Origin of the sequence: Streptomyces canarius, from assembly GCF_014650735.1 — a bacterium.
In the GTDB taxonomy this organism is placed as follows: Bacteria; Actinomycetota; Actinomycetes; order Streptomycetales; family Streptomycetaceae; genus Streptomyces; species Streptomyces olivaceoviridis.
The window spans coordinates 1-56455 of record NZ_BMVN01000011.1 but is presented as its reverse complement, the minus strand read 5'-3'; the positions used below and the strand labels follow the sequence as shown (position 1 = coordinate 56455).

Sequence of the window (56455 nt, the reverse complement as noted above, 5' to 3'; positions counted from 1 at the left end):
AGGAAGGCGTGGACGAGTTCGCGCACAACGACAACGGCACGCGGGTCCTACAGTCGATGCAGCAGCTGGAGAAGGCCGTCGCCGTCGCCCGCGCCTACCAGGCGACCCACCCGGACACCCTCCTCGTCGTCACCGGCGACCACGAGACCGGCGGCCTGGCGGTCGAGGAGAACGACACCGCGGACGAGTCCGGCAGTGGTGTCTCCGTCGAGGACGGCCCGTTCACGATCCACGGCAGTGACCGGACGTTCACGATCGACTGGACGACGTCCGGTCACACCAGTGTCGACGTGCCCGTCACGGCCGCCGGCCCGCTTGCGAGCCGGTTCACCGGCAAGCACGCCAACACCTATGTCCACGACGTCCTGTCCCAGGTCCTGGCCCCCCGCCACTGACCGGCTGACCGGCTGACCCTGAGTAATACGAGGCTTGTAGTGTCCCTCCGGCATGTTTTCGCCGCACTGGCCGTCGTGCCCGTGCTCGCCCTCCCGGCGACCGCCGCCCAGGCGGCCCCCGCCGACCCCCAGCCCACGGTGCTCCCCCAGAAGACGCACTTCGACCTCCAGGCCCACCGCGGTGGCATCGGCATGACCACCGAAGAGTCCCTGGAAGGCTTCGGCAAGGCCATGCGCCTCGGTGTGACCACCCTGGAGCTGGACACCCACGTCACCAAGGACCAGAAGGTCGTCGTCAACCACGACCGCCAGATCAGCGCCCAGAAGTGCAAGGACACCGCGCCGGTCACCCCGGGTGACCCGATGTACCCGTACGTCGGCAAGTACATCAAGGACCTGACGCTGGCGCAGATCAAGACCATGGACTGCGGCTACCAGCAGCTCCCTGGCTTCCCCCAGCAGGAACAGATCAAGGGCCACCGCATGGTGGAGCTCAAGGACGTCCTGAACCTGGTCAAGAGCTACAACGCCCGGCAGGTCAAGCTCAACATCGAGACCAAGGTCGAGGCCGGCGCCCCCGAACAGACCGCGCCGCGCGAGCTGTTCGTGCGTCGCGTGTACGAGGAGATCCACGCCTCCGGCATCGAGGACCAGGTCACCATCCAGTCCTTCGACTGGGGCGCCCTCAAGGAGATGCACAAGCTCGCGCCGAAGTACCCCCTGGTGGCGCTGACCAACTACGACTTCCTCCAGGTCGGCAAGCCCGGCGCCTCGCCGTGGCTCGGGGGCATCGACGCCGACGACTACGACGGCGACTTCGTCAAGGCCGCAGCCGCCATCCCCGGCGTGACCGCGCTCTCCCCGGTCTACGGCTTCCCGCAGGACGGCGTCGTCTCGAACCCGGACTTCAGGTTCTACGTCGACGACAAGATGGTCTCCGAGGCCCACAAGCGCGGCCTGAAGGTCGTCCCGTGGACCTGTGACGACCCCGCCACCATCGAGGCCCTCATGGACATGGGCATCGACGGCATCATCACCAACTACCCGAACCGCGTCCGGGACATCATGGCCGAGCGCGGCATGCGCCTGCCGAAGGCATACGAGCCCAGGGGCTGACGCCCGCGGCCCACTCCGCACGCCCGCCCCCCGGAGCACCTTCCCCGGCTCCGGCGGGTGTGCGTGTTCCGGCCCGGGCCGACGGCGGAAGAAGGCCGGCGCCGTAGCCGACCTTGGCGCTCCCGCCTCCGCGTGCCTTCGGCGTCGGCGGTGTGGGCTGCCGCTGACGCTGTGCGGATGAGCCCCCGATGAGCACGGTGGAACAGTCGTGGGCGGCAAGCCGGGCCATGAGGTTCGCCCACTGAAGCCGGCGGTGCAGCCGGGGTTCGCATGCCAGGGCCCGCTGGCCGTGCCGGTCGGTCGAGTCCCACGTCCAGCGCGGGTCGAACCGGTTGCCGCTCGACCAAACCCGGCCGAGGTCAGCTCCGCCCTGGCCGGCCGCGGCGGGGACGCGATGCTCCTCCCGCCGGCGGAAGCCGCCGCCCGGTCTCTGGATCCGGCGGTGGAGGGTCGACTGGCACGGTTGCGGGCCGCCCGGGCACACGGCGCGCCCCGCAGACGGTCCGGGGCTGGCCGGCGGCAATCGCCGCGCGCACCGCGGCAGACGAACTGATGCCGTCCACGCCACCTGATGTTCCGTCAGAACGTCAGTTCCGCAGACGTGTTCCGGCTGCCGGCAGGGGTTTCTTCTGATGTGTGCAGTTGTTCCTCCGCCCAGATGGTCTTGCCGCGGGAGTCATGGCGTGTGCCCCACCGCCGGGCGAGCTGGGAGACGATGAACAGTCCCCGTCCGCTCTCGTCGAAGGTGTGGGCCTGCCGGCGTCCTCAAGGCCCCACGCGGTCAGCTTCGCCCAGACGTGCTTGCGGGCGTGGGAGACGGCGGCGAGGTCGTCCGCGAGGTCCCAGGAGGCGACATTGTCGCCGTCGAACGTGTGGGTGCGGGCCGCGAGCACGCCCGCGTGGGCGTAACGCCGGTCGGAGAGCGGGGCGTTGAGGGCGGACCGGCTGAGATCCGTCAGGCGGGATGTCGATCCGAGGCCCGCCTCGGCCAGCGCGGTCGGTCCGGCGACGGCTGCCGGGTCGGGTGTCCACGGCGTGTGTGCGTGCAGCAGGAGCAGACTGCGATCCGGGAGGTCGAACTCGATGGCCTGCATGGGCGATGGCGCCTGTCCGAGGGGAGGGTGGGCGGGGATGTCGACAGTGGTGACCACGCCGTCCGGCTGGAGGACGGTCAGCGCGGGGTAGCCCGCGCCGGCGAGGGTGCAGCGGGCGGACACCGGGTCGAGACCGCGTACAGACGGCCGACGGTGACAGCGGATGCGTCCTCGCCGCGTCGGCTCCGCTCGCCGTCGAATCGCAGTCGGGTCAGGACGTGCGCCAGGTGGGCCAGGAGCCCCTCCGGTGACAGGTCCATGTCGGCCAGCGTGCGTACGGCGGCGCGGAGTTCGGGGGCGAGGGCGGGTGCGGGACTCCCGTCTTCGGTGACGGCACCGGCAACGAGCGCGACCCTGGCGCCCGGCAGGGCAATCGCGTCGAGCCAGTGGGCCTCGGCCCGCGCGGTGCCGTCGAGGACCGCGCGGCAGCCGGCCAGGGTCGCGGCGGTGAAGATGGCGTCCGTGTGGGCGGCGGTGGCGATGTCCAACTCACCGGTGGCATTCACCACCGTGGGCCGAGTTCCGACAAAGACGGTGCAGACGGCTTTCACGAGCGTGTCCCGTTCTCAGAGGGGTTCAACCAGTCGTCGGCTCATCGGGGCGAGCCCGAGTCCGGCCGGATCAGCCGACGCGTCCACGCTAGGAACACGACTGTGGTGACGTCATTGCAGCCAGCCCCCACCGCCCACCTCCCGCCAGCCACCAGGACGTTGCGGGAGGTGGAACCGCTCTTCTCTCAGAGCACCCTTCCGCCCGCCCTGCCCCCACGTGCCGGTTCCTGCTGCCCGGTGCGCGGACTTCCGTCACCCCGCCATCCGGTCCGGGGTGCGCAGCTCTCCTCCGGGAGCAGGTGCGCGACCCGCTCGCCGATCCAGTGGCCGAGTGCCTGGTAGGCGTCGAAGCGCCGGCTGTCGAACCACTGGTCGCTGGTCCCGTCGTGCGGAAACGCCCGGTTGGCCTGGGCGTATGCGAGGAGTGCGTACGGCATGTCGGGGGTCAGCGTGGCCCGGGCGACGATCAGCCGTCCCCGCGTCCCCAGCCGTCGACCGTGTTCGTCCACCAGTGGCCGCGGGTAGACGATCTCGCCCACGACCACCGCGTCGGCCGAGAGCCGGAGGTCGAGGGCGGCCAGTGGGTTCGGCAGGGGTGGCTGGGCCGGTTGGGTGGACTGGGAGGGCTGGGAGGGCTGGGCCGGCTGCGCTGTGAGGGGAGGCGCGCTGCCGGGGACGAGCTTCCGCCAGTCCTCGCGCGCGATCCTGATCTCGACCCCGAGCTCCTCCCGGGCCAGGGCGATGGCCTCGGCCAGGGCGGGGGCGAAGGCCCCGGAGCCCCCGCTGGCGTCCACGCACACGGCGGTGGCGACGCCGTGCCGGAGCAGCTCGACCAGGCCGAGGTTCTCGTAGTGCCCGCCGTCCGTGACCAACAGCATCCGGTCGTCCAACGGGTAGCGGCCGGACACCTCCCGCAGCAGGTACGGCAGGCGGCGGATGCCGGGCATCGGAGGCAGCGCCCAGTCGGCGCGCTTGTCCCAACGGGCTTCGAGGACACCGGGGTTAGGCAGCCAGGTGCCCAGGCGGGCGTTGGAGAGCGCGAACAGCGTCTGGAACGCGCGCGCCTGGCGTCCCATGGCCGAGGCGAAGGCCGCACCGGAGACGGCGACGGCCGACTCGACGGTCAGGTCCTTGCGGATGACCGGTCCGGTGCGGTCCCACAGGACGTCCGTCCGGGCGTACCCGACGTCCGGACCGCCGACGTAGTCGTATGAGAGGGTGAACGACACCGCGTGCCGCCCCGGCGGTGTGCGGTCGTCGCCGGACAGGTTGGCCGCCGCCGCGAAGACGACCTGGGGGAAGCCGGGGTGCCGCCTGCCGTAGCAGGGAAGTGGCGTCGGCTCGTCGAAGTCGTAGGGGACGGCCAGCTGTTCACCGCCGGTCTCGGTCTCGCGGCGGACGGCGAAAGCGGAGGCCAGCCGGGCGCGGTAGAAGGGGTGGAGACTCGTCCACGTCTGGTCGAGGCTCAGCGCGACCGCGCAGAGGACGACGGGAAGGCCGATCTGGACCGCCACGGGCCAGGTCCGCCCGACGTGGATCGCCCCGCCCAGAACGAGCAGGTAGGCCGCTGCCACCGCGACGAGAACCACCCACACCAGCAGGTACTTGCCGACGACAGGCATGGCGCGCATAAGTCGCGCGCGCTTGGCGGACTCGACGGCGTGCTCGGTGGACTCGATGCGCCGCCATGTGGTGCCGGCCAGCACGGTCAGGTAGGTGAGCAGCCCCACGACGCCGCCGCTCACCGCGGTCGCCGGGGCATGGAGCGTCCACAGCCGCACCGTCACCCACTCCAGGGCGGGCAGGACGACCACCACGACGGCCAGCAGCAGGCCCGCCACCACGAAGGTGAGGAAGGCCCCCTTCAACACGCCCGACAGGCGCTGCCTGGCGAGGAACAAGGACACCAGCCACAGGAACCACAACACCGCCGCACAGCACAGGAGGGCCAGGACGGCCCACAGCGCGGGTCCCCGGAAGCCCGGGAGCCGGGTCGGGTCCGCCAGCGGAACGAGGTGGTAGCCCCAGCTCAGGGCGAGCCCCAGGACCAGCACCGTCGCGGTGAGCAGCCCCAGGGAGGCCAGCAGGCCCCGCAGAACGGCCCCGATGGCGGCCAGCCACTGGCCGGTGCCTTCCGCGACGTACTTGGAGTGCCGGCGGGTGTGGTCCTCTTCCGGCGTGCCGGGCATGAACACGTCGCGGGTACGGACCCGGTTCCGGTCCTCCCCACGGCGCCGGTCCGGCCCGGCCAGCGCCAGTTGCAGGGCACCCGCGGTGTAGCCGCCTCCGGAGACCGACACCAGGTAGCGGGCCCGGCTCAGCTGGGGGCGCAGGGCCTGGAGCGCGCCCAGGGTGACGCAGGCCGAGCGGATGCCGCCGCCCGAGACGCAGAAGCCGAGCGCGCCCTGTTCCCGGCCGGGTGGCACCCGGCTGCCGTTCTCCCAGCGCGCCTCCCTGGTGCGCGGAGGGTCACCGCGTGCCGTACCAGGCCAGCGCGTCCGGCCCCACGCCATCACGGGCCAGGGCGCGACGACCTCGGGCCCCTCGGGGCCGGGTTCGGTCGTGCCGCCCCTGTGCCCGTTCCCGCACACGCATGTCCCGTGGCGTGCACGCTCCCTTTCGTACCTGCGCCGGGCGCAGCCGTGGAACGCGGCTCGTTTGAGGACGATCCCGACCAGGACCGCGGCGACCGGCACGGTGAGAACGACCAGCAGCCACTTGACCGTCGCGAAGCCCGCCGCCCACGCGAACGCCCAGTCCGCGCCGCTCAGCCCATGGAGGAGCAGCAGCTTCTCGGTCACGGCGCACACACACGCCGCGACGGCCGCGCCGATCCCGTACACGGTCAGGCAGCGGTGTCTCATGCGCAGGGCTATGGTGCGGCGGCTCAGCCAGAACGCGAGGACCGTGCTGACGGTGTACGTCCCTATGAGGACGAAGTCGGCCGTCAGTGCCGTACGGAAGTCGGCCGTCCGGTCGCCGACGAGGGTGTGCGCCGCACGCGCGCCGCCCGCCAGTTGCAGCCCCACGTCGTCGACGGCGGGGGCGCGCCGGCGGATCCAGAGCCCCGCGCCGAAGACGGCGAGGGCCAGGACGGCCAGGACGCCGCCGAGCACGCGTGACAGGCCGTGCTTTCCGTCGTCCGCCTCATGTCTCACTGCGGGCCCCCGGCCGTGGTCCACGGGGCGAAGGCGTTGTCCACCGACCGCAGGGACGCCCGCAGCCCCGGGAAGTGCCGTAGCAGCACGCTGGTCATGGTGTTGTTCTCGATCCAGTCCAGGCCGGTCGGGGTGTACACCTGCGGTGTGTAGTCCCTGGTGAGGAACCGGTCGCTGTTGAGACGGCGGGAGGCCATCAGGACGAAGACGCGGAAGGCCGTGTCGCTGAACGCGAAGCCCTTGGGGCGGGGTTCGGCGAACAGGCCCACCGAGAGGTCGACGCGCTCGATGTCCCCGTCGTAGACCCGGCGCAGTTCCTCGGCCCAGACGGGGTTGTCCGTGAGGGTGTGGAAGTCCTTGGCGGGGCGGAGGTGGAACTGGCGCCGGAACTCGTTGTAGCGGGGCACCCCCACCTCGCGCGACCGCAGGATGTCGACGGCCCCGAGGTCCATGAGCTTGCCGTCGGGCCGTTGGAACTCCTGGAGGAACCGGGGGTAGTTGTGCAGGGTGACCAGACCCGGGTGGGAGGTGCCGAAGGAATAGAGCAGGTCGGTCAGGGTGTGCTTGCCGAGGATGTCGTACGCGTGCCACCCCGTCAGTTCCCGGAAGCCGGCCTCCTGGAGGAGCGAGTCGTCGGCGGCCGACCGGAAGCTCCAGTCGTCCGGAATGAGGGGGTGCATACGGTAGACGGCGACGAACTCCTCCGTGAGCGAGTACGGGACGCCGAAGTGGTCCGTGCGCCCGCCCACGATGCCGCTGAGCAGCTCGCCGCTGCCGAAACGGCCGAGCAGCCGGTGCAGGCGCTCGCCCAGCAGGCCGTACCAGTTGGTGTGCAACGCGGTGACGGTCGTCGGGTGGCTGAGGACCGCGGGCGTCCATTCCACGGTGTGGATCTTGGCGAGGAGCGCGGCGTTGATCAGCCGCGCCCGCTGGAAGAGCTCCTCGTCGGACCACGTCGGGTAGGCGTCGTGCAATGCGTCGCAGATCGCGTTGTGTTCGAGCAGGAAGACCAGGTGCATCAGGGCCAGTCCCACCCAGAAGCCGGGTACTGCCGCCGGGTCCTTGTCCGGGTCGTCCGGGAACAGCGGACCGTCGGGGGCCCGGAGCCTGCCGCCTTGGCCGGTGCGCAGCGACCGCTGCTCGTCCAGGCTGTTCCCGTACAGTTGGGACGCGTCCCACCAGGGCGAGTTCTCGTTGAGGAAGGTCGGCGGCAGACCGTCGTGCCCGTCGGGGCGGGTGGGGTCCGGGACGGTCCGCGGGATGAGCATCGGTGGTGCGGGCCACGGGTCGTCGTCGGACAGGTCGATGGACCAGGGGCGGTCCATGGTGCCCTGCCCGTGACTGACCCAGTCCCTGACCATGAACTGGAGCCAGGCGGCGACCAGGGCGTTGACGGACTCCGCCGGGACGAACGCGTGCCGGGTCAGCAGGGCCCGGCTCACCTCGCGCGGGCTCGGGGAGAGAAGGCCCGGCTCGGGTTCGGGACATGCCCGGTCCGGCGGCACGTTGCGGCCGAAGCGCGAACGGGCCATGCCCATGCGGGGGTCGGCCAGGTCGTTGTAGGTTCCGTCGGCCGTGCGGCACGTGAGGTTCTGCACGTTCGGGGGGCCGACCTCCGGCAGGTCGCGCGACGGGTAGGAGCCGGTGTCGAAGAGGTTCTTGCGGCGCAGGTTGTCCCGCAGGCCGACGAGGGTCAGCAGGGCGAGGGGCTTGGGCAGGCGCGGCCAGCCGACCCTCTGGTCGACGGCGACCGCCAGCCGGTCGTGCAGCTGTACGAACCACGGGGCCCGGCCTTGTGGTGCTGTGCTCATGAGGGGATTCCTTCCGGCGTCCCATCCCGGGAGGCCCGGCGCGGCGGCGGCGTCAGCGGACGTCCGGCAGCCGGCACGGCCGCCCCCGGGCGACGAGTGTCAGGGCGACGTTGACCGTCGAGATCGCCGTGGCCGCGGCGGCCATGCGGCGCGGGAGCAGGCCCTCGCGGCCGGCACAGGCGGCAGCGAGGGCGTCGCTCGCGTGGATGAGCGTGCCGGTGCGCAGTTGCCGGCCGCGTTCGTCCGCGTCCGCAGGGCAGAGCAGTTGGGCGCCGATGACCACGGTGCGCACTCCGAACATACGGAGCACGTAGACCAGGGCGGGCTGTCCGGGGTCCGCGCCCAGACGGCGGGACATCACCCGCGGGGTCAGCAGCGCCGCCGCGCCGTTCACCAGTCGGATGACGGCCAGAGAACGGCGCGCGGCTGTCCGCACGTCCATCTCAGCGTCCCTTCCAGGCCTGCGTCCAGGGGACGTTCACGCCTTCGTTCCTACGATATGGGAAGCGGTCGTGATGCGCGCGTCGGGGCCGCGGGCGGTCGCCGGCCCGTCATTCCTCCTCTCCGGGCTCCTGGTGCGGCGTGCCGTTCATGGTCTGTCTGAGCCGCGCGAGCCGCAGGTAGATCGTGCGGCGGGCACGGTTCTGGTTGCCCAGCGGCCGGTGTTCGGGCAGGGCGTGCCAGGGGTTGAAGGACAGCCGGTCGGCACGGGCGAACTGCTCCGCCGGATCACACTCCTGCCGGAGCAGGCGCAGGGTGGCCACCGGCACGAACGGCGAGAGGCGTTCGGGCCACACCACGGACGCGTTCTCGACCGGCATCCGGTGGGCGTCCGTCTGCACCTGGACGAGGAAGTCGAAGGAGACGTCGCGTTCCCGCAGTGCGGCGGCCAGGCCCTGCGACAGGTAGTCGTCGGGCGGGTGCCGGGGCACCCGGCTGCGGGTGGCCTCGCGGGGCACGAAGGAGTACTGCATGGCCTGTCCCGCCCCGAGGAGGTACGGTGCGCAGCTCCAGTACCGGGCCTCCAGCGGGCTGGTCTGGGTCTTGGCGTACAGCCCCTGCATGATCATGTCGCAGAGGTGCGGGTGGGAGGGGTCGAGGAAGTACAGGACCGGGGTTCCCGCGAAGACGTGCCGTTGCAGCCTGAGGTTCTCGACGACGTCGGGCGTGGTGAAGGTCGGCGCGCTGATGCCGGTGAAGTCCTGGGTCCACCGCTCGTCGTCGAGCAGCTTCTCGCCGTCGACGCCGAGGAGTTTGACGCCGATGCTGAGGATCCCGTTGTCCTTGATGTCGGGCGGCGCGAGGGGGCCGGGACCGGCGAAGCGGGCCCAGGCGCGGTAGGTGGCGGGGGTCCGGAACACGCCGTGCCGCAGCCGTGCGGGCAGGTCGTCGCGGACGGTGAAGTCCGCGTGGACGACCCCGTACGTCTTGGTGTTGCCCGCCCGTTGGGCCTCCCCCGGCCGGTACTGGCGCCGGACGAAGCGGGCCATCTGCTGTGCGATGGCCTCGGCGACCGCCGCCTCGCCCGGCACGGCCCGCTCTTCGGCGAGGCCCAGGTGCTCGTCCGGGCGGCGTACGTTGACGCACCACTGCACGGCGGCCTGGAGGGGACGCAGCAGGGTCCGGTCGAACAGCGGGCGCACGTAGACGTCGATGCGCCGCTCCAGCAGGACGCACCCCAGGACCGCGTCGTTGAGCCGCTGCCCGGCGTTCACTGCCGCCCGCCCTCGGGTACGGCCGTGCAGAGGTAGTGCAGCGCCTTCAGGCCCGGCAGGAAGAAGTAGGCGCCGCCCTGCACGGTGACGAACTGCGGAAGGCCGACGTGGCGGGTGCGGAAGGGCCTGCCCTGCTCGGTGAAGGTCGTACGGCGTTCCTGGCGCGGCGCGACGATCGGGTCGGGGCCGTCGTGGAGTCCGTTGAAGTTCGGGTTGTCGAGCCAGGTGTGCTGGATGAACTCGAACTGGCGGGAGATGTTGGCGTTCAGTGCGAGGAAGTGCAGTCCGTGTGCGTCCGGGCCGTCTCCCGTGCCGTCGGGACCGTAGGGCCGGCCGCGGCGGAGCAGCCGGTGGCGGCGTCCGACGGCGACCGAATCGGCGGAACCGGGGCGGGGGTCGAGGGAGTCGCGGGGGTTGGCCCGGCGGATGTGGGCGCCGAGCGGACAGCGCAGACCGGCCGGGTCCGTGGCGTGGTAGCCGAAGCCGTTGTCCGTGGCCAGCGCGGGGTCGTCGTGCTCGGGCGCCCGGACCAGAGGAGCGCCGCCGGGCCAGCGCCCCACCATGCGCGCGGCGAGCGCCTGCTGTGCGGCGGGGTCGCTGCTGCCGTCGGGGCGGCGTGTCTCCGCGTCGAGGTAGTCCCGGAAGGCCTCGACGTCCTGGCGGAGTTGCCGGAAGACCAGGTAGCTGCCGTTGCGCCCGAAGTCCGCGCCGCCCTCCGGGGCGCTGGGCAGCACGCCGACGGGGTCGTGGCGGGTCGGCAGCAGCGGGCGGTCCGTCAGCAGCCCGTACTCGTTGGGGTAGCCGAGGACGAACTCCCCGGCCCTGACCACCTGTTCACCGTCCGTGCCCCCGTCACCGGCCGCGAGCGCCGCCTTGGGCAGCCCCTCGACGAGGGGCTGGGAGATGCCGTCGCGGAAGCCGAAGGGCTCACGGTCGGTCAGCTCGGCGGTGCCCAGCCGCGCGGTCTCGGTGAACGCGCCGGGGACCAGGACCTCCCGGCGCGTCTCGGCCTCCAGTTGCCGCAGCCGTTGCCCGTCGCGCGCGTAGAGCATCACCAGGACGTGCACCGGCGGGCCGGCCGGGCCGCCCCACCGCCAGTGCCGGGGGGCGTTCTCCCCGACGTCCCCGAGGAAGCGGCTGCGATCGGGGTCGGTCATGCCTACGACGAACTCGTACGGGAATCCGTCCAGTCCGGGGGGCTCCAGTCCCAGGCGTCGCAGGCCGTCCGCGGTGAGGGCCACGTTGACGGCGGTGTCCGGGGGGCCGGAGAGGCCGTTCGTCACGCGGGGCGCCAGCCGCCCCAGCGCGGCCCGGGCGGTGGCCGCCGGCCCGGCGGTGGCGAGCACCAGGAAGCAGGCCGACGTCAGGGTGCGGTAGCCGCGGGTGACCAGGCCCTGGATGTCGTCGAGTTCCAGTGGCGTCGTCATGGTGTCACCCTTCCTTCGGGCCTTCAGAACAGGGCGAGCCAGGCCTCCGTCTCCGCGGGGCCGAGGTCCCCGAAGAGGCCGGCCCGGATGCGGGCGTTGGTGTCGAGGTCGTGCGCGGTCGACGTGTCGTACGCGGAGTACCAGACCTGCGTCGGCACCTGGTGGCACCGCAGGTAGTTCTTGAATGCCTGCTCGTCCCTGGCTCCGTCCAGCACGAGCCAGCGCACCCGCGGATAGCCGCGGCCGTTGCTGAAGACGGCGTTGAGCCCCCAGGCCACCTTGTCGATGAAGTCGTCCATGTAGCTTTCCAGGCTGCCGTCGTAGTTGCTGGCGAAGATCACCCGCCGCTTCCCGTCGACGAACAGCCAGCGCGCGAAGTGGATCGTCTTGACCCCGGCGAGGTTCCCCCGGTCGAAGACGTGGCGGACGCCGTAGTCCACGACGAACAGGACGGCGGTGAGCGTGATCCGCCGGAACGGGCCGGTCTTGAGGGAGCCGACGGCGGTGAACGGGTTCTGCGCCACGAAGTCCTCGCAGGCCGCGAGTTCGCGTGTGCGGTCGTGGCTCGGACGGGCGTGGTCGGGGACATCGCGGCGTTCGTGCATCCTGAGCAGGACGACCCAGGCCGGCAGGGCGCTCAGGAGCAGCGGCAGCAGCCCCACGGCGGCCAGCGGAACCCCGACCAGGTGGGCGGCCCGGCGGATGCGCCCGCCGAGCGGGGGCGGCGCGGGCCCGGTGCGGGCCCAGGCCAGGTCCTCTCGGCCGCCGACGTAGTCCCGGACGGCGGCCCTGATCTCCACGGGGCTCCGGCCGGCCAGGGCCGGTCCGTTCCGGTCGAGGAATTCCTCGATCACCTCGCGCAGCAGGGCCTCCTGCTCGATCTGCTGCCGTCCCCTGCCGACGGTGTTGACGTAGAAGGCGGCACAGGGCACCTCGTGGGCACGCAGCCAGTCGATCCGCGCGGCATCCGGGGAGCCCGCTGCCGGATATCCGGCGCAGTGCCCGAACACCCGGTCCAGGCCGTCGCCCGCCGTGCGGACGAGATCGGCGAGGTGCGCTTCGACGGGCCCGTCCACCTCGCTCATGTACACGACGCTGGGTGGCATGTCCGCTGGGGCGCCGCCGGGTCCCTCGGGGACGAGGACGACGCGGGCGAAGTGAACGCCCGGTATCTCCGCGAAGGGGAACAACTCACCGGCCGCGCTCTTCCGGCCGGCCTCGTGCAGCAGTTCCCGCACCTCGGCGACCCGATCCGGCGGCAGGGCGGCCTGGACGGTGACCGCCGTCTGATACGGCATCTTCAAGCACCTCCGCCTCCGCTCAGGACCTCGGGTCCACGCGTCGCGGAACGTCAGGCTGGGATCAAGGACTTCGCACCTCGATCGAGCGACGGTGCACGGAATCACGTGCTACGACCATCCTATTTCCGCCCGTCCGTCCCCGGCATCCCGACAGCCCCGCGATGCGACAGCCGCACTTTGCGCGCGCACGAATGGGTATGAGGGGCAGGCCCGCCAAGGATGACTGAACCGTCGTCAGCCGTGCCGGCTCTTCAGACGGTTGCTGTTCTACGAGGTTCCCGCCACCGTGCGATCAGGAGGCGTGCGTCAGGCTCCTGGTCCGGCACTCACCAGGCCGGACCGGTACGCGATCACCACCAGCTGGGCACGGTCCCGCGCGTCCAGTTTGGCCATCGCCCGCTGGATGTGGCTGCGTACCGTCAGCGGACTGAGGACGAGCATCTCGGCGATCTCCGCGTTGGACTTCCCGTGGGCGGCCAGGGCCATGACCTCGCGCTCGCGCTGCGTGAGCGCGGTGAGGCCGGCCACGGGAGCAGGGCCGCCGCCGGGGTCGGGTGCGGCGAGGAAACGGGTGATGAGCGCCCGGGTGGCCGTGGGCGACAGCAGGGCGTCTCCCGCGGCCACCGTGTGGATCCCCGCGAGGAGGGCCTCGGCGCTGACGTCCTTGCCGAGGAAGCCGCTCGCGCCGGCCCGCAGCGCCTGGGCGACGTACGCGTCGTTCTCGAAGGTGGTCAGGATGAGCACCCGGACGTCCGAGAGAGCGGGGTCCGCGCAGATCTCCGCGGTGACGGCCAAGCCGTCGGTGCCCGGCATGCGGACGTCCATCAGGACGACGTCCGGGTGGTGGGCGCGGGTGAGGTCGATCGCCTCACGGCCGTCCGCGGCCTCGCCGACGACGGTCAGGTCCGGGGTCGAGTCGACGAGGATGCGGAAGGTGGCCCGCAGCAGGGCCTGGTCGTCGGCGAGGAGGACGCGGATCGTCATGGTGCGGTGTCTTCTGGTGAGGTGGTGCGGTCCAGGGGCAGTACGCAGGTGACGTCGAACCCGCCGTCCGGACGCGGCCCCGCGGTGAGGGTGCCGCCGAGGGAGTGGGCGCGTTCCCGCATGCCGACGAGGCCGAAGCCCGTGGCGGACCGGGCCGGTGCGGCGGCGGCCGGGCCCGCGTCGCCGACCGTGCGTGTCAGCCGGTCCGGGGCGTACCCCAGGCGTACGCGGGCGGTCCGGGTCCCGGCGTGCTTCGTGACGTTGGTGAGCGCCTCCTGGAGGATACGGAAGGCGGTCAGGTCGGTGCTCGGGGACAGCGGGCGCGGGATGCCCTCGACGGTGACGTCTACAGGGAGGCCCGCCTTGCCGAAGGCGTCCGCCAGCTCCTGGAGCCGGTCGAGTCCCGGGGCCGGTCCCAGAGGGGACTCTGTATCGGCTTCCTGGCGCAGGAGGCCGACGGTGGCCTTGAGTTCCCGCAGGGCGGAGGCGGTGGTGGACGCCTCCAGGCGTCCACGACGATCGTCAGCGGACCGTTGAACCCGGCGCCGAACCCCTTGGACAGGTCGTCGTACGCGCGGCGCTCCGTGGTCGACGTCGGCTTGGACTCGTCACCCGGCATGCCCAGACGCAGCTCCGCCACCGGCACCGCGACGGTGACCGGGCCGACCACTGCGACGAGCACGACGGTGACGGGCCGGCGCAGCACGAACCGCGCCCAACGGCTCCCCCCGTTCGCCTTGCGCGTCTCTGTCCGCGCGCCCTTCCCGCGGGCCCGGCGGGAGAGGACCGCACCCGGCCAGAACCCCAGGAGGGCCGGGATCAGGGTCAGTGCGACCAGGACACCGACGACGACCGCGCCCGCGGCGCACAGACCCGTCTTGGTCAGCACCGGGACACCGATCACCGACAGGCCCGCCAGGGCTATGACGACCGTGAGACCGGCGAAGACGACGGCCGAGCCCGCGGTACCGGCGGCGAGACCCGCCGCTTCCTGCGGGGCGTGCCCCTTGGCCCGCTCCTCGCGGTAGCGGGAGACGACGAACAGCGCGTAGTCGACGCCGACCGCGAGGCCGAGCATGGACGCCGGCGTCCCGGACGTCGCCGACAGGCCGAACGTGCTGGAGAGCGCCGTGATGGCGGCCATGTTGATGCCCACCCCGGCGATGGCCGTGAGCAGCGGGAGGCCGGCGGCCGCCAGCGAGCCGAAGGTCATCACCAGGACCACGGCGGCGAGGGCCATGCCGATCATCTCGCAGGATCCGCCCGCGGACGGCTGGGTGGCCGGCGCGCTGCCGCCGGCCTCGACCGTCATGCCGCCGTCGCGCGCCTGGTCGATGGCGTGCTGCAGGGCCGTCTTGCCGGCGTCGGTGAGATCGTGGGCCGGCACCTGGTAGGTGACGGTCGCGTACGCCATCGTGGCGTCCTTGCTCACGGCGGCGGCCCGGAACGGGCTCACCGCGCTCGCGACCTGGGCGCCCTTGCCCGCCTCGGCCACGAAGGCGTCGATGACGTGCCGTTTGTCCGCCGCGGTCACCTTCTCTCCGTGAGGTGCGACGAACACGATCCGGGCACTGGCCGCGTTGCCGTTCGTTCCCGGGAAGCGCTGCTCCATCAGATCGAACGCCTTCTGCGCCTCGATCCCCGGCATGAAGGACGTGTCACTGTCACTGGCGGACGGCGCCGCGGCGGCGCCCGCGCCGACGGCGACCAGCACCGCCGCCCAGACGAGGAGAACGGACCAGCGCCGCCGGAAGGCGGCGCGGCCCAAACGGTAGAGGAGGGTAGCCACGAGTCGGTAACTCCAGGTGGGAATCGGGTACCGCTCCAGCCTCATCGCCGGCCGACTGGATGTCGTCGTGCGCTTACACGCAGTTCCGCCTCGTGTCACGGCACCAGAAGCGGCGCCGTCTCCTCCTCGGGTAGGACACCGGTACGGCCGGCCGTGCCCGGTACCGGCTTCCCGGGGCCGGCCACCGCGCCCGTCCGCCGGTCACGCGCGCAGTGCGGCCGGGGTGTACCGCAGTGGGAAGGCGAGGGTGTGGTCGCCGTCCAGCCAGTAGACCGTCATGGTCGACAGCACATGGCGCTTGATCCAGCGGGCGCGGTCGTTGACGGTCTCCTCCTGCGCCCGGATCCATGTTTCAACCTGCTCGGGCAGGCTGAACGTCATGGCGTAGGCATCGGGGTCCTCGGCGGGGCGGATCTGCCACACCGGATGGGACGCGGTCCGCGGGAGCCTGCGCAGGTGCACGGTGTGGATGGGGTGCCGACGGGCGTGGCCGACGAAGGCATGGAGGTTCTCGGAGGCCAGGCCGAGGACGAAGGGAGCCGAGGGGAAGGCGAGCACCAGCCCCGGCGTCCGCCGGCTCGTCACGCGCTCGGCGATCTCGTCCAGCGGCCGGGCGACGTCCGGGGGCAGGGCGGGCGTCTCGTCGCCGTAGCGGAAGTAGCCGTTGTCGCCGGCGACTTGGAGGAGCCGCCGGCGGAGGTGGCCGCGCACCCCGTACACCCGTGGCCGGGTCGCCGGGGGGGGAGCGCGTCGAGCGCCTGGTGGACGCGCTGGGCCTCCCGGTTGAAGCCGGCGGTGGAGAAGACGGCGTAGCTGTAGTGGTAGCGCGGCCGGGGCCGGCTCGGTTCGGTGCCATGGACCGACGTGACCATGTTCTCGTTGACGTCGTGCACCACTCCGTGGCCGTTGCGCACCGTGGGCAGCCTGACGTTCCTGCCGGTGAACTTGGCCTCCACGAAGAGCCGGACCGGCAGCGAGAACGGCGGTACGTACCGGAACTCCCCGAGCGCGTCCGCCTGGTGCCAAGCGCCCCGGCCGCGCACGGCCAGCCCGCTGGGCCGTTGTTCGAGGACGCGGTGTGCGGGGTTCGTCTCCTTGTCGTCCGCCGCGGAGAGCAACTCGTACCCGCTCGACCGCAGGAGCCAGGCGACGACCTCTTCCAGTAAGTACCCTCGCAGGACCCTCTCCTGCACCATGCCGGGACTGTAGCCGCGGCCACTGACACCCGGGGCGGCGGCCGTGGCCGGGGCTCCGGTCACCGCCGCCGTGGACCTCGCGGGGCTCCGCGGTCAGTGCAGCGGGACCGTCACCTCTCCCGTGCCCCCGGCGCTCGCTCCGCCGGCGACGCGCACGGTGAAGGGGCGGTCGGTGCCCTCCACGGTGACGCGCAGCAGGTCGCCGTCACGGCGGACGCGGAACACCGCGGCCGGCGCACCCGTCAGGTCGGGGACGGCGACCTGACGGGTGTACGTCGCCGCGGCCGGCGGGTGGACCAGCAGGACCAGGTCGTCGAGCCAGTCGCCGTCGGGGCGCTGGTCGTCGGTGGCCAGCGGCAGCACGGCGCCCTCGCGGACGTAGAGCGGAAGGCTGTCGTAGCCGTGCCGTTCGGTGCGCCACACCGGGCCGGTGACCCGCTCGCCGCTGAGGAGGTGGGTCCAGGTGCCCTCGGGGAGGTAGACCTCCACCTCGCCGTCCTCGCTGAACACCGGGGCGACCAGGAGGTCGGCGCCCAGCATGTACTGGCGGTCGAGGGGGCGGCAGGCCGGGTCGTGCGGGAACTCCAGGACCATGGGCCGCATCACGGGGACGCCGGTGCGGTGGGCCTCGACGGAGGCGCCGTACAGGTAGGGCATGAGGCGGTGCTTGAGCAGGGTGAACCGCCGGGCGACGTCGACGGCCTCCTCGCCGAACGCCCACGGCACCCGGTAGGACGACGATCCGTGCAGCCGGCTGTGGGAGGACAGCAGGCCGAAGGCCAGCCAGCGCTTGAAGACCGCCGGGTCGGGCGTGCCCTCGAAGCCTCCGATGTCGTGGCTCCAGAACCCGAAGCCGCTCAGCGACAGGGACAGGCCGCCCCGGAGCGACTCGGACATGGCCTCGAAGGACGACCAGCAGTCGCCGCCCCAGTGCACGGGGTACTGCTGACCGCCCGCCGTCGCGGAGCGGGCGAAGAGCACGGCCTCGCCCTGCCCGCGCTCCTTTTCGAGGAGTTCGAACACGGTCTGGTTGTACAGGTGGGTGTAGTAGTTGTGCATCCGCTCCGGGTCGGAGCCGTCGTGCCAGACGACGTCGGTGGGGATGCGCTCGCCGAAGTCCGTCTTGAAGCAGTCCACGCCCTGGTCCAGCAGCGGCTTCAGCTTGGACTGGAACCAGGCGCGGGCGTCGGGGCTGGTGAAGTCGACCAGTCCCATGCCGGCCTGCCACAGGTCCCACTGCCACACGTCACCGTCCGGCCGGCGCACCAGGTGCCCGAGCGCGGCGGCCTCCTCGAACAGCGGGGACTTCTGCGCGATGTAGGGGTTGATCCAGGCGCTGACCTTCAGGCCCTTGGCCTTCAGCCGGGCGAGCATGCCCTCGGGATCGGGGAAGACCTCGGGGTCCCACTCGAAGTCGCACCACTGGTACTCGCGCATCCAGAAGCAGTCGAAGTGGAAGACGGACAGCGGGATGCCGCGCTCGGCCATGCCGTCCACGAACGACGTCACCGTCTGCTCGTCGTAGTCCGTGGTGAAGGACGTGGTCAGCCACAGCCCGAAGGACCAGGCGGGCGGCAGGGCCGGGCGGCCGGTGAGGGCGGTGTAGCGGGTGAGGACGTCCTTCGGGGTGGGGCCCGCGACGACGTAGTACTCCAGCGTCTGGTCCTCGACGCTGAACTGCACCTGGCCGACGGCCTCGGAGCCGACCTCGAAGGAGACCGCGCCGGGGTGGTTGACGAAGACGCCGTAGCCGCGTGAGGACAGGTAGAAGGGGATGTTCTTGTAGGCCTGCTCGCTGCTGGTGCCGCCGTCGGCCTGCCAGATGTCGACCACCTGGCCGTTCTTCACGAACGGCGTGAAGCGCTCGCCGAGGCCGTAGACCTGCTCGCCGACGCCGAGCGCGAGCTGGGTGAGGACGTGGTGGGCGCCGTCGTCGGTGGTGGCGAAGGCGGTGCCCTTGCGGCCCGCCCGGGTCAGCTCCCGCCCGTCCGCGTCGTGGAAGGTCAGCGACCACGGGGCGGCCCGGTCCAGGCGCAGGGTCAGCGGGCCGCTGGTCAGCTCGGTGACGGCGCCGTCCCGGCGGACCTCGCCCGCACCGCCGGGCTCGGCCGCGAGGGCGAAGTCCGGCCCGGGGCGGCGCTTGCCGGCGTGGTGGGTGACCCGCACGCCGATGACGCCCTCGGCGGGTGAGAAGCAGTCGACGGTGAGGAGCGGCGCGTTGAGCGTGTCCCCTCTGCGCGTCACCTTCTGCACGGAGGCATAGGCGGTGAAGCGCTTCGATTCGACGCGCACGTCGCGCGCCTCGGTGGCGTACGCGACCTGGACACCGTCGCGGATGCGCCAGAACCCGTTGGTGAACTTCATGGTCTTCCTCGGGGGAGCGGGGCTGTTCGGCGGGGACGGCGGAGGCTGTCGCCCGGCGGGTTGATCGTACACAGAAGAAATCGTTGTCAAGCGCGCTTCGGGCGGCTACATATGCTGTGACCTGCACTTTTTTAATCGAGTGAGCGCATGCCACTTCGCTGCGTGCCCGGATGAACACGCTTGGGGGTCTAGCGTGACACCCGGGATTGACGTATTAGTCATCAGGCCAAACAAAAGCCCCGGCGACGAAGCCGGGCACACGACAGCAAGGGCCGCAGCATGTCGAAGCGCTTCAATCGCATTCCTGAGAGGTCCCCGGTCGCCAGGCGCCGGGGACGCTCCCGCAGGACCGTGGCACCACTCACCGCCGTGTCGGTCCTGGTCGCCGGGGCAGCCCTGACCGGATGCGGTCAGCAGCGTGACGGCGACGTCTACACCGTGATGAACTCGTCGACCGACGAGACCTACCACCGCTGGGACGCCGAGGCGATGGCCCGCTGCGGCAAGCGGCTCGGCGTCACCATCGAGCAGCAGAGCGTCCCGGCCGCGCAGGTGATGACGAAGGCGCTGCGCATGGCGTCGTCGAAGTCGTTGCCCGACATCGTCCAGTTCGACGCCTCGGAGATGCCGACGTTCGCCGAGGCGGGCGGCCTGGTCGACCTCAAGACGCTCGGCCTGAGCACCCGGGACATCCCCGAGGGCATCGTGAACTTCGGCTCCTACAAGGGGACGTACTACGGCGCGGCCCGGTCGGTGAACACCCTGGCGCTGTTCTACAACAAGGACATCCTGGACCAGGCCGGTGTGAAGGTCCCCGCCACGTGGGACGAGCTGCGCAAGGCCGCGAAGAAGCTCACCGGGGGCAAGCGGTACGGACTGGCGCTCAGCGCGGGCGGCGCGGAGGACGGCGTCTTCCAGTTCACGCCGTTCATGTGGTCCAACGGCGGCGACGAGACCAGGCTGGACAGCCCGCAGGTCGTCGGGGCGCTCGACTACTGGAAGGCCCTGCTGGCGGACGGCTCGCTGTCGAAGTCGACGGTCAGCTGGACGCAGGCGGACGTCAACGACCAGTTCATGGCCGGCAACGCGGCGATGATGATCAACGGCCCCTGGCAGGTCGAGACGCTCAACACGAAGAAGTCGCTGCACTGGGGCATCGCCAAGATCCCGGTCCCCCGGGCGGGCGCGCCCTCCGTCGGCCCGCTCGGCGGTGCCGTGCTCACCGTGCCCGACACCGGTGACAAGGCCCGGGAGAAGCGGGCGGGCGAGATCGTCGCCTGTCTGGCGAGCCGGAAGGAACAGCTGACCTACGCGCTCAACAGCTGGATGGTCCCGGCGAACGCCAAGGCCGCCGCCGTGTGGCGCACGCGGGTGCCCGAGCTGGACGCGCTCGCCGACCAGGTGGCCGCCGCCCGGTCCCGGACCGCCAAGCTCGGCGCCGGCTGGCCGAGTGTGTCGCTCGCCCTCCAGAGCGCCTTCCAGTCCGCCCTGACCGGCCAGTCCAGCGAGGCCGCCCTGAAGCGCGCCCAGCAGCGGGCCACGAGCGGGAACTGAGGTAAGCCACCATGACCACGTCCATCGTCACCGCCCAAGCGCCCGGGAAGGCGTCCCGGACGGCCGCCGCGCCGGACCCGGCCCGGCTGCGCCGCCGCCGCAGACTGGCCCAGTGGGGGTTCGTCGCCCCCGCGGTCGTCTTCATGCTGCTGTTCTTCGGCTATCCGCTCGTCCGCAACGTCGTGATGAGCTTCCAGCACTTCACCCCGAAGACGTTCTTCACCGGGGACGCGCCCTTCAACGGCGCCGACAACTGGTCGAACGTGTTCCAGGACCCGCTGTTCGGCAAGGCGCTCTGGCACACCCTGGTCTTCACCGCCGGCTCGCTGCTCGGCCAGTTCTGCATCGGGCTCGCGCTCGCGGTGTTCTTCAGCCGCCGCTTCCCGCTCAACGGCGTCCTGCGGTCGCTGATCCTGCTGCCCTGGCTGGTGCCCATGGTGGTGTCCGGCATCGTGTGGCGCCGCATCCTCGACCAGGACACGGGCGTCCTGAACTCGTTCCTGGACACGCTCGGCCTCGGCGGCCACACCCCGTGGCTGACCAGTCCCGGCATGGCCCTGCTGTCGGTGATCCTCGTCAACATCTGGATCGGCATCCCGTTCAACATGGTCATCCTCTACGGCGGTCTCCAGGAGATCCCCAAGGAGCTGTACGAGGCGGCCTCCCTGGACGGCGCCCCGGCCTGGCGGACCTTCCGCTCCATCACCCTGCCGATGCTCAAGCCGGTGATCACGGTCGTCCTCGTGCTGGGCTTCATGTCGACGGTGAAGATCCTCGACCTGATCCTCGCGCTCACCGACGGCGGCCCGGCCGACGCCACCCAGACCCTGGGCACGCTGACCTACCAGAACTCGTTCGTCCGGCTGGACTTCGGCGCGGGCGCGGTCGTCGGCAACGTACTCATCCTTGTCTCCGCGGTGTTCGCGGTGTTCTACCTGCGGGCCAACCGCACCGAGGGGAAGTGACCTCCATGGCCGCTCGCACGCCCACGACATCCGGGCGCCGCTGGGGTTCCACCGTCGCCGGTGTGCTCATCCTGTGCGTGATGCTGTTCCCGCTGTACTGGATGCTCAACACCGCGCTCCAGCCCGCCTCGGGTCTGCTCCAGGTCGACCCGGTGCCCGGCAGCCTGGACCTGTCCGGCTTCTCCAAGGCCCTGGACGACCAGGGCGGTCACCTGCTGACCTCGCTGGTCGTCTCGCTCGGCGCGGTCGTCATCTGCCTGGCGGTCTCCGCCCCGGCCGCCTACGGGCTGGCCCGGTTCGGCCTGCGCGGCTCCCGGACGATCGTGTTCGGCACGCTGATCACCCAGATGGTGCCGGGCATCGTCATCGCCAACGCGCTCTACAACTCGTACGTCGACCTCGGCCTGGTCAACTCCTACTTCGGCCTGATGCTGGCGGACGCCTCGCTCGGCATCCCGTTCTCGATCGTGCTGATGCGGTCCTTCATGGTGTCGGTCCCGGGCGAGGTGATCGAGGCGGCGCAGATGGACGGCGCCGGGCCGGTGCGGACGTTCCTGCGGGTGGTGCTGCCGATGAGCCGCAACTCGCTGATCACGTCGGGGCTGTTCGCCTTCCTCTTCTCGTGGAGCGACTTCATGTTCGCGCTCACGCTGAACACCACCGACGACGTCAAGCCGGTCACGCTGGGCATCTACCAGTACATCGGCGCCCACGTCGGCGACTGGGGCTCGGTGATGGCCGCGTCCGTGCTGTCCGCGGTGCCGGCGGCGATCCTGCTCGTGCTCGCCCAGAAGTACATCGCCGCCGGCATCACCGGCGGTTCCGTCAAGTGACCCGCCCCACCGCACACCTGGAAACGGCCTCCATGACTGACTTCCCCGACACCACCGGCTTCCCCGAGTTCCCGCCCGGCTTCGTCTTCGGCGCCGCGACCGCCTCGTACCAGATCGAGGGCGCGGCGCGGGAGGACGGCCGCGGGCCGTCGATCTGGGACACCTACAGCCACACGCCGGGCCGGACGGCGAACGGCGACACCGGAGACGTGGCCTGCGACCACTACCACCGCTACCGGGAGGACGTGGCGCTGCTGCGCGACCTGGGCGTGGACTCGTACCGCTTCTCGATCGCCTGGCCGCGGATCGTGCCCGACGGCTCCGGCCCGGTGAACTCCAAGGGGCTGGACTTCTACTCCCGGCTCGTCGACGAGCTGCTCGCGGCCGGTATCGAGCCGGCCGCCACCCTCTACCACTGGGACCTGCCGCAGGCGCTCGAAGACCGGGGCGGCTGGCGGGTGCGGGAGACGGCGGAGCGGTTCGCCGAGTACGCGGCCGTCGTGGCCGGGCACCTGGGCGACCGGGTGCCGCGCTGGATCACCCTCAACGAGCCGTGGTGCAGCGCCTTCCTCGGCTACTCCGTGGGCCGGCACGCGCCCGGCGCCCAGGAGGGCCGGGGCGCGCTGGCCGCCGCGCACCACCTGCTGGTCGGCCACGGCCTGGCGGTCGGGGCGCTGCGGGCGGCCGGGGTGCGCGAGGTCGGCATCACCCTCAACCTCGACCGCAATCTGCCGGCCGGCGACTCCCCCGCCGACCTCGCGGCCGTGGTCCGCGCCGACACCCAGCACAACCTGGTGTGGACCGAGCCGATCCTCGCGGGCCGCTACCCGGCCACCGAGGAGGAGACCTGGGGCGAGCTGATCACCGGGGCGGACTTCCGGCGGGACGGCGACCTGGAACTGATCTCCCGGCCGCTGGACTTCCTCGGCGTCAACTACTACCGGCCCATCGTGGTCGCCGACGCCCCGCACCGCGAGGCCGACCCGGCACGGCGGGTGGCCACGGACAACCGCTACGCGGAGGTCAGGCTGCCGGGCGTGCGGCACACGGCGATGGACTGGCCGGTGGTCCCCGGCTCCTTCACCGACCTGCTGGTCCAGCTCAAGGAGCGGTACGGGGACGCGCTGCCGCCGGTCCACATCACGGAGAACGGCTCGGCGGAGGACGACACGCTCTCCGCCGACGGCGCGGTGCACGACACCGACCGGGTGGCCTACCTGCGCGACCACCTCACCGCGCTGCGCGCCGCGATGGACGCCGGCGTCGACGTCCGCGGCTACTACGTCTGGTCGCTGCTGGACAACTTCGAGTGGGCCCTCGGCTACGACAAGCGCTTCGGGATCGTCCGGGTCGACTACGACACCCAGCGACGCACACCGAAGGACAGCTACCACTGGTACAAGGCGATGATCGCCGCACAGCGGGGGTGACGCGGGTTCCCGGCCAGGCGCCGCGTCATGGCACCACCCGCGCACCCGGCCGGCCGCGCAGGTGGTGCCGTTGAGGGTGTCTCGCCGGGTTGTGACGCACGCCACCGGCGGTGGCTGTCACACGGCGGCGCGGGCCGGCGTCTCGTGGGTGTGGCGGAGTCGAGTGCGAAGAAGCGGGGGCCGGGCATGGGCGAGCGGGAGACGGGCGGAGCCGGACACCTCGCCGGCGGGGGCCGCGCGGGCTCCCCGACCGAGGCGTTCCTCGCCCACCGCAATCTGCTGTTCACCGTCGCCTACGAGATGCTGGGCTCGGCCGCCGACGCCGAGGACGTCCTCCAGGAGACCTGGCTGCGCTGGGCGGACGTCGACCCGGAGACGGTGCGCAACCAGCGGGCGTACCTGGTCCGGATCGCCACCCGCCAGGCGCTGGCCCGGCTGCGCGCGCTCGCCCGGCGCAAGGAGTCCTACGTCGGTCCCTGGCTGCCCGAGCCGCTGCTGACCGCCCCCGACGTGGCCGAGGACGTCGAGCTGGCCGACAGCGTCTCGATGGCGATGCTGCTGGTGCTGGAGACGCTCACGCCGACCGAGCGGGCGGTGTTCGTGCTCCGCGAGGTGTTCGGCGTGGAGTACGACGAGATCGCCGAGGCCGTCGGCAAGAGCCAGGCCGCCGTCCGTCAGATCACCCGCCGGGCACGCGCGCACGTAGCGGCGCGCCGGCCTCGCGGAGCCGTCTCCGCGGCCGAGACCCGCACCGCGCTGGAGGCGTTCCGGCGGGCGGTCGAAACAGGCGACCTGCAAGGGCTGCTCGACATCCTGGCGCCCGACGTCGTCTTCCTCGGCGACGGCGGCGGAGTCGCCGAGGCCGCGCCGGTGCCGGTCGTGGGCGCGGAGCGGGTCGCCTCGCTGGCCGCCGGGCTGAGCAGGTTCGGCCCCGCCGCGTCGCTGGAGCCCGCCGAGGTCAACGGCTACCCGGCGCTGCTCTTCCGGCTCGACGGCAGGATCGACACCGTGATCGCGGCGCACCTGGACGACGGCCGCGTCACCGGCCTCTACGCCGTCCGCAACCCCGAGAAGCTGTCGCGCATGGACCGCGAGACCGCCCTGCGCCGCTGAACCGCCTCCCCCTGCCCCGCGCCCGTCTTACGGAGTCGTGACGTGCGGGCGCGGCCTCCCGGCCCGGTGCGGCGGCGGGCCTAGCGTGGGGGCATGCGGGTACTGGTCACCGGCGGCGCCGGGTTCATCGGGTCTCATGTGGTCGAGGCGCTGACGGCGCGCGGGCACGAGGCGGTCGTGTTCGACGTGCGTACGGATCCGGCCGCCGACGTGCGGGATCCGGTAGCGGTCGCGCGGGCCGTGGCCGGTGTGGACGCCGTCTGCCATCAGGCCGCGATGGTCGGGCTCGGGGCCGGGTTCGGGGACGCGGCGGAGTACGTCTCCCGCAACGACCTGGGCACCGCCGTACTCCTCGCGGCCATGGCCGAGGCCGGGGTACGGCGCCTCGTGCTGGCCGGGTCGATGGTCGTGTACGGCGAGGGGCGGTACGTGTGCCCGCGCGACGGGGTCGTACGGCCGGGTCCGCGGGCCGTCGCCGATCTGGACGCGGGGCGGTTCGAGCCGAGGTGCCCGGTGTGCGGCGCCGAGCCGCCCCCCGGGCTGGTCGGCGAGGACGCGCCGGCCGATCCGCGCAATGTGTACGCCACGACCAAACTGGCGCAGGAGCACCTGGCCGCCGCCTGGGCCCGGTCGACCGGCGGGTCCGCCGTGTCGCTGCGCTACCACAACGTGTACGGGCCCCGGATGCCCCGCGACACCCCCTACGCCGGCGTCGCCTCCTTCTTCCGGTCCGCGCTCGCCCGGGGCGAGGCACCCCGCGTCTTCGAGGACGGGCGGCAGCGCCGGGACTTCGTGCACGTCCGGGACGTGGCCGCGGCCAACGTCGTGGCGCTGGAGGCGGGGTCCGCGCCGGGCGCGCTGACCGCGTACAACACCGGCAGCGGCGAGCCGCACACCGTCGGGGAGATGGCCCGCGCGCTCGCCGACGCCCACGGCGGTCCCGCGCCGGTCGTCACCGGGGAGTACCGGCTGGGCGACGTACGGCACATCACCGCCGACTCCTCACGCCTGCGGACCGAACTGGGCTGGAAGCCGGAGGTCGGCTTCCAGGAGGGCATGCAGGAGTTCGCGGCCTCGGGGTGACCGGGACGGGGGCGCCCCCTTTCGGACCCCGCCCGGCCGGCGTCGTCCGCCGAAGACCTCGACGCGGCACCTACCGGTCCCCCGGCCGGGGGTGTCGTGCCGGAGGAGGTCTTCCCTGGGGGGCCGCCGGGAGCGTGACCTCGAAGCGGCAGCCGCCGGGGATGTTGTGTACGGTGGCCCGGCCCTGGTGGGCCTCCACGATGCCGCGCACGATGGCGAGGCCGAGGCCCGCGCCGGCCGGCGGGGTGCGGGCGTGGGTGCCGCGCCAGCCGGTGTCGAACACGCGGGGCAGATCCTCCTCCGGGATGCCGCCGCAGCCGTCCGTGACGGAGAGCACCACGCCGTCGGGCGAGCGCTCGGCGGCGACGGCTACGGTGCCGTCGGCGGGCGTCCGGCGGATGGCGTTGACCAGCAGGTTGCCCAGGACGCGGCTCATCTCCTTGGCGTCGACCTCGACCGGGACCGGCTCCACCCGGTCGCCGACCAGCCGTACGCCGTGGGCGCGGGCGAGCGGGTCGGCTCCCGCGAGGGCGTCGCCGACGAGGTCGTAGAGCGAGATCCGGGACGGGCTCAGCGGGAGCGTGCCGGCGTGGATGCGGGAGAGTTCGAAGAGGTCGCCGACCATGCCGTTGAGGCGCTCGACCTCGGTGCGGATCTGCTTCAGATAGCGGTCGGGGTCGTCGGCGACGCCGTCCTCCAGGGCCTCCGACATGGCGCGCAGACCGGCGAGCGGGGTGCGCAGGTCGTGGGAGATCCAGGCGACGAGTTCCCTGCGTGAGGACTCCAGCAGGCGTTCCCGTTCCCGGGACTCGGCGAGTCTCGCGCTGGTGGCCGCCAGCTCGCGGCTCAGTTCGGCCAGTTCGGCGGTGGCCGGGCCCGCGGGGGCGGCGAAGTCGCCGGCCTCGCCGAACGACCGTGCCGCCATGGCGAGTTCGTGACTGCGGGCGACGACCCAGCGGCCCAGTACCAGCGCGGTCGCCAGGGAGACCACGGCCGCCATGGCGACGACCGTCGTCACCACGGTCAGGTCGTGGGGGGACAGGAACATCGCCCGGGCGACGGCGAGGGTGCCGGCGAGCACGCCGCCCACGCCGACCGCCGCGATCACGGCGAGGGACACGGTGAGCGAGCGGCGCCGCAGCAGCCGGAGCGCGGCGGCCCCGGCCAGGCCCGTGACGGCGGCCCCGGCGAAGGCGAGCAGGGCGATGAGGACGGTGTCGCGCACGTCAGCCCTCCCCTTCCGCGCCGCTCGGCTCGAAGCGGTAGCCGACGCCCCACACGGTCTGGATCAGGCGCGGCCGGGCGGGGTCGTCCTCGACCTTGCCGCGCAGCCGGCGGATGTGGACCGTCACGGTGGACAGGTCGCCGAAGTCCCAGCCCCACACCTCGCGCATCAGGTCCTCCCGGCCGTAGGCCCTCCCCGGGTGCCGCAGGAAGAAGGCGAGGAGGTCGAACTCCCGGAGGGTGAGCGCGAGTTCGCTGCCGTTCTTGGTGGCGCGGCGGGCGGCCGGATCGACGGTGACGCCGGCCGCGGTCAGCGGTCCGGTGCCCGTGCCGGGCAGCGCTCGGCGGAGCACGGACTGCACCCGCAGGACCAGTTCGCGGGGGCTGAACGGCTTGGTCACGTAGTCGTCGGCGCCGACCTCCAGACCCGTGATGCGGTCGTCCTCGTCACCGCGTGCGGTGAGCATGACGACGGGGACGGGGGCCCGCGCGCGCAGCCGCCGGCAGACCTCCAGTCCGTCCATGCCGGGCAGCATCAGGTCCAGCACGACCAGGTCCGGCCAGTGGGCGGCGGCGCGGGTGAGGGCGGTGGAGCCGTCGGCGGCGCGGTCGACCACGTATCCGGCGCGGCCGAGGTATCCGGCGACGATCTCGGCGACGGTCGCGTCGTCGTCCACGACCAGGACCCGGGCGGCACCGGGGACGGACCGGGGAGCCGGTGCGGCGGTGTCGGGTGCGGCCCCGTCCCTGGCTGGGCGTCCGGCGGGCACGTGCGGCTGCTGCATGTCTCCAGCCTCGCACCGGGCCGCGGCGGGTGTCGCACCCCTGGCCCGCTCCCGGCCCGGACGTCCGCGTTTCGTAAGCAGCGTCGGCCCGATATGCCCGGTTCCCCTCCGTAGGGTGAACGGCGTGACCCCCTCATCCCCCTCATCGGCGGCGAGCGTGGACGTGGTGCTGCCCTGCCTGGACGAGGCGGAGGCCCTGCCCTGGGTGCTCGCCCGGATCCCGGCGGGCTGGCGTGCCCTCGTGGTCGACAACGGTTCCACCGACGGCTCCGCGGACCTCGCCCGCGCCCTCGGCGCGACCGTCGTGCACGAGCCGCGACGCGGTTTCGGCGCCGCCTGCCACGCCGGGCTGACCGCGGCCACCGCCGACGTCGTGTGCTTCTGCGACTGCGACGCCTCCCTCGACCCCGGGCACCTCGTGTCCTTCGTCCGGGACGTCCTCGACGGCCGGGCCGACCTGGTCCTGGGCCGGCGGCGGGCGCGGACCCGGCGTGCCTGGCCCGCGCACGCCCGGGCGGGCAACTTCGCCCTCGCGCGGCTGCTGCGCCGCCGTACCGGGCTACGGCTGCACGACCTCGGCCCCCTGCGTGCCGCCCGCCGGGAGCCGCTGCTGGCGCTCGGCCTCGACGACCGGCGCAGCGGCTATCCGCTCCAGATGGTGGTGCGCGCGGCCGACGCGGGCTGGCGGATCGCCGAGCGCGACGTGCCGTACCTGCCGCGCACCGGTGCCTCCAAGGTCACGGGCACCTGGCGCGGCACCTGGCAGGCGGTGCGGGACATGAGCCGCGTCCTGGCCGAGCCGCCGGCCGGCGGGAGGACCGCACCGTGACCACGCTGCTGGTGATCGCCAAGGAACCGCTGCCGGGGCGCGTCAAGACGCGGCTCACCCCGCCGTTCAGCCCCGCGGAGGCGGCGGAGCTCGCCGAGGCCGCGCTCGCCGACACCCTGCGTGCCGTCGCGGCGACCCCCGCCACCCGGCGCGTCCTGGTGCTGGACGGGAGCCCCGGCCCCTGGCTGCCGCCCGGCTTCGACGTCGTACCGCAGTGCGCGGGCGGGCTGGACCTGAGGCTCGCCGACGCGTTCGCGCGGTGCGCCGGTCCCGCACTGCTCATCGGCATGGACACCCCGCAGGTGACCCCGGAGCTGCTCACCGTGGACTTCGCGGGGTACGACGCGTGCTTCGGTCCGGCGGAGGACGGCGGCTTCTGGGCGCTGGGCTTGGCCGAGCCCGACCCGGCTCTGCTGCGGGGCGTGCCCATGTCGACGCCGTGGACCGGTGCCGTCCAGCGGCGGCGGCTGGTGGCCGCGGGGCTGCGGGTGCGCGAGCTGCCCCGGCTGCGGGACGTGGACACGGCCGCCGACGCGGTGGCGGTCGCCGGCCGGGCGCCGCACGGCCGGTTCGCCGCCCGGCTGGCCCGGTGCGCCGAGCACCCCTGCGGACCCGGGACCGGGCGATGAGCACCCGGAACCGCAGCCGGGCGAGGAGCGCCCCGCCGGTCGGCCCCTGGGCCGGGGCCGATCCCTACGCCCTCGCCCTGCGCACCGGGCGCGGCCCGCTGTTCCTGCGCCGGACCGACGGCTGGCTGCTGCCGCTGGAGGTCGAGCGCTGGTGCGCGCGGGCGGATCCGGTCGACCGGGCGGTGCTGGACCGGTGCGAGGGTGCCGTGCTCGACGTCGGCTGCGGACCGGGGCGGCTGGTGGCGGAGCTCGCCGCCCGGGGCCGTACCGTCCTCGGCATCGACGTCAGCGAGGCCGCCGTCGACCACACCGTGCGGCTCGGCGGCCAGGCGCTGCGGCGCTCGGTGTTCGAGCCGCTGCCCGGCGAGGGGCGCTGGGGCACCGTGCTGCTCATGGACGGCAACGTCGGCATCGGGGGCGACCCGCGCGCCCTGCTGGACCGGGTGGCCGGGCTGCTGCGGCCCGGCGGTCTGCTGATCGCCGAGACGGCCGCGGTGGACGTCGACGAACGGTCCGAGGTGCAGGTCGTCGACGGCACCGACGTGGACACGGGCGGCCATGGTGCCTTTCCGTGGGCGCGGCTCGGCACCCCGGCCCTGCTGCGGTACGCGGGCCGGGCGGGCTGGCGCACCGCCGGTCAGTGGACGACCGGCCGGCGCCGCTTCGTCGCCCTGCGCAGCCGCAGCCCCCGCAGCGCCAGCAGCAGCGCCGAGCCGGCGAACAGCACCGTGCTGATCAGCAGCCAGCGGGCGAGGAAGCCGTCCGCCGACAGGCCGGTGGCGGACCGGTAGGGCCGGTCCGCCATGCCGGTGATCAGCGGGAACCACACGAGCAGCAGCAGTCCGGACAGGGCGGCCGGGACCCGGACGTACATGGTCCGCTCCCGCCGCCCGGCGGCGCCGAGAGCGCGGACGACCGCCCGGTCCGCCACCGCGTACAGCGGCAGCAGCACGAGATCGTGCAGCAGGGCCGCGCCCACCAGCCACAGCGCCACGGCCCGCCAGTCGCCCGCGAACAGCCGTACGCCGGCATAGCCGGCGAGCGCGAACGAGCAGGCCAGCAGCAGGATCTGCAACGGGCTGCCGAGGGTAGGGCGCGGGCGCATCACAGCTCTCCGAAGGTCAGCCGGGCCACCCACTTGGTGTTGAGCACACCGGGCGCCGCGGGCACGATGATCCGCGCCGGACGTCCGTGGTCGGGGGACAGTGCCTCGCCGTTGACGTACAGGGCGAGCAGGGAGCGCGGGTCGGCCACCTGGTTGGCGCGCAGGGCGGCCCGGCGGAAGGCCCCGCGCCGCTGGAGCGACTCCACGAACAGATCCGGCGGGTCGCCGTCGTACCCGACGAGCGCGGCGAGGTCGCGCAGCCGCACCCCGCGCCACCACTGGTCCTCCGTCGACCAGCCCTCGACGCAGGCGATGGGCAACGCGGAGCTGTGCAGCGGCAGCCGGAGCAGGTCGGCGCGGCTGAGGCGGACCGTTCCGGTGCGGCCGGTGACGACGAGCCGCCACGCCTCCTCGCCGGTCTCCGCCGCGTCGATGCCGGCGTAGGCGGCCGTCTTGTTGATCTGGAAGCCGTTCGGCCCGCCGCCGGGGTCGGCGCCGCCGTGCGGCGCGAGGAGGGCGGTGCGCCGCAGCACTCCCCCGATGCTCTGGCCCGCGGTGGTGACGAGGAGCAGCAGCGAGGCGCCCCCGACGAACCACAGCGCCCCACGCCGGGACACGGTCGGCGGCAGCGGGCGGGGGGACACCAACTCCCCCGGCTGCGGCGCGCGGGGCACCGGCTCCCCCCGTTCCTCGCGCCGTCGGCGCAGGCTTCGTACGGCGGTCGGCAGTTTCAGCGCCGCGTGCGCCAGGAACGCGGCGAAGAAGACCCAGGCGCCGTAGAAGTGCAGCGGGTAGAAGGAGCCGGGGAAGACGTAGTCGAGCTGGACGTTGAGGACGCCGGTGGTGAACTCGAACAGCCCGCCGCCGACGAGGAGGAGCAGGGAGATCCGCTCCAGGGCGTGCGCGAGCGAGCGGGCCGGGGGCAGGGCGAACAGCCTCGGCACGACCGACCAGAGCTTGGCCAGCAGCACCGGGATCAGGGTGATGCCGAGGGTGACGTGCAGGCCCTGGGTGACCCGGTAGAGCCAGTACGGGTTCGTCGGCCAGGCGAAGAGGTAGAAGCCGAGGATGCCCTTGTCCGGCGTCTGGTCGTTCACCCGTGCGAGGTCCGGGTTGTAGGCGGCGTAGGACACCAGGCCCGTCACGAAGAGCACCGTGATGCCCACCAGCAGCACGATGCCGAGCACCGAGGTGAACCAGGGGCCGCGCAGCGGGCTGCGCCAGAAGCCGGGCGAGGAGGGGAGCCGAGGGTCGTCGTCTCGCATGTTTCGACGGTAGGCCGGAACGCGCCGTGACCGCGTCCGGGACCCATGACGAAACGCTGACGTCGGGCCGCCGGTCCCCTCGTTCCCCCGGTCGCCGCCCTAGCGTTCCGGTGTGACCCAGCCTCCCCTGCGTGACCGGTACGCCGGCCTGCGCGCCGATCTCTGTGCCGCGTCGGCCGCCGCCCTGCTCGTCCTCGTCGCCGTGCTGGTCGGCCGGCACATCCAGGACACCCGGCGCACCCTGTTCGTCCACTGGCCGCCGCTGCTGGCCGACTGGGACCCACACCTGGGCCCGGGCACCCCGGCCGCCGTCCTGGTGGCGGTCGCCGTGGTGGCGTACGGGCCCTCCGTCGCCGTACGGCTGCCGTGGCGGGGGCTGCTCCTCGCGGCCTGGGCCGCGGCACTGGCCTGGACCTGGTCGCTGGCGCTGGTCGACGGCTGGCAGCGGGGCGTGGCCGGGCGGCTCACCACCCGCAACGAGTACCTGAGGGTGATCGGCCGCTTCCACGACCTGCCCGCCGCGCTGCGCGACTTCACCCACCACATCGTGAGCGGCTCCCCCGGCCCCTGGCCCGCGCACGTCGCCGGGCATCCCCCGGCGGCCACCGTCACCTTCGTCCTCCTGGACCGGGCCGGGCTGCGCGGCGGCGGCTGGGCCGGTGCCTGGTGCGTCACCGTCGGGGCGACCGCCTGCGTGGCGGTACTGGTGGCGGTGCGGGCGCTGGCCGACGAGCGCCTGGCCCGGCGGGCGGCACCGTTCCTCGTCCTCGCCCCGGCCGCCGTGTGGGTGGGCACCTCGGCCGACGGGTACTTCGCGGCGGTCGCCGCCTGGTCGGTGGCCCTGCTGGCCCTGGCGGTCACCGGACGGTCCGCGGCCTGGGCGGCGGGCAGCGGACTGCTGTACGGCCTGACCTGCTACCTCTCGTACGGCCTGACGCTCTTCGCGCTGATCGGGGCGGCGGTGCCGGCGGCGGGACGGCGCCGGGTGCGACCGGTCCTGATCGTCCTCTTCCTGGCCGGGGCGGCGGTGGTCCCGACGGTGTTCACCCTGGCCGGGTTCGACTGGTGGGAGGGGTACCGGCTGCTGGTGACGCGCTACTACCAAGGCGTCGGCGGCATCCGCCCCTACGGCTACTGGGTGTGGGCCAACCTGGCCTGCACGGTGCTGATCACCGGCCTGGCCACGGCGGCGGGGCTCCGGCGGACGGGCGTCTCCCTCGTCCGCCGCCGCACGGTCCCCCGGGGGGAGTTCCGGCTCGCCCTCCTCGTGGCGGCGGCGCTGCCGGCCCTGCTGGCCGCCGACCTGTCCGGCATGAGCAAGGCGGAGACGGAACGCATCTGGCTGCCCTTCGCGATGTGGCTGCTCCCGGCCTGCGCGCTTCTCCCCCGCCCACGCGGCTGGCTCACCGTCCAGGCAGCGCTCGCGCTCCTGCTGAACCACCTGCTGCTCACCGGCTGGTGACCGGGCCCGGGGGAACGCGCCGGCCGGCCAGCTACCCGTCCGGACCGCCCTCACCGGGTCTTCCGGCCGGCCCGGCTCCGTCCGCCGCCGTCCGTTCCCGGCCGGAGACAGTCCGGCCGGGGCTTCAGGCTGGGGTCATGCCTCCCGGCTGGGCTGCCTCGTGCGGGAGCGGCGGTACAGGAGCGCCCCGCCCATCAGTGAGGCCAGGCTCGCGACGGCCGCCGCCCAAGTGGTCTCCGCGCCGGTCTGCGCGAGGCTGCCGGGCGGCTCGTGCCGTACGACGGGCGGGGTCGGGTGGGTGGCGGGCGGCTCCTGCGGCCGAGGGGGCTCGGAACGCACCGGCGGAGCGACCGGGGGTTCCTGCGGCTTGGGCGGGGTGGCCCGGCCGGGCTCCTGGGGGTGGTCGCCCGGGACGTTCGCGGACGTGTTGCCGAAGACGGGGTTGCCGACGCCGACCACGTTCACGCTGTTGCCGCTGACGTTGACCGGCAGGTCGACCGGCAACTGGAGCCCGTTGCCGGAGGCCAGGCCCGGGGAGTCCTGTGTGCGGGCGTGGGCCGTCGCCCCGCCCGGCGCCGCGGGCCGCTCCTTCCCCCCGGTGCCGCCGCCGCCCTTGTTGGCGCACGTGTTGCCCATGGCGGGGTTGAGCAGCCCCGCCACGTTCACGGTGTTGCCGCAGACGTTCACCGGGAGGTGCACCGGCAACTGGATGCCGTTGCCCGAGATCAGCCCGGGCGAGCCGCCCGCGGAACCCTGCGCGGCGGAGTCGGCGTGCACCGGTCCCGCCACTGCCATCGCGCCGGACGCGGCGGCGATGGCGATCACACTGTTTCGGGTAGCCCGTTTCATCGGTTCCCAGCCCTTCCAGACACGGTCGCGGGCACTCACCCGCACCGGAGGAAACGCCGCCGTAAACACGCAAGTTATGGTTTTTCAGCCTTTTGCCCTATACCGCCGCCGGCGGACGTCCTCGCGCGGCCGTCGCGCCCGAGAGCCGTACGGGGGTTCGGCAGGGACATGGCCGCGCGCCTTCGGGTACTCGGACGGTGGTCGTGGCGACGCTTGTCGTACCGCCTCTCCCGTTTCTAGGAGCTCTCGACATGACAGACGCAGCAGGCACCGCTCCCGCCTCCGGAGACGACCGGAGGATCCTGACCAACCGGCAGGGCCACCCCGTCCACGACAACCAGAACCAGCGCACCGTCGGCGCCCGTGGGCCCGCGACGCTGGAGAACTACCAGTTCCTGGAGAAGATCAGCCACTTCGACCGGGAACGCATCCCCGAACGGGTGGTCCACGCCCGCGGGGTGACGGCGTACGGCTTCTTCGAGGCGTACGGCGCCTGGGGCGACGAGCCGATCGGCCGCTACACGCGCGCGAAGCTGTTCCAGGAGCGCGGCAAGCGCACCGACGTCGCCGTCCGCTTCTCCACCGTCATCGGCGGCCGTGACTCCTCGGAGGCGGCGCGCGACCCGCGTGGCTTCGCCGTCAAGTTCTACACGGAGGACGGCAACTGGGACCTCGTCGGCAACAACCTGGGCGTCTTCTTCATCCGGGACGCCATCAAGTTCCCGGACGTCATCCACGCCCTGAAGCCGGACCCGGTGGACTTCGAGCAGAAGCCGAACCGGATCTTCGACTTCATGTCGCAGACGCCCGAGGCCATGCACATGCTGGTCAACCTGTTCAGCCCGCGCGGTATCCCCGCCGACTACCGCCACATGCAGGGTTTCGGCGTGAACACCTACAAGTGGGTGAACGCCGAGGGCAACACCGTGCTCGTCAAGTACCACTGGATGCCCAAGCAGGGCGTGCGCTCGATGACCGAGGAGGACGCGGCCAACGTCCAGGCCGGCTTCCTCGGTCACGCCACCAAGGACCTGTACGAGGCCGTCGAGCGGGGTGAGTACCCCGAGTGGGAGCTGCTCGTGCAGGTCATGGAGGACCACGAGCACCCCGAACTCGACTTCGATCCGCTGGACGACACCAAGACCTGGCCGGAGCAGGACTTCCCGCCGAAGCCGGTGGGCCGGATGGTGCTGGACCGGATGCCGGAGAACTTCTTCGCGGAGAACGAGCAGATCTCCTTCGGCACCGGTGTACTCGTCGACGGACTGGACTTCTCCGACGACAAGATGCTCGTCGGCCGGACCTTCTCCTACAGCGACACCCAGCGCTACCGGGTCGGCCCCAACTACCTCCAACTGCCGGTCAACCAGGCGAAGAACGCCCGGGTGCGCACCAACCAGCGCGACGGGCTGATGACGTACCACGTCGACGGCGCCGGGGAGAACCCGAGCGTCAACTACGAGCCGTCGATCCGGGGCGGCCTTCGCGAGGCGGAGTATCCGGCGCACGACGAGCAGGGCCCGGAGATCCGCGGCCGGCTCACCCGCAAGCGCATCCCCCGTACCAACGACTACCTCCAGGCGGGCCAGCGGTACCTGCTCATGGAGCAGTGGGAGCGCGACGACCTGGTACGGAACCTGGTGGGTCAGCTCTCCCGGTGCGACCGGTCCGTCCAGGAGCGGATGGTGTGGCACTTCCTGCTGGTGGAGAACGACCTCGGGCTGCGGGTCGGCGAGGGCCTCGGCCTCCGCCCGGAGGACGTCGCGGACCTGGAGCCGCTGGCCAGCCAGGACCTCACCGAGGAGGACAAGGAGCGGCTGGCGAACCTCGGCAAGAACCCGCCGCGGAACGTCGAGGGCCTCACCATGACGCACTGCGTCCCGGACGCGCGCCATGAGGTGACGCGGTGACCCGCTGAGCCCGCACCCCTGAGGCGCCGGAACGCCTGGCGGCCGGGAACGCCTGGCGGCCCGGAGCGCCGGTCAGCCCACGACGGGCGCCGCCCCCGGCTCGGCCACGAGCCGGGCGTGGCGCCCGCGCGGGCAGTGCACGATCCGGTCGCCGAGGCCGAGCCGATCGGCCTCGGTCAGGAAGGCGGACAGGGGGGAGCGCATCACCGTGTACTCCTCGTAGTGCACGGGCAGCACGGCGCGGGGACCGAGGCGCCGGGCCAGTTCCGCGCCCTGCCGGCCGTCCATGGTGACCAGGAAGCCGCCGGGGAGCGTGGTACCGCCCAGGTGCAGGACGGCCAGGTCGGCGGCCGGGAAGCGGCGGGTGATCTCGTCGAGGCCGTCGTACGGCAGGGTGTCGCCGGAGACGTACAGCCGCAGCCGCGGCGGGCCGCCCGCCGGACCGAGCTCGATCATGCTGCCCATCACCGGGGGCAGCAGCCCCCGCAGCACCGGATGTCCGGCGTGCCGTCCGGGCAGCGCCGTGACCGTGGCCTGGACCGGGCCCTGCCGGAGGGTGACTCCCCGCCAGGTGTGCAGTCCGGCCACCCGCTCGCGTCCGTGCAGCACCTTCAGGCGGCGCGCGGCGTGCGGGGTGCTCAGCACCGGGACCGAGCGGTCCAGGAGGCGTCGGGACCGGCGGTCCCAGTGGTCCCCGTGCAGGTGGGACAGCACGATCCCGTCGAGTCGGGGCAGGTCCTCCGGTTCCAGCGCGGGCTCGGTCAGGCGCCGGCTCAGCAGGCCCTTGCCGAGATAGGCGTACTGGCCGAGGTGCAGGAAGTTCGGGTCGGTGAGCAGGGTCAGCGGCCCGTAGCGCAGCAGAACGGTCGCGTTGCCGAGGAAGTGCAGGTCGACCGTGTCGTCGGTGGGTGGGTCCGTGGTACCGGGCATGGTTACGTCGCCCTTCCGTCCGAGCCGTCGCGGGTACCCGCACCCTCGCGGGCGTGCCGGGTCCCTCCCGTCCCGGGCGGGTACCCCTGGCGGCGGACGGCATGAGAGGACCTGTTCCGGCCGGCCGGTTCCGTCGCCGTACCACCCGCCTGCGCACAGATGGCCGAGCGTGCCGCAGCGGTGGGGCCGGGGAGCTGGTAGCTCTCGTAGGGCAGCCGCTGCCGTACCCGCTCGACCGAGGGACCCCGAGGAACCGACCGAGACGAGGAGCGATGACGACCACCGTGCGCGAGACCGGAGCCGAGACCGCGCCGCCCAGCCTCCGACTGCCCGGCCTCCTGCTGGGAGTGGGGCTCGGCGGATTCGCCGACGGCATCCTGCTGCACCAGCTCCTCCAGTGGCACCACATGCTGACCAGCACCGACCACGACCACATCGGCGTGAAGTACTACGACCCCCACACCGTCTCCGGACTGGAGATGAACACCGTGTGGGACGGCGTCTTCCACACCGTCTGCTGGCTCGCCGTCCTCGGCGGCCTCGCCGTCCTGTACGCACGGGTGACCACGGGCCGGCGCGAGGTGTGGGCCTCACGGGTGCTCTGGGGCTGGGTGCTGTCGGGCTGGGGCCTGTTCAACCTCGTGGAGGGCGTCCTCGACCATCACGTTCTGGGCATCCACCACGTCCACGGCGGCCCCTACCAGGTGTGGTGGGACATCAGCTTCCTCGTGCTCGGTGCGCTGCTGCTGGCGGGCGGCCTGCTCCTGCGGCGCGGCGCCCGGCCCTTCGATCCGGCCGCGCCCCGCGCCGCACGGCCGGGACACGCCGTCTGATGGCCGACGGCACCCCGCACCTGCACACGCATCACGTGGAGAGCGGTGGCGCGTGGGAGGTCCTGCTCCCCGTCCTGGCCCTGCTGGCGTGCGCGGGCGGATATCTGCTGCTGGCGCGCCGGGTCCGCCGCCGCAACCCCGTACGGGGCTGGAACCCCTGGCGCACGGCCGGTTTCTGCACGGGCCTCCTCCTGTTGGCGGCGGCGCTGCTGCCTCCTGTCGCCGCCTTCGCCCACCGTGACTTCCGCGGCCACATGGCCCAGCACATGCTCATCGGCATGTACGCGCCACTCGCCCTGGTGCTCGGGGCCCCGATGACCCTCGCGCTGCGCGCCCTGCCGGCACCCCACGCCCGCCGCCTCACCGCGTTCCTGCACAGCGGCCGGGCCCGGCTGCTCGCCCACCCGGTGACCGGTCTGCTGCTGTCCACCGGCAGCCTCGCGCCGCTGTACTTCACCCCGTTCTACGACGCCGTCACGGCCCGCCCGGCCGGGCACTGGCTGCTGCACGCGCACTTCCTGCTGGCGGGCTGCCTGTTCGCGCACGCCGTCGCCGGACCCGATCCCGCCCCGGCCCGCCCCGGTGTGCGCGCCCGGCTGGTCTGCCTGGGCTGCGCCATCGCGGTGCACGCGAGCGTCGCACAGCTGATGTACGGCGGCTTCTGGGTGGCCGTCGGCGCTCCGGTCCCCCAGGTCCGGGGCGCTGCCGAGATCATGTACTACGGCGGTGACATCGCCGAACTCCTGCTGGCGGCGGCCCTGGTCGCCACCTGGCGCCCCGCACGCGGCGCGGTCACCAGGCACGCGGTGCGCCCCGCGCAGTAGAGGCGCGGCAGGCATGCCGACCGGCACGGCCAGGAGGCGGCACCCCGAGCATTCAGGGCCCCTGCCCTCCCGGGCTCTCCGGCAGACCCCGCGTCTCCGCGGACCGGACCGGCACCGGCCCGCGCGGTCCGGGCACAGCCGCCCAGCCGCTGCGTCGTCACAGCGGTGTCGCCGCGTGCAGGACCAGGAAGAGGGTGACAGCGGAGCTCGCCGACGACATCGCCGACACCAGCGCCCCGGCGGCGGCGCCCCAGGCGGCCAGGCCGACCGAGGTGAACGCCGACGGCCAGGTACGGGCCGCGGGGGCGGGGGCCAGCAGCGCGGCCACCCGGCGCGGCACGGGACCGGTCGCCGCCAGCGCGGCCACGGTCGGCACCGGTATGCGCGGGGACAGCAGGGCCGCCTTGCCGATGGCACGGGCGACCGTGCGCCGGTCACCGACCGCGCGGGCCGCCTCCTCGTCCGCCCACCGCTCGGCCGTGTAGACGACGGCGGTGCGCAGCGGTCTGAGGAACGGGTTGGCACGGGCCGCCAGGTGCGCGGCGAGCAGGTGGCGGTGGTGACGGGCGGTCAGGTGGGCGCGTTCGTGGGCGAACAGGGCGCGCCGCTCGGCGGGTGCCAGTCCGGCCAGCAGGGCCGTGCTGACGACGATCCGGCCCCGTCCCCGGCTGCGGCTCGCGGGGAGGGCGTACGCGTACGGGGTGCCGTCCGGGAGGACCGCGACCGTGGACCCCGGCACCCCGGCCAGCGCGCGGTGGGCGCGGTACGTGACCCGGTGGTGCCGCCACAGGGTGCGGGCGCAGGCCGCGGCGACGACGGCGAGCGCGGGGATGGCGGCCCGGCCGGCCACCTCGTCGTGCGGGACGGCGGCCCGCACCTCCGGGTCGGACCAGCCGTCCGGCAGGGGGTTGCCGGGCAGTTGGGCGGTGCCGACCACCATGAGCAGGGCCAGGCACAGCGTGCTGCACCCGGCCATGACGACGGCGACCGCGGTCAGCAGCCGGGTCGCGGTGCGCGGGTGCAGCCGGGTCTCGGCGAGCCGGGCGACGGGCCACGCGGACAGCGGCAGCACCAGCGGCAGGAAGACGAAGAGCCCCATGAGCGGTCAGTCCTCCGTGCCGCCGGTGTCCGGGCCCGGGATGTCGAGCAGCGTCCGCAGCACCTGTTCGTCGCCGGGCGGCAGGGCGGTGACGAAGCTGGCGAGGACCGCCTCGCGGTCGCGTTCGCCGTCCAGCAGGCGGCGCATGCGCAGCGCGGCCAGCCGGGCCACGTCGGCCGTGGGCGTCCACAGGAAGGACCGGCCGTGCCGTTCGCGGGAGACGACGTCCTTGGCGAGCAGCCGGGTCAGGATGGTGACGACGGTGGTGTAGGCGAGGTCGCCGCCGAGGCGCTCCTGCACCCACGCCGCGGTGACCGGTCCGTCCGCCTCGCGCAGCGCGCCGAGGACCTGGCCCTCCAGCTCCCCCTGCCCGCGCCTCCGGGCCCGGCCGTCTTCCCTCGTCATCCGTGGTTCCTCCCCCGTCTTCTCTCGCTCGCTCACCCGCCGTTCCACGCTACTTCACGCCACTGACACTCCCGTACGTGCGGCGCCCGCGCCGGTGCGCGATCTCGCCGAGGAGGATGTCGACGGCGAGGGAACAGGCCAGCGGGATGCCGAACAGGACACGGACCAGCCGAGCACGGCGACGGCCGCGCTGCCACCACATCGGCGAGCGCGAGCAGCGCGAGGGCGATCTGGTCGGCTTGTCCGAAGAGGACGCCGGTGTGCACAGGTCGATGCCCCAGCGGGTGAGCTTGGCGAGCACCGGATGGCCGGCGAACCGCAGCTCGTCGGTGACCCGGCCGGTGGCGGGGTCGACGGCGACGGCGTCCTGCTTCTCGGGCAGGCTCCCTAGGCGCCGTCCGCAGCCGGAGCGCGCCCACGGGGTCGCCGACGGCCGCGGCCGTCGAGACGGACGGGGTGGCCCGGCCGAGCGAAGCGCGCAGCGCGTCGGTGTGCGCGCCGCCCTCGACGCCGGAGAGCAGCACCCGGGCCGTGACGCCGGCCTCGGGCGCGGGGCGGACGGCCGCGACGGTGCCCTCCGGGCGGCCCTTGCGGGCGGCGGCCACCTGGACGGAGGCGGGCAGTTCGCGCTCGCCGGCCGGAACGGTCGGCTCATGGCCGCGCACGAGTCTCTCGGCCTGGAAGGAGCCCGCGTACAGCAGGCCGGTGACGGTGGCGGTCAGCGGGAAGGGCGCGACGAGCACACCGGCGCAGAAGTGCCGGCGCAGCACGCGGGAGTGCCCGGCGACCGCGGGTGGCGGGGCGGGACGCCTCGGCCGGGGTGGCCGAGGGAGCGGTGGTCGTCGGCGGGTGTCCCCGGGACGCGAAAGTCGCGGGCGGTCCAGTGGTCGGACCGCGAAAGGGCTGAGTTCCCCGGGGTGTTGGTGACCTGTGCCACAGGAGTCGGCGGGCGGGCGTGGCATCCTGACGCGATGGCACCTCCCCGTGATCACGCACCGCTCGCCGAGCGGGTCGAGGAACTCCTCGCCGCAGGCGGCCCCTTGCCCATCGTCGCGGCCGGACAGCCGGTGCTGCGGCGCGGCACCGAGCCGTACGACGGCCAGCTCGGCCCCGCGCTGCTGGCCCGGTTCGTCGAGGCCCTGCGCGTCACCATGCACGCGGCCCCCGGCGTGGGCCTCGCCGCCCCGCAGGTCGGTGTGCCGCTGCGGATCGCGGTCATCGAGGACCCGGCGCAGGTGCCCGAGGAGGTGGCGCTCGCCCGGGGACGGGTGCCACAGCCCTTCCGGGTCCTGGTCAACCCCTCGTACGAGCCCGTCGGCACCGCCAGGGCCGCGTTCTTCGAGGGCTGCCTGAGCGTGCCGGGATGGGTCGCGGTGGTGGCCCGGCACGCCGAGGTGCGGCTGCGCGGCGCGGACGAACACGGCCGCGCGCTGGACGAGGTGTTCACCGGCTGGCCGGCCCGGATCGTCCAGCACGAGACGGACCACCTCGACGGCACGCTGTACCTGGACCGTGCGGAGCCGCGCTCGCTGTCCACCGCCGAGGCGGCGCTGGCCCTGTGGGCCCAGCCGACGCCGGAGGCGGCGGCCGAGGCCCTGGGCTTCGAACTGCCGTAGCCCGCCGCTCAGTTGTCCCGGTAGGCCTCCAGCAGCCGCAGCCACACCTCGCTCAGCGTCGGGTACGACGGGACGACGTGCCACAGCCGGCCGACCGGGACGTGTCCCGCGACCGCGACGGTGGCCGAGTGGATGAGTTCGCCGACGCCGGGGCCGACGAAGGTGACCCCGCGCAGGATCTCGTCCTCCAGGTCCACGACCATCCGGGCACGGCCCTTGTAGCCGTCGCCGTACAGGCCGGCGCCGGCGACGGAGGAGAACTCCACGTCGACGGCGCGGACGCGGTGGCCGGCCTGTTCCGCCTCGGCGAGGGAGAGCCCGACCGCGGCGGCCTCCGGGTCGGTGAAGACGACCTGGGGCACGGCGTGGTGGTCGGCGGTGGCCGCGTGGGCGCCCCAGGGCTCCTCCGCGACCGTGCCGCCGGTGGCGCGGGCGCCGATGGCGGCACCGGCGATGCGGGCCTGGTACTTGCCCTGGTGGGTGAGGAGGGCGCGGTGGTTGACGTCGCCGACCGCGTACAGCCAGTCGGTACCGGTCACGCGCATGCTGTCGTCGACGTCCAGCCAGGAGCCGGGTTCCAGGCCGACCGTGTCCAGGCCGATGTCGTCGGTGTGCGGGACGCGGCCGGTGGCGAAGAGGATCTCGTCGCCCTCGATCCGGTCACCGGCGGAGGTGACGGCCACGACCGTGCCGTTCTCGCGGCTGACGGACTCCACGGAGGTGCCGGTGCGCAGGTCGACGCCCGCCTCGGTGAGGGCCTCGGCGACCAGTTCCCCGGCGAACGGCTCCATGCGGTTCAGCAGGCCCTTGCCGCGCACCAGCATGGTGACCCGGGAGCCGAGGGCCTGCCAGGCGCTGGCCATCTCGGTGGCGACGACACCGCCGCCGACGACGATCAGCCGGCCCGGGACCGCCTGGGCGCTGGTCGCCTCACGGCTGGTCCAGGGCTTGACCTCGGCAAGTCCGGGCAGGTCGGGCAGCTGGGCCCGGGTGCCGGTGGACACGGCGACGGCGTGCCGGGCGGTGAGGGTGGTGACCGTCCCGTCGGATCCGGTGACCGTGACCGTGCGGGGCCCGGCCAGCCGGCCCTGGCCGCGGTACAGGACGGCGCCGGTGCCCTCCAGCCAGCCGACCTGGCCGTCGTCCTTCCAGTCGGCGGTGAAGTAGTTCCGGCGGGCCAGCACGGCCGGGGCGTCGAGCGGGCCCTGGACCGCCTGGGCGAGGCCGGGCAGGCGGCGGGCGTCGGCCTGCGCGATGACCGGCCTGAGCAGGGCCTTGCTGGGCATACACGCCCAGTACGAGCATTCGCCGCCGAGCAGTTCGCTCTCCACGAGGGCCGTGGTGAGGCCGGCCGCGCGGGTGCGGTCGGCGACGTTCTCCCCCACGGGTCCGCCCCCGATCACCACGACGTCGTAAGCGATGGATTCCGTTTCCGTCATGCAGTCAGTCTGGTGGGTGGTGTGCGCGCTGGCCACACGGGTACGCGCGCGGAACACGGGCGTGCACGGGTGGAATAGGCGGCCCGGCGACTGTGTTTCCGACGTCGGCACACCCCACACCAGGAAGAGGGAATCACGCCATGAGCAGCACTGTGGAGCTGACCAAGGAGAACTTCGACCAGACGGTCACCGAGAACGAGTTCGTTCTCATCGACTTCTGGGCGTCCTGGTGCGGGCCCTGCCGGTCCTTCGCGCCCGTCTACGAGAAGGCCGCCGAGGAGAACCCCGACCTGGTCTTCGCCAAGGTGGACACCGAGGCGCAGCCGGAGCTGGCCGCCGCCTTCGACATCCAGTCGATCCCGACGCTGATGATCGTGCGCGACCAGGTCGCGGTCTACGCCCAGCCGGGCGCCCTGCCCGCGCCGATGCTCGCCGACCTCATCGGGCAGGCCCGCAAGCTCGACATGGACGAGGTCCGCAAGGACATCGCCGCCCAGCAGGGCCAGGCCCAGGAGGGGCAGGGGCAGGCGCAGCAGTAACGCGTGGGGGGCCGCGGTGACACCGCGTGCGGGACCGGATCAGCTGGACTCGCGCCGGATCACCGAGGCCCCCAGCACGGTGTGCACCTCGGGCTCGCCGCCCGGGTCACGCACGGCACGGTCGACCAGTTCGGCGAGGTCCTGCCCGGAGGGCAGCTCGATGTGGACCGTGCTCAGCCGGGGCCGCAGCAGCCGGCCCAGCACCAGGTCGTCGGCACCGATCACGGCGACGTCCTCGGGGATGCGGACGCCCTCGTCCTGGAGGGCGCGCATCAGCAGCATCGCGTACTCGTCGTTGTAGGCGAACACCGCGTCCAGGCCGGACCCGGTCCAGCGGGCGGCCAGTTCGGCGGCGGCCTCCTCGGTGTAGGCGAGGGGCAGCTCCGTCACGGTGGCGTCCGTGCCCCGCAGCGCCTCGCGCACGCCGGCGAGCCGGGGCCGTGAGTAGACCTCCAGTCCCGGCTCCCCGGGCAGGACGACGCCGATCCGGCGCCGGCCCCGGGCGTACAGGTGGGCGCCCGCGCAGTGGCCGACGGCGTCGTGGTCCATCAGCAGCGCGTGCGTTCCCTCGACGCGGCCGGGACCGAGGGTGACCACGGCCCGGGCGCCGGACCGCTTGAGGACGGCGACGCCCTGCGGGCCGAGTCCGGCACCGGGCACCAGGACGGCGACCGGCCGCAGCTCCGCCCAGGCACGGGCGGCCTCGTCACCCTCCAGTCCGACGCTGCCGTACTGGACGACGGTGTAGTCGAGACGGCCCAGCGCCCACTGGAGTTCGTTCAGGAACCGGCTGTACAGGGGGCCCACCGGGATCGCCGGGGCGGGCATGAGCACCATACGGCTGCGTCCGGCGCGCAGGCTGCGGGCGGCGGCGTGGGGGACGTACCCCAGTTCGCGGGCGGCCTCGTGCACGCGCCGGCGGGTCGCTGCGCTGATCCGTACGGCGCTCGTGTTGTTGAGGACGTAGGAGACGGTCGCGCGCGAGACGCCGGCCAGGCGGGCCACATCGGCACTCGTGGGCGTGTTCGGTATCTGCACCATGACAGACCGCATCTTGGCAGAGGGGCGGGGGCCGGGGCCGGGCGGGCCAAGGTGGTTCATCGTTTGACAAAGAGGGCGTCCGCACACCCTGGACGAACGCGTTCGTGCCGAACTTGTTCGCGACGAACATGTTCGTTACGGTGACGGGCATGAACGCTGCCCCCCGCTCCCGCCGGGAGCGTCCCGCCAAACCCGCCCTGACCCGGGAGGGCATCATCGCCGCCGCCGTCGCCATCCTGCGGGCGGAAGGGCTCCGCAAGGTGACGATGCGACGGCTCGCGCAGGAACTCGACACCGGCCCCGCCTCGCTCTACGTGTACGTCCGCAACACCGACGAACTCCACGCGGCCGTCCTGGACGAACTGCTCGGCACGGTCGGCCCGGCTCCGGCCGAGGGCACCTGGCGGGAACGGCTGGAGCGGGTGCTCACCGGCTACACCGCGATGCTCCTGGAGCACCCGACCCTGGCTCGCTCGGCGCTGACCGCCCGGCCTAGCGGCCCGCACTACCTGCGCCTGGTCGAGACCCTGCTGGAGCTGCTCCAGGCGGGCGGGGTACCGCTCGCCCAGGCGGCCTGGGGCGTGGACCTGCTGCTCCAGCACGCCACGGCGACCGCCGCCGAGCACGCCGGGGAGGAGCCCCAGGGCGACTGGCAGGCGGCGGCCCGGGCCCTGCGCGAGGCGCCCGCGGCCACCCATCCGCACATCGCCGCCGGTGCCGACGCGCTGCTGTCCGGCACGCCCGGGGCCCGTCTGTCGTGGGCGTTCCAGACGCTGATCAACGGCATCGAGCGGACGGCCGTACCGAACCCCGTACCGACCGACGTACCGACCGACGTACCGACCGAAGGCCAGGAGGCCACGTGACCACCGTTTCCCTCCCCCACCACCCCGTCGTGGTCGTCGGTGCAGGGCTCGGCGGGCTCACGCTCGCCCGCGTGCTGCACGTGCACGGCATGGAGGCCGCGCTGTTCGACCTGGACGCGTCGGCGGACGCCCGGGTCCAGGGCGGCATGCTCGACATCCACGACGACACCGGCCAGAAGGCACTGCGGGCCGCCGGCCTGCGCGAGGAGTTCCTGACCCGGGTGCTCTCCGGCGGCCAAGCCCTGCGGGTCCTCGACCAGGACGGCGCGGTCCGGCTGGCGGAGCCCGACGACGACATCGGCGGTCGGCCCGAGATAGACCGGGGCGACCTGCGCGGACTGCTGCTCGGCTCCCTGCCCGCCGGCACGGTCCGCTGGGGCGCCAAGGTCACCGGCGCGCGCCCGCTGGACGGGGGCCGGCACCGGGTGACGCTCGCGGACGGCAGCGAGTTCACCACCGATGTGCTGGTCGGCGCGGACGGCGCCTGGTCGCGCGTGCGTCCGCTGGTCTCCGCGGCCCGGCCGGCGTACACCGGTGTGTCGTTCGTGGAGGTGGACCTGTGGGAGGCGGATGCGCGGCACCCGGCGAGCGCGGAGGTGGTCGGCGGCGGCATGCTCTTCGCGCTCGGGCCCGGCCGCGGCCTCCTCGCCCACCGCGAGACGGACGGCAGCCTGCACGTGTACGCCGCCGTGGTGGCGCCGGAGGACTGGCTGGACGGCATCGACTTCACCGACACCGAGGCGGCGAAGACGGCCGTGCTGAAGGAGTTCGACGGCTGGGACGCGAGCCTGCGGGCGCTGGTCGCGGACGCGGACGGCGCGCTGGTGCCCCGCCGCATCCACGCCCTGCCGGCCGGCCATCGCTGGGAGCGGGTGCCCGGGGTGACCCTGCTCGGCGACGCGGCCCACCTGATGTCGCCGTTCGCGGGCGAGGGCGCCAACCTTGCCCTGATCGACGGCGCCGAACTCGGCCTCGCCCTGGCCGCGCACCCCGGGGACACGGAGGCCGCGCTGGCCGCCTACGAGTCCCGGATGTTCCCCCGCGCCGCGGCCTCCGCGACGGACTCCGCCCACAGCCAGTCCCTGCTGTTCCGCACGGACGCGCCGCAGGGGTTGGTGAACATGTTCACCGGCCAGGCCGGCTGACCGGGCGGACCCTGACTCGTCCTGGCTGGGCGAGCCGACCCGAGCGAGCCGGGGCGACTTGGCCGGGCGCCGGGGGCTCCGCGCGGGCGGAGGCGACTTCGGCCGGACGCCGGGGGTTTTTGAACGGGCGGAGCCGACTTGGCCTGGCTGGGCGCTCCGGTTCGAGCGGGGCCAAACCGACACGTGGCCGGACGCCGGGGGCTCCGCGCGGGCGGGGGCGACTCGGCCGGACGCCGAGGGTTTTCGAGCGGGCGGGGGTGTCTTGGCCGGACGCCGGGGGCTCCGCGCGGGCGGAGGCGACTTCGGCCGGACGCCGGGGGTTTTCGAACGGGCGGAGCCGACTTGGCCTGGCTGGGCGCTCCGGTTCGAGCGGGGCCAAACCGACACGTGGCCGGACGCCGGGGGCTCCGCGCGGGCGGGGGCGACTCGGCCGCGTGCGACAGTTCTGCCCGGTGCGCGTCGGCTTGGCCGGGCTAGGCCGTCCGAGCCGGGCCGGTTCGGCCGGTCCGGTTCGGCCGGTCCGGCTCCGGCTCGGCCGATTCGCTGGTTCCGCGCGGCCGGTTCGGGCGGCCCGGCTCGGTGAGTCCGCGCAGCCGATTCGCTGGTTCCGCGGGGCCGGTTCGGGCGGTCCGGCTCGGTGATTTCACGCGGGCCGGCTCGTTCAGGTCCGGCCCCGGCGACTTGGTCGCTACCCGGCTCCGCACGAGGTTCCGTACGAGCCCGCCGTACCCCAGCGGCTCGGTGCGGCTCCACGCCACCGCATCGGCTCCGCGGCGGGGCGGGCCCGTCGGGACGGTCCGGCGCGGCCCGCTCAGCCCTGCCTAGCGCGGCGGCTCCGTGCCGGTCACCCGGGCGACCAGGTCGAGCCAGCCGGATTCCAGGCGTTCCATCGGCATGTCGCACTGCCGGGTCAGGTGGTGGATCAGCGCGGGGTCCAGCGAGGCCAGCAGGGTGTGGGCCAGCAGGTCGCAGTCGGCGTCCGGGACGATCTGGCGCAGCAGCATCGTGACGTGCATGCGCAGCGACCCGGCGGCGGGGTGCAGGAGCCGGCGGGTCGGCTCCGGCTGGGCGGCCAGCTGGAGGTCGAGCTGCTCCGCGGTGCGGTACAGCACCGCCACGCCGAACGCCCGCAGCCGCTCCAGGGGCGGCGAGCCGGGACCCAGCGGCGGGGGCCCGCTCAGGAAGTCGGCCTGGAGTTGCCTGGCCGAGTGGTCGAGCAGGGCCATCAGCAGCCCGGTGCGGTCGCCGAAGCGGCGGAAGACGGTGCCCTTGCCCACGTTGGCCGCCGCCGCCACCGCCTCCATGGTGACGCCGGCCACCCCGTGCTCCGCGATCAGCCGGGCGGCGGCCTCCAGCAGCCGGGCCCGGTTGCGGGCGGCGTCGGCCCGCAGGAACGGCGCCTCGGAAGCCGGGCCGACCTCCAGCAACTGGGGCGTGTCGAGGGGCTCCTGTGGCTTCGGGAAGGGCGGCAGAGCGCTGGACATGTCGACAGCGTAAAGCATCGGGAACAAAACTGGACCGCGGTCCGGTTAGGGTGATACAAACTTAAACGGACCCCGGTCCGGATCGTGACAGCGATGTTTCAGCCCTTTGGAGTTCCCATGTCTGTTCGCATCCTCGCGCTCGTCGGCAGCCTTCGCGCCGGTTCGCACAACCGCCAGCTCGCCGAGGCGGCCGTGAAGCTCGCGCCGGAGGGCGCCGAGGTCGAGCTGTACGAGGGCCTGGCCGACATCCCGTTCTACAACGAGGACCTCGACGTCGAGGGCAACGTGCCTGCCGCCGCCGCCAAGCTGCGCGAGGCCGCCCAGGCCGCGGACGCCTTCCTGCTCTTCTCCCCCGAGTACAACGGCAGCATCCCGGCCGTGCTGAAGAACGCCATCGACTGGCTGTCCCGCCCCTACGGCGCCGGCGCCTTCGGCGGCAAGCCCGTCGCCGTGGTCGGCACCGCCTTCGGCCAGTACGGCGGCGTGTGGGCGCAGGACGAGGCCCGCAAGGCCGTCGGCATCGCCGGCGGCAAGGTGATCGAGGACATCAAGCTGTCCATCCCCGGCTCGGTCACCCGCTTCGCCGAGACCCACCCGGTCGACGACGCCGAGGTCGCCGCCCAGCTGACCGAGGTCGTCGCCCGTCTGCACGGCAACGTCGGCGCTGCCGCCGCCTGAGCCGTACCGCCGCTCCCGTCGGGACCGGCACCCTACGTTCCCGGTGAGGGCCGGAGCCGTCGCGGCTCCGGCCCTCACCCGTGTCGCAGCCCCTGGTGCCGGGGCTGCCGCCGAAGCCTCCCGGCCCCGGCGGGTCGTGCTCCGGACGGCAGGGGGTAGACGGCTTTCGTGACCGCTCATGACCGGTCACGACCGTCTACGTCGTGACCGACCGCCGGACGCCCCACGGAAGGAGCAGGAGGAGCCATGTCCCTGGTCCCCCCGCCGTTCGACACGGAACTCGCAGCCGTACTGGAGTCGTTCCGGGGCGTGATCGAGCCCGGGTTGACACCGGCCGACGTCGAGGCCGCCCGGCGCGGCGCGGCCGTCGAGCTGGTGGACGTGACCATGGACGGCGCGTTCGAGGCGGAGGACCGTACGGTGTCCGGTCCGGAGGGTGCCCCCGGTGTCTCCCTCCTCCTGTGCCGGCCGACGACCGCTCCCGTCCCGGCCCCGCTGCCGGTGCTGTACCACGTGCACGGCGGCGGCCTGGTGGCCGGCACCAACCGGGTCGGCGTGACCGAACCGCTGGCCTGGGCGCGCGAGCTGGGCGCGGTCGTGGTGTCGGTCGAGTACCGGCTCGCGCCCGAGCATCCGCATCCGGCGCCGATCGAGGACGTGTACGCCGGGCTGCTGTGGACCGCGGAGCACGCGCGGGAGATCGGCGGCGACCCGGACCGGATCGTCGTGGCGGGCGCCAGCGCGGGCGGCGGTCTGACCGCGGCGCTGGCCCTGCTCGCCCGGGACCGGCGGGGCCCGCGTCCCCTCGGCCAGCTGCTGATGTGCCCGATGCTGGACGACCGCAACGACAGCGTCTCCAGCCGTCAGATGGCCGGCCTGGGCGTGTGGGACCGTACCGCGAACGAGACCGCCTGGACGGCCCTGCTCGGCGACCGCCGCGGCGGCCCCGAGGTGTCCCCGTACGCGGCCCCGGCCCGTGCCACCGACCTGTCCGGCCTTCCCCGGGCCTTCCTGGACGTGGGCTCCGCGGAGACCTTCAGGGACGAGGTGGTCGGCTACGCGTCCCGGATCTGGCAGGCCGGCGGCGAGGCCGAACTCCACGTCTGGCCGGGCGGCTGCCACGGCTTCGACGCCCTCGCCCCGGAGGCGACCCTGTCCCGCACGGCCCGCGCGGCCCGCCTGAGGTGGCTGCGGCGGCTGCTGGGTTGATCCCCCAGCACCCGACACACCCGGGTCCTGGAGTCTGGTTCGAGACGGAGGACCCGGAGCGGTACGGCGAGGAGCCCTGGGACTTCGACGAGGCGGAACGCGCCTTCCTCGCGGCCCTGCGCGGCCGGGCCGCCGCCTGCCAGTGCCGTGGGCTCCCAGCCGAACCGGACGGCCCGAGGACGGCTCCTCGCTGCTCGTCCACGTGTGCCTCCTCGACGAGGCGCGCTCGGTGGCGCTCGCCGAGTGGTCCGTGCACTTCCACGGCTCTCACGTGCGCGCGGGGAAGGTCCGCGACCAGCTCTTCACTCCGCACGAGTCACCCGAGCGCGGCCTCTTCCGCGCCTCCGGCGCGGTGGAGGAACCCGCCGAGCGGTGCGCCGCCTGCTTCGAGCGCCTGTCGAGCCGTCCCGCCATTCGTGCCGGGTGGCCGCGCCTGCCCGAGGGATCACCGCTCCACCCCCTGGAAGAAACCGGCCCCGGAAGACACCCGCCGGAAAACCGCGCTCCCGGCCCGCTGTGACGTTACCGTTCGGTAGACATCGTGCCCGGAGTCTCCCGGAGGTGCTCGTCCATGACACCCGACCGTGCCGCAGGACTCGTGGAGACCCGGCGTGCGCTCGCCGAGGGGGAGGTGAGCTCGCGGGAGGTGGTGGAGCGGACGCTGGCGCGGATCGAGGCCGCTCAGGCGACGCTGAACCCCTTCCGGATCGTGCGCGCCGAGGCCGCCCTCGCCGAAGCGGAGGCTGCGGACCGGGAGTTGGCCGCCGGTGTGCGGCGCCCGCTGCTCGGGGTGCCGGTGGCGGTGAAGGACGACATGGACGTGGCCGGTGAGCCGACCGCGTTCGGCTGCTGCGGCGAGTTCCCGCCGGCGCCCGTGGACGGGGAGGCGGTACGGCGGCTGCGCGCGGCCGGCGCGGTGATCGTCGGCAAGACGAACACGTGCGAGCTGGGGCAGTGGCCGTTCACCGAGGGGCCGGCCTTCGGGGAGACCCGCAACCCGTGGAACACCGAGCACACGCCCGGCGGGTCCTCCGGTGGTTCGGCCGCAGCCGTCGCCGCCGGGCTCGTCCCGGCCGCGCTCGGCTCCGACGGCGCCGGTTCGGTACGCATCCCGGCCTCCTGGACGCACCTGATCGGCATCAAGCCGCAGCGCGGCCGTATCTCGACCTGGCCGCGCGGCGAGTCCTTCCAGGGCATCACGGTCAACGGCACCCTCGCCCGTACGGTCGCCGACGCGGCCCTGCTGCTCGACGCGGCGAGCGGCAACCACGACCGGGACCCGCACCGGCCGGCCGCGCTGACGGTGGCGGACGCGGTCGGCCGCGACCCGGGCCGACTCCGCGTCGCCCTGTCGCTGAAGCCGCCGTTCACCGCCGTACCCGCCCGGCTGGACCCGGTGATCCGCTCCCGGGTCGTCGAACTCGCCGAGCGTCTGGCGCGGTTGGGGCATGTCGTGGAGCAGGCCGATCCGCCGTACGGGCAGATCGGTCTGGCCTTCGTGCCCCGGGCCACCGCCGGGATCGCCGAGCGGGTCCGCGAGGCACCGGATCCTGCGCTGCTCGATCCGCGTACCCGGGGTGCCGCCCGGCTCGGCCGGCTGCTCGCCGGTGCCCCGCTCCGGGCGGCCCGGCGCGCCGAGGCGGTGCTGCACCGGCGGATCGGCGCGTTCTTCGAGTCGTACGACGTGATCCTCGCCCCGACCACCGCCATGCCCCCGCCCCGGATCGGTGCCCTGTCCGGGCTCGGCGGGCTGGCCACGGACCGGGCGATCATCGCCGCCTGCCCCTACGCCTGGCCGTGGAACGTGCTCGGCTGGCCGGGGGTGAACGTGCCCGCCGGGTTCGCCGGCCCCGGACTCCCGGTGGGCGCGCAGTTGCTCGGGCCGGCCGACAGTGAGCCGCTCCTGGTGTCGCTGGCCGCGCAGTTGGAGGCGGAGCTGCGCTGGCACGAGCTGTGGCCGCCGGAGGGGGCGGACGCCGACGCGGATGCCGGCACTCCGGCCGCGTGACGGCGTTCCGCCCGTACGCTGGGGCCATGGACGACGCGTCGATGGTCGGGCTGATGGGGCGGGTGACCGGGACGGTCGGACCCGGTCTGGTCGGCGAGGTGATCGTGCGGGTGCGCGGCGGCGCGGAGCACTTCCTCGCCTATCCGGCCGACGGTACGGGCCGGATCGCGACCGGCACGGTCGTGATGGTGGTGGAGTACCTGCCACCGAGGACGGTCTACGTGACGGCGGCGTACGACAGTTGAGCCCGCGTCGCCCCAGGTGAGGGCGGCGTGCGTCAAGATTGCAACAAGGATCACCCGGCGTCTTCACCCGGGCCCGCCGCAGGCGCACACTCCCTTCGTTCGGTGCCGACAGGGCACCATGCAAAGGGGGCGTATGCCGATGGTTGTCGGCGTCGTTGCGGGGGCGGTCGTCGTTGCCGTCCTCGTGTTGATCGGTCTGTTCAAGATGATGTGGCGGGTCGCCGAGCCGAACGAGGCGCTCATCATCTCCGGGTCCAAGCACCGCACCGAGGGCCTGGAGGAGGGCATGGGCTTCCGCATCGTCACCGGGCGCGGCACGCTGGTGCTGCCCGGCGTGCAGGCGGTGCGCAAGCTGTCGCTGGACCTGAACGAGACCGAGCTGCACGTGGACTGCGTGACGCACCAGGGCATTCCGCTGAAGGTGCGGGGCGTGGTCATCTTCAAGGTCGGCGACGACTTCGTGTCGATCGCGAACGCGGCCCGTCGTTTCCTGGACCAGCAGAAGCTGATGTCGGAGCGGGTGCACAACGTCTTCGCCGGTCATCTCCGGTCGATCGTGGGTGGGTTGACGGTCGAGGACATGATCCGCGACCGGGAGAAGCTGACCGGGCAGACCCGGGCGGCCTGTGGCACGGAGATGGAGAAGCTCGGTCTGATCGTGGACTCGCTCCAGATCCACGAGATCGAGGATCCGACCGGGTACATCCAGAACCTGGCGATGCCGCACGCGGCGGCCGTCCAGCGGGACGCGCGCATCGCGCAGGCCGAGGCGAATCGGCTGGCCACGGAGGCCGAGCAGCAGTCGTTCGCGCGGATGGCGGAAGCCACCCGGGACAGTGAGATCCTCCAGGCCGGCTACCAGGCCGAGCGGGACAAGGCGGCGGCCAAGGCCCAGCAGGCCGGCCCGCTCGCCGCGGCGGCGGCCCGGCAGGAGGTCGTCGTGCAGGAGACACGGGTCGCCGAACTGGAGGCGCACCGGCGGGAACAACAGCTCCAGGCGGACGTCCGCAAGCCGGCGGACGCCAAGGCGTACGAGAAGCGGACGCTGGCCGAGGCCGAGCGTGACGCGCGGATCTCGGCGGCCCAGGCGAAGGCGAAGGAGACGGAGCTGGCGGCGGCGGCCGAGGCTACCCAGGTGAAGGCCGCCGCCGCGGCCGAGGCCGAGGCGACCAAGACCCGGGGTGCGGCGAGCGCCGCCGCCACCCGGGCCACCGGTGAGGCCGAGGCCGCCGCCCAGCAGGCGAAGGGCCTGGCGGAGGCCGAGGCCACCCGCGCCCAGGGCCTGGCGGAGGCGGAGGCCATCAAGGCGAGGGCCGCGGCCCTCGCGGAGAACCAGGAGGCGGTCGTCGCCCAGCAACTCGCCGAGAAGTGGCCGGAGATCGTCCAGGCGGGGGCGTCTGCGTTCGGCAACGTGGACAACATGGTGCTGCTCAACGGCGCCGACGGCATGGGCGAGTTGTTCGCCAAGGCGCTCACCATGGGCGGCACGGGGCTCGGCCTCGCCCGCAAGCTGCTCGCCACGATGGGTGACAACGGACAGCCGGTGAACGGGGGTTCGCCCTCGCTCAACGGCGTGGTGGCCCCTCCGCCGCAGAAGGTGCCGGTGGAGCAGGAGGGCTGAGCAAGGGGTGCTGTGCGCGGCCGGGGTCCCTCACCAGGGGCCCCGGCCGTGCGTGTGCACGAGCCGTTCGACCGTCTCCGGGCGCGGGGCCGGGTTCGCCCCGGGCGGCGTGGGCGAGTTCCGGGTCGGCGAGGAGTTCCGTGAGCCGGGAGGTTCGGGTGGCGGGCCAGGGCCGCCCTGACCTCGGGGTCGGGGTCACGGGTGAGCCGTTCGGCGACGGCCGGCTCGGTGTCCGGCGCCCGTGCGCCCAGGGCGCGGACCTTGGGGTCGGTGTGCCCGGCGAGGTGGGCGAGCCGGTGCGCGGGAAGTCCGGCAGGGCGGGCAGGCGTTCGCGTTCCGGGTGTCGGCATGTTCCCTGGTCCCCCGTGCGCGTCCCGGCCTCGCGGCTCCCCACTCGACCCTACGGGGTCACGCCGTGAGCAGGGCGACGCCGAGGGCGATCAGGGCGCCTGCCTTGAGGACTTCCAGGGCCACGTACCACAGGTGGCTGCGCGAGCGGGGCAGTTCCTCTCCCGCGAGGACCCGGTCGGACCTGCGGTTGAGGAGGGGGCGCACGACGCCCAGCTGGGCGAGGAGGAGGGCCGCCACCGCCGCGGTCAGCGAGATGACGGCGGCCGGGGCGTCGCCCAGCGCGACCGCGAGGACCACGACGACCGCGAGGACGGTCTCCACGGCGTTCAGCGCGCGGAACACCAGTCGTCCGATCGCGAGACCGACGGGAATCGTCACGCCCGGGGCACGGAACTTCAGCGGCGCCTCCAGGAAGGAGATCGCCAGCACCATCCCGAGCCAGACGAAGGTGACCGCGCCGGCGGTCGCCGCGGCGGTGGTGTTCATGGGGGGCCTTTCTCCGCCGGGGTGGTGGGGCGGCAGGGTTGATCGGGACGGGCGGTGCGGTGGCCGCGGATCCGGCTCGCGGTGCGACGGCCGCCGATTTTGCGAGCGGCGCGATGGGCGCCGCGGGCGGCGGGCGGTGCGTTGGCTGGCGATCCGGCTAGCGGGGCGGTGGCTGCCGACCCAGCAGGCGGTGCGGTGACTGCCGCGGGCGGCGGGCTCGACTCGGTGAGTGAAGCGCCCGGACGCGCGCGGGACGGTTCAGCCGGGCGCGGTCCCCGCCAAGTGGGCCACGCAGGAGTCGGGTTCGGCGAACGGTTCCAGCGTGGTGGCCGTCAGTGGTGCGCCCAGCTCCGCCAACGCTCCCTGCATCAGGCCCAGATGGAGCGAGCAGACCAACCCGCCCTGTTCCTCGGCGAGTTCGAGGAAGGGGCAGTGCCGCAGGCGGATCCGCTCCGGCGTGCGGCCGGGCTCGCCGCCCGCTCCGTCCTCCCCGTCCGGCCGCGGCGCGAAGCCCAGGCCGTCCAGCAGGGCGAGCAACGCGGACACCGACCGCTCGGGCGTCACCGGCTCGTACGGCGGGAGGGGGTCCACCAGGAAACGGCCCCAGGCCCGGCCCGTCTCCATCGCCTCTGCCCGCGCCCCGGCCGGGTCGGCGGCGGCGGCCCACCGGCTGAGCAGCATACGGGCGAGCAACCGGTAGTCGCGGTGGCCGCCGCGGTCCATGCCGGGGCGCACGGTGTGGACGGTGCGAGGCCGGCCCGGCCCCGTGGGTGCCACGACCCGGCGTTCCACCAGGCCGTCGGCCACGAGGGCGTCCAGGTGGAACCGCACGGTGTTGGGGTGGAGCCCCATCCGCTCGGCGGCCTCCGCGACCCCGAGCGGTGCGGGCGCGGTGCGCAGCACCTCCAGCACCTCCCGGCGGCGCGGGCTCTCCCGCGTGGTCATGTCCGGACACCCCTCTCCCACCTGCGGCCATTTTCACGAATCCTACATGTATTAATTGTAAAGTGGTCGGACACCGTGGGCAGGGATACGGAAGAGCCGAGGAGAACACCAGATGACGTCGCCGTCCGCGACCGACACCGCAGCAGCCCGTCCGGCGACGGACCCGCGCGTGCTGTGCGACACCCGCGCGCTGGCCGACATGCCCCCGGCACCGGCCGGGGTGCTGTGGAAGCTGGCGGAGAGCGGTCGGCAGCTCGACGCGAACGTCGTCCGGCTGGCTCCGGGCGGACGGATCACGGCCCACACCGAGGCGCAACTGGACGTGCTGGTCCTGGTCGTCGACGGGGACGGCACGCTCGGCAACGGCTCCTCGGAGGCCGTGGAGGCGCTCACCGAGGGCGCCTTGGTCTGGCTGCCGCACGGCGCCGCCCGCAGCATCACCGCCGGCGAGTCCGGGCTGACCTATCTGACGGTGCACGGCCGGCGCCCCGGCATGCGGATCGGCACGCGCCCGACGGGCACGGCACCGCTCCAGCGCCCCGGTTCCGCACCGGACCGGCACCCCGGCCCGGCCCCGCAGTAACCCACCGGCACCGGAGCCGGGTTGTGCGGACCCCTAAAGGCTGTCCCGCAGAAGACTTTCCGGTGGCGGCGGGCTAGTGTCCTGCGCCGGAGATCCGTCGGCAGAATTGGGCAAGGGAGTCGAGGATCTCCTCGGCTGTCTTGGTCCAGATGAACGGCTTCGGGTCCTCGT

At 73.4% G+C, this 56455-nt stretch carries 52 protein-coding genes and 1 pseudogene (1 of these 53 cut by a window edge); 26 read left to right on the top strand and 27 right to left on the bottom strand.

All coding sequences use genetic code 11. The features are described 5' to 3' along the window. Together IE294_RS17875 and IE294_RS17870 are read left to right on the top strand one after the other, a co-directional pair. Positions 1-395, top strand: partial view of an alkaline phosphatase gene (locus IE294_RS17875; protein WP_229917200.1) — the 3' end only. 826 nt of this gene lie to the left of the window's left edge; the window shows 395 of its 1221 coding nt (coding positions 827-1221); its start codon lies off the left edge, out of view; its stop codon occupies positions 393-395. A 39-nt stretch (positions 396-434) separates the two neighbouring features. Next, the gene (locus IE294_RS17870) at positions 435-1511 is read left to right on the top strand and encodes a glycerophosphodiester phosphodiesterase family protein (RefSeq protein WP_189887200.1); all 1077 of its coding nucleotides are present in this window, start codon (positions 435-437) and stop codon (positions 1509-1511) included. 587 nt (positions 1512-2098) lie between these two features. Here the strand turns inward: IE294_RS17870 and IE294_RS47660 are convergent. From IE294_RS47660 to yicI, 14 genes and pseudogenes are all read right to left on the bottom strand, one after another. Beyond that, on the bottom strand, positions 2099-2728 hold the full coding sequence (locus IE294_RS47660) for a PP2C family serine/threonine-protein phosphatase (RefSeq protein WP_229917199.1): 630 nt from the start codon (positions 2726-2728) through the stop codon (positions 2099-2101). After that, entirely contained in the window at positions 2683-3114 is a 432-nt protein-coding gene (locus tag IE294_RS47655; protein WP_229917198.1) for a hypothetical protein, read from the bottom strand. The genes IE294_RS47660 and IE294_RS47655 overlap by 46 nt, the downstream gene beginning before the upstream one ends. A gap of 227 nt (positions 3115-3341) precedes the next feature. Then, positions 3342-6314 carry a patatin-like phospholipase domain-containing protein gene (locus IE294_RS17860; protein WP_189887198.1) on the bottom strand — a complete coding sequence of 991 codons (2973 nt, stop codon included), beginning with the start codon at positions 6312-6314 and terminating at the stop codon, positions 3342-3344. Beyond that, the gene (locus tag IE294_RS17855) at positions 6311-8125 is read right to left on the bottom strand and encodes a peroxidase family protein (RefSeq protein WP_189887196.1); all 1815 of its coding nucleotides are present in this window, start codon (positions 8123-8125) and stop codon (positions 6311-6313) included. Before IE294_RS17855 ends, IE294_RS17860 begins: the two co-directional genes overlap by 4 nt. 52 nt (positions 8126-8177) lie before the next feature. Beyond that, a complete protein-coding gene (locus tag IE294_RS17850) occupies positions 8178-8567 on the bottom strand; it encodes a hypothetical protein (RefSeq protein ID WP_189887195.1) in 390 nt (129 codons plus the stop codon). A 109-nt stretch (positions 8568-8676) separates the two neighbouring features. Next, complete coding sequence (locus IE294_RS17845) at positions 8677-9840, bottom strand: catalase family protein (RefSeq protein WP_189887193.1); 1164 nt, start codon at positions 9838-9840, stop codon at positions 8677-8679. After that, the gene (locus IE294_RS17840; RefSeq protein ID WP_189887192.1) at positions 9837-11267 is read right to left on the bottom strand and encodes a Dyp-type peroxidase; all 1431 of its coding nucleotides are present in this window, start codon (positions 11265-11267) and stop codon (positions 9837-9839) included. The genes IE294_RS17845 and IE294_RS17840 overlap by 4 nt, the downstream gene beginning before the upstream one ends. A 23-nt stretch (positions 11268-11290) precedes the next feature. Continuing rightward, positions 11291-12565 carry a hypothetical protein gene (locus IE294_RS17835; RefSeq protein WP_189887190.1) on the bottom strand — a complete coding sequence of 425 codons (1275 nt, stop codon included), beginning with the start codon at positions 12563-12565 and terminating at the stop codon, positions 11291-11293. A gap of 309 nt (positions 12566-12874) precedes the next feature. Next, entirely contained in the window at positions 12875-13552 is a 678-nt protein-coding gene (locus tag IE294_RS17830; protein ID WP_189887188.1) for a response regulator transcription factor, read from the bottom strand. Next, on the bottom strand, positions 13549-13836 hold the full coding sequence (locus IE294_RS49680; protein WP_373315830.1) for an ATP-binding protein: 288 nt from the start codon (positions 13834-13836) through the stop codon (positions 13549-13551). The genes IE294_RS17830 and IE294_RS49680 overlap by 4 nt, the downstream gene beginning before the upstream one ends. A 221-nt stretch (positions 13837-14057) precedes the next feature. Further along, positions 14058-15341 (bottom strand): annotated as a pseudogene (locus tag IE294_RS17825) (MMPL family transporter); the annotation flags it as partial. A gap of 201 nt (positions 15342-15542) precedes the next feature. Beyond that, on the bottom strand, positions 15543-15926 hold the full coding sequence (locus tag IE294_RS47645; RefSeq protein ID WP_229917197.1) for a hypothetical protein: 384 nt from the start codon (positions 15924-15926) through the stop codon (positions 15543-15545). Continuing rightward, a complete protein-coding gene (locus IE294_RS47640; RefSeq protein ID WP_229917196.1) occupies positions 15923-16537 on the bottom strand; it encodes a hypothetical protein in 615 nt (204 codons plus the stop codon). Before IE294_RS47640 ends, IE294_RS47645 begins: the two co-directional genes overlap by 4 nt. A 93-nt stretch (positions 16538-16630) precedes the next feature. Next, positions 16631-18901, bottom strand: a complete 2271-nt coding sequence (gene yicI / locus IE294_RS17815; RefSeq protein ID WP_189887184.1) for an alpha-xylosidase — start codon at positions 18899-18901, stop codon at positions 16631-16633. A 279-nt stretch (positions 18902-19180) separates the two neighbouring features. On the opposite strand from yicI, the gene IE294_RS17810 reads away from it, so the two are divergent. From IE294_RS17810 to IE294_RS17785, 6 genes are all read left to right on the top strand, one after another. Beyond that, positions 19181-20455: an ABC transporter substrate-binding protein gene (locus tag IE294_RS17810; protein WP_189887182.1), complete on the top strand. Its 1275-nt coding sequence runs from the start codon at positions 19181-19183 to the stop codon at positions 20453-20455. A gap of 11 nt (positions 20456-20466) precedes the next feature. Continuing rightward, the gene (locus IE294_RS17805; protein WP_189887180.1) at positions 20467-21420 is read left to right on the top strand and encodes a carbohydrate ABC transporter permease; all 954 of its coding nucleotides are present in this window, start codon (positions 20467-20469) and stop codon (positions 21418-21420) included. Positions 21421-21425: 5 nt separating this feature from the next. Further along, positions 21426-22253 carry a carbohydrate ABC transporter permease gene (locus tag IE294_RS17800; protein ID WP_189887178.1) on the top strand — a complete coding sequence of 276 codons (828 nt, stop codon included), beginning with the start codon at positions 21426-21428 and terminating at the stop codon, positions 22251-22253. A 32-nt stretch (positions 22254-22285) separates the two neighbouring features. Beyond that, a complete protein-coding gene (locus IE294_RS17795; protein WP_189887176.1) occupies positions 22286-23683 on the top strand; it encodes a GH1 family beta-glucosidase in 1398 nt (465 codons plus the stop codon). A gap of 144 nt (positions 23684-23827) precedes the next feature. Beyond that, positions 23828-24796, top strand: a complete 969-nt coding sequence (locus IE294_RS17790) for an RNA polymerase sigma-70 factor (protein WP_189887174.1) — start codon at positions 23828-23830, stop codon at positions 24794-24796. Between the two features lie 93 nt (positions 24797-24889). Next, entirely contained in the window at positions 24890-25879 is a 990-nt protein-coding gene (locus IE294_RS17785; RefSeq protein WP_189887171.1) for an NAD-dependent epimerase/dehydratase family protein, read from the top strand. A gap of 70 nt (positions 25880-25949) precedes the next feature. Here IE294_RS17785 and IE294_RS17780 read toward each other — a convergent pair whose 3' ends face one another. Further along, complete coding sequence (locus IE294_RS17780; protein WP_189887169.1) at positions 25950-27104, bottom strand: sensor histidine kinase; 1155 nt, start codon at positions 27102-27104, stop codon at positions 25950-25952. Position 27105: 1 nt separating this feature from the next. Next, positions 27106-27888 carry a response regulator transcription factor gene (locus IE294_RS17775; RefSeq protein WP_229917195.1) on the bottom strand — a complete coding sequence of 261 codons (783 nt, stop codon included), beginning with the start codon at positions 27886-27888 and terminating at the stop codon, positions 27106-27108. A gap of 124 nt (positions 27889-28012) precedes the next feature. Here IE294_RS17775 and IE294_RS17770 point away from each other — a divergent pair, with 124 nt between their 5' ends. The 3 genes from IE294_RS17770 to IE294_RS17760 are packed head-to-tail and all read left to right on the top strand — an operon-like array spanning position 28013 to position 30137. Further along, positions 28013-28717: a glycosyltransferase family 2 protein gene (locus IE294_RS17770; RefSeq protein ID WP_229917194.1), complete on the top strand. Its 705-nt coding sequence runs from the start codon at positions 28013-28015 to the stop codon at positions 28715-28717. Then, positions 28714-29346, top strand: a complete 633-nt coding sequence (locus tag IE294_RS17765) for a TIGR04282 family arsenosugar biosynthesis glycosyltransferase (RefSeq protein ID WP_189887167.1) — start codon at positions 28714-28716, stop codon at positions 29344-29346. Before IE294_RS17770 ends, IE294_RS17765 begins: the two co-directional genes overlap by 4 nt. After that, positions 29343-30137 (top strand): class I SAM-dependent methyltransferase, encoded by a 795-nt coding sequence (locus IE294_RS17760; RefSeq protein ID WP_189887165.1) that lies wholly within the window; start codon positions 29343-29345, stop codon positions 30135-30137. The genes IE294_RS17765 and IE294_RS17760 overlap by 4 nt, the downstream gene beginning before the upstream one ends. 313 nt (positions 30138-30450) lie before the next feature. On the opposite strand, the gene IE294_RS17755 is transcribed toward IE294_RS17760, so the two are convergent. Beyond that, on the bottom strand, positions 30451-31716 hold the full coding sequence (locus IE294_RS17755; RefSeq protein WP_189887163.1) for a molybdopterin-dependent oxidoreductase: 1266 nt from the start codon (positions 31714-31716) through the stop codon (positions 30451-30453). A 112-nt stretch (positions 31717-31828) separates the two neighbouring features. Between IE294_RS17755 and IE294_RS17750 the strand changes: the two genes are divergently transcribed. Next, positions 31829-33178: a hypothetical protein gene (locus tag IE294_RS17750; RefSeq protein ID WP_189887161.1), complete on the top strand. Its 1350-nt coding sequence runs from the start codon at positions 31829-31831 to the stop codon at positions 33176-33178. A gap of 135 nt (positions 33179-33313) precedes the next feature. On the opposite strand, the gene IE294_RS17745 is transcribed toward IE294_RS17750, so the two are convergent. Next, positions 33314-34027 (bottom strand): chaplin, encoded by a 714-nt coding sequence (locus IE294_RS17745; RefSeq protein ID WP_306433454.1) that lies wholly within the window; start codon positions 34025-34027, stop codon positions 33314-33316. 251 nt (positions 34028-34278) lie between these two features. On the opposite strand from IE294_RS17745, the gene IE294_RS17740 reads away from it, so the two are divergent. Continuing rightward, complete coding sequence (locus tag IE294_RS17740) at positions 34279-35937, top strand: catalase (RefSeq protein WP_189887156.1); 1659 nt, start codon at positions 34279-34281, stop codon at positions 35935-35937. A gap of 72 nt (positions 35938-36009) precedes the next feature. Here the strand turns inward: IE294_RS17740 and IE294_RS17735 are convergent, their stop codons facing one another. Then, complete coding sequence (locus IE294_RS17735) at positions 36010-36867, bottom strand: MBL fold metallo-hydrolase (RefSeq protein WP_189887154.1); 858 nt, start codon at positions 36865-36867, stop codon at positions 36010-36012. Between the two features lie 272 nt (positions 36868-37139). Here IE294_RS17735 and IE294_RS17730 point away from each other — a divergent pair, with 272 nt between their 5' ends. Both IE294_RS17730 and IE294_RS17725 read left to right on the top strand, forming a co-directional pair. Next, the gene (locus IE294_RS17730; protein ID WP_189887152.1) at positions 37140-37700 is read left to right on the top strand and encodes a DUF2243 domain-containing protein; all 561 of its coding nucleotides are present in this window, start codon (positions 37140-37142) and stop codon (positions 37698-37700) included. After that, on the top strand, positions 37700-38524 hold the full coding sequence (locus IE294_RS17725; RefSeq protein ID WP_189887150.1) for a cytochrome c oxidase assembly protein: 825 nt from the start codon (positions 37700-37702) through the stop codon (positions 38522-38524). The genes IE294_RS17730 and IE294_RS17725 overlap by 1 nt, the downstream gene beginning before the upstream one ends. 157 nt (positions 38525-38681) lie before the next feature. Here IE294_RS17725 and IE294_RS17720 read toward each other — a convergent pair whose 3' ends face one another. From IE294_RS17720 to IE294_RS49675, 3 genes are read right to left on the bottom strand one after another with little or no spacing between them, the layout of a single operon-like run. After that, positions 38682-39623, bottom strand: a complete 942-nt coding sequence (locus IE294_RS17720; protein ID WP_189887148.1) for a M56 family metallopeptidase — start codon at positions 39621-39623, stop codon at positions 38682-38684. Between the two features lie 6 nt (positions 39624-39629). Then, positions 39630-40028: a BlaI/MecI/CopY family transcriptional regulator gene (locus IE294_RS17715; RefSeq protein ID WP_189887147.1), complete on the bottom strand. Its 399-nt coding sequence runs from the start codon at positions 40026-40028 to the stop codon at positions 39630-39632. A gap of 49 nt (positions 40029-40077) precedes the next feature. Continuing rightward, positions 40078-40329, bottom strand: coding sequence for a hypothetical protein (locus IE294_RS49675; RefSeq protein WP_189887145.1), 252 nt, complete (start codon positions 40327-40329; stop codon positions 40078-40080). A 670-nt stretch (positions 40330-40999) separates the two neighbouring features. Between IE294_RS49675 and IE294_RS17705 the strand changes: the two genes are divergently transcribed. Beyond that, positions 41000-41644, top strand: coding sequence for a peptide deformylase (locus IE294_RS17705; RefSeq protein ID WP_189887143.1), 645 nt, complete (start codon positions 41000-41002; stop codon positions 41642-41644). A gap of 8 nt (positions 41645-41652) precedes the next feature. On the opposite strand, the gene IE294_RS17700 is transcribed toward IE294_RS17705, so the two are convergent. After that, a complete protein-coding gene (locus IE294_RS17700) occupies positions 41653-43083 on the bottom strand; it encodes a dihydrolipoyl dehydrogenase family protein (protein ID WP_189887141.1) in 1431 nt (476 codons plus the stop codon). 140 nt (positions 43084-43223) lie between these two features. Here IE294_RS17700 and trxA point away from each other — a divergent pair, with 140 nt between their 5' ends. Next, positions 43224-43622 carry a thioredoxin gene (gene trxA, locus IE294_RS17695; RefSeq protein ID WP_189887139.1) on the top strand — a complete coding sequence of 133 codons (399 nt, stop codon included), beginning with the start codon at positions 43224-43226 and terminating at the stop codon, positions 43620-43622. Positions 43623-43661: 39 nt separating this feature from the next. Here the strand turns inward: trxA and IE294_RS17690 are convergent, their stop codons facing one another. Further along, the gene (locus tag IE294_RS17690; RefSeq protein ID WP_189887137.1) at positions 43662-44675 is read right to left on the bottom strand and encodes a LacI family DNA-binding transcriptional regulator; all 1014 of its coding nucleotides are present in this window, start codon (positions 44673-44675) and stop codon (positions 43662-43664) included. Between the two features lie 137 nt (positions 44676-44812). Between IE294_RS17690 and IE294_RS17685 the strand changes: the two genes are divergently transcribed. Both IE294_RS17685 and IE294_RS17680 read left to right on the top strand, forming a co-directional pair. Further along, on the top strand, positions 44813-45529 hold the full coding sequence (locus IE294_RS17685; protein WP_189887135.1) for a TetR/AcrR family transcriptional regulator: 717 nt from the start codon (positions 44813-44815) through the stop codon (positions 45527-45529). Beyond that, entirely contained in the window at positions 45526-46674 is a 1149-nt protein-coding gene (locus IE294_RS17680) for an FAD-dependent oxidoreductase (protein ID WP_189887133.1), read from the top strand. Before IE294_RS17685 ends, IE294_RS17680 begins: the two co-directional genes overlap by 4 nt. An 821-nt stretch (positions 46675-47495) precedes the next feature. On the opposite strand, the gene IE294_RS17675 is transcribed toward IE294_RS17680, so the two are convergent. After that, entirely contained in the window at positions 47496-48176 is a 681-nt protein-coding gene (locus IE294_RS17675; protein ID WP_189887131.1) for a TetR/AcrR family transcriptional regulator, read from the bottom strand. A 99-nt stretch (positions 48177-48275) separates the two neighbouring features. Between IE294_RS17675 and IE294_RS17670 the strand changes: the two genes are divergently transcribed. The 6 genes from IE294_RS17670 (at position 48276) to IE294_RS17645 (ending at position 53919) form a co-directional block, all read left to right on the top strand. Next, complete coding sequence (locus tag IE294_RS17670; protein WP_189887129.1) at positions 48276-48836, top strand: NADPH-dependent FMN reductase; 561 nt, start codon at positions 48276-48278, stop codon at positions 48834-48836. Between the two features lie 246 nt (positions 48837-49082). After that, entirely contained in the window at positions 49083-50045 is a 963-nt protein-coding gene (locus IE294_RS17665) for an alpha/beta hydrolase (protein WP_189887127.1), read from the top strand. Positions 50046-50187: 142 nt separating this feature from the next. Next, complete coding sequence (locus tag IE294_RS17660; RefSeq protein WP_229917192.1) at positions 50188-50565, top strand: hypothetical protein; 378 nt, start codon at positions 50188-50190, stop codon at positions 50563-50565. Positions 50566-50616: 51 nt separating this feature from the next. After that, a complete protein-coding gene (locus tag IE294_RS17655; protein ID WP_189887125.1) occupies positions 50617-52053 on the top strand; it encodes an amidase in 1437 nt (478 codons plus the stop codon). Positions 52054-52079: 26 nt separating this feature from the next. Then, a complete protein-coding gene (locus IE294_RS17650; protein ID WP_189887123.1) occupies positions 52080-52298 on the top strand; it encodes an NfeD C-terminal domain-containing protein in 219 nt (72 codons plus the stop codon). 133 nt (positions 52299-52431) lie between these two features. After that, positions 52432-53919, top strand: coding sequence for an SPFH domain-containing protein (locus tag IE294_RS17645; RefSeq protein ID WP_189887121.1), 1488 nt, complete (start codon positions 52432-52434; stop codon positions 53917-53919). 408 nt (positions 53920-54327) lie between these two features. Here the strand turns inward: IE294_RS17645 and IE294_RS17640 are convergent, their stop codons facing one another. Together IE294_RS17640 and IE294_RS17635 are read right to left on the bottom strand one after the other, a co-directional pair. After that, positions 54328-54756 carry a hypothetical protein gene (locus IE294_RS17640; protein ID WP_189887119.1) on the bottom strand — a complete coding sequence of 143 codons (429 nt, stop codon included), beginning with the start codon at positions 54754-54756 and terminating at the stop codon, positions 54328-54330. Between the two features lie 258 nt (positions 54757-55014). Then, positions 55015-55701, bottom strand: a complete 687-nt coding sequence (locus IE294_RS17635; protein ID WP_189887117.1) for a helix-turn-helix transcriptional regulator — start codon at positions 55699-55701, stop codon at positions 55015-55017. 112 nt (positions 55702-55813) lie between these two features. Here IE294_RS17635 and IE294_RS17630 point away from each other — a divergent pair, with 112 nt between their 5' ends. Further along, entirely contained in the window at positions 55814-56284 is a 471-nt protein-coding gene (locus IE294_RS17630) for a cupin domain-containing protein (protein WP_189887115.1), read from the top strand. Positions 56285-56455 lie beyond the last annotated feature (171 nt).

Excerpts from the sequence above, each read along its gene's own strand:
- IE294_RS17855 (WP_189887196.1), bottom strand. The coding sequence starts at position 8,125 with ATGAGCACAGCACCACAAGGCCGGGCCCCGTGGTTCGTACAGCTGCAC.
- IE294_RS17850 (WP_189887195.1), bottom strand. The coding sequence starts at position 8,567 with ATGGACGTGCGGACAGCCGCGCGCCGTTCTCTGGCCGTCATCCGACTG.
- IE294_RS17840 (WP_189887192.1), bottom strand. The coding sequence starts at position 11,267 with ATGACGACGCCACTGGAACTCGACGACATCCAGGGCCTGGTCACCCGC.
- IE294_RS17835 (WP_189887190.1), bottom strand. The coding sequence starts at position 12,565 with ATGCCGTATCAGACGGCGGTCACCGTCCAGGCCGCCCTGCCGCCGGAT.
- IE294_RS17830 (WP_189887188.1), bottom strand. The coding sequence starts at position 13,552 with ATGACGATCCGCGTCCTCCTCGCCGACGACCAGGCCCTGCTGCGGGCC.
- IE294_RS47640 (WP_229917196.1), bottom strand. The coding sequence starts at position 16,537 with ATGGTGCAGGAGAGGGTCCTGCGAGGGTACTTACTGGAAGAGGTCGTC.
- yicI (WP_189887184.1), bottom strand. The coding sequence starts at position 18,901 with ATGAAGTTCACCAACGGGTTCTGGCGCATCCGCGACGGTGTCCAGGTC.
- IE294_RS17810 (WP_189887182.1), top strand. The coding sequence starts at position 19,181 with ATGTCGAAGCGCTTCAATCGCATTCCTGAGAGGTCCCCGGTCGCCAGG.
- IE294_RS17805 (WP_189887180.1), top strand. The coding sequence starts at position 20,467 with ATGACCACGTCCATCGTCACCGCCCAAGCGCCCGGGAAGGCGTCCCGG.
- IE294_RS17800 (WP_189887178.1), top strand. The coding sequence starts at position 21,426 with ATGGCCGCTCGCACGCCCACGACATCCGGGCGCCGCTGGGGTTCCACC.
- IE294_RS17795 (WP_189887176.1), top strand. The coding sequence starts at position 22,286 with ATGACTGACTTCCCCGACACCACCGGCTTCCCCGAGTTCCCGCCCGGC.
- IE294_RS17785 (WP_189887171.1), top strand. The coding sequence starts at position 24,890 with ATGCGGGTACTGGTCACCGGCGGCGCCGGGTTCATCGGGTCTCATGTG.
- IE294_RS17775 (WP_229917195.1), bottom strand. The coding sequence starts at position 27,888 with ATGCAGCAGCCGCACGTGCCCGCCGGACGCCCAGCCAGGGACGGGGCC.
- IE294_RS17760 (WP_189887165.1), top strand. The coding sequence starts at position 29,343 with ATGAGCACCCGGAACCGCAGCCGGGCGAGGAGCGCCCCGCCGGTCGGC.
- IE294_RS17755 (WP_189887163.1), bottom strand. The coding sequence starts at position 31,716 with ATGCGAGACGACGACCCTCGGCTCCCCTCCTCGCCCGGCTTCTGGCGC.
- IE294_RS17745 (WP_306433454.1), bottom strand. The coding sequence starts at position 34,027 with ATGAAACGGGCTACCCGAAACAGTGTGATCGCCATCGCCGCCGCGTCC.
- IE294_RS17740 (WP_189887156.1), top strand. The coding sequence starts at position 34,279 with ATGACAGACGCAGCAGGCACCGCTCCCGCCTCCGGAGACGACCGGAGG.
- IE294_RS17735 (WP_189887154.1), bottom strand. The coding sequence starts at position 36,867 with ATGCCCGGTACCACGGACCCACCCACCGACGACACGGTCGACCTGCAC.
- IE294_RS17730 (WP_189887152.1), top strand. The coding sequence starts at position 37,140 with ATGACGACCACCGTGCGCGAGACCGGAGCCGAGACCGCGCCGCCCAGC.
- IE294_RS17725 (WP_189887150.1), top strand. The coding sequence starts at position 37,700 with ATGGCCGACGGCACCCCGCACCTGCACACGCATCACGTGGAGAGCGGT.
- IE294_RS17720 (WP_189887148.1), bottom strand. The coding sequence starts at position 39,623 with ATGGGGCTCTTCGTCTTCCTGCCGCTGGTGCTGCCGCTGTCCGCGTGG.
- IE294_RS17715 (WP_189887147.1), bottom strand. The coding sequence starts at position 40,028 with ATGACGAGGGAAGACGGCCGGGCCCGGAGGCGCGGGCAGGGGGAGCTG.
- IE294_RS17705 (WP_189887143.1), top strand. The coding sequence starts at position 41,000 with ATGGCACCTCCCCGTGATCACGCACCGCTCGCCGAGCGGGTCGAGGAA.
- IE294_RS17700 (WP_189887141.1), bottom strand. The coding sequence starts at position 43,083 with ATGACGGAAACGGAATCCATCGCTTACGACGTCGTGGTGATCGGGGGC.
- trxA (WP_189887139.1), top strand. The coding sequence starts at position 43,224 with ATGAGCAGCACTGTGGAGCTGACCAAGGAGAACTTCGACCAGACGGTC.
- IE294_RS17690 (WP_189887137.1), bottom strand. The coding sequence starts at position 44,675 with ATGCGGTCTGTCATGGTGCAGATACCGAACACGCCCACGAGTGCCGAT.
- IE294_RS17685 (WP_189887135.1), top strand. The coding sequence starts at position 44,813 with ATGAACGCTGCCCCCCGCTCCCGCCGGGAGCGTCCCGCCAAACCCGCC.
- IE294_RS17675 (WP_189887131.1), bottom strand. The coding sequence starts at position 48,176 with ATGCTTTACGCTGTCGACATGTCCAGCGCTCTGCCGCCCTTCCCGAAG.
- IE294_RS17670 (WP_189887129.1), top strand. The coding sequence starts at position 48,276 with ATGTCTGTTCGCATCCTCGCGCTCGTCGGCAGCCTTCGCGCCGGTTCG.
- IE294_RS17665 (WP_189887127.1), top strand. The coding sequence starts at position 49,083 with ATGTCCCTGGTCCCCCCGCCGTTCGACACGGAACTCGCAGCCGTACTG.
- IE294_RS17655 (WP_189887125.1), top strand. The coding sequence starts at position 50,617 with ATGACACCCGACCGTGCCGCAGGACTCGTGGAGACCCGGCGTGCGCTC.
- IE294_RS17650 (WP_189887123.1), top strand. The coding sequence starts at position 52,080 with ATGGACGACGCGTCGATGGTCGGGCTGATGGGGCGGGTGACCGGGACG.
- IE294_RS17645 (WP_189887121.1), top strand. The coding sequence starts at position 52,432 with ATGCCGATGGTTGTCGGCGTCGTTGCGGGGGCGGTCGTCGTTGCCGTC.
- IE294_RS17640 (WP_189887119.1), bottom strand. The coding sequence starts at position 54,756 with ATGAACACCACCGCCGCGGCGACCGCCGGCGCGGTCACCTTCGTCTGG.
- IE294_RS17635 (WP_189887117.1), bottom strand. The coding sequence starts at position 55,701 with ATGACCACGCGGGAGAGCCCGCGCCGCCGGGAGGTGCTGGAGGTGCTG.
- IE294_RS17630 (WP_189887115.1), top strand. The coding sequence starts at position 55,814 with ATGACGTCGCCGTCCGCGACCGACACCGCAGCAGCCCGTCCGGCGACG.